Consider the following 52,857-nt stretch of genomic DNA (forward strand, 5'->3'; position numbering starts at 1 on the left):
CCCCGGCTCCCATAAAAATAATCACGCTGTTATCGTGACTCTTCAAAGATGACATCTCTTCTTCCGTAATGATGTTCGATTCAGGTATTTTTGCCTGCAAATCCTCAATAGACAATTTCCCATGATTCTCACGTGCTGAACCGAAAATTTCACATAAATACGTTTTATCCGCCAGATTTAAGCTTTCGGCAAATTCCCCAAGAAAAGCCTGCGTTCTAGAAAAGGTATGCGGTTGAAAAACGGCCACAATTTCTTTTTCAGGATATTTCTGTCTTGCTGCATCAATGGTTGCTTTTATTTCTGTTGGATGGTGTGCATAATCATCAATTAAGATTTGAGACCCAGCTTTTTTTTCTGAAAACCGCCTTTTAACGCCTTCAAAATTCATTAATTGTTTACGAACAACCTCTGTGTCAATTCCTTCATAATGACACAGTGCGATTACCGCTAAAGAGTTTAAAATATTATGATCGCCATAGCTTCGAATAGCGAACGAGTCAAAAAATGTATTTCGAATAAACACATCAAACGTTGTTCCTTCTGTAGTCTTTACAACATTTCGTGCTTGAAAGTCATTTTCTTCCCCAAAACCATAAAACAAAACAGGAACCTTAGCCTGCATTTTTTGTAAATGCTCATCATCACCGCAGGCAATAATTCCCTTATTCACCTGCAGAGCCATCTCCTGGAAAGCAGCGCATACATCATCAATATTCGCAAAATAGTCAGGGTGGTCAAAATCGATATTCGTCATTATAGCGTAATCAGGAAAATAGGATAAAAAGTGTCTGCGATATTCACAGGCCTCAAACACGAAATACTCCGAATCCTCTTCCCCTTTACCTGTACCATCGCCGATTAAATAGGAAGTCGGCTTCGCTCCGGAAATAACATGTGCCAGCAAACCGGTAGTAGATGTTTTACCGTGAGCTCCTGTAACAGCAATACTTGAGAACCGTTTCATAAAATCACCTAAAAAACGGTGATAACGTATAACAGGAAGACCGAGCCTCATCGCTTCTTGAATTTCTTCATGTGTGTCAGGAAATGCATTTCCGGCAACTATTGTCATTCCAGGCTGTATATTTTCTTTTTGAAAAGGAAGGATCTTTATTCCCGCTTGCTCAAGAGCAATTTGCGTAAAAAAACGTTTATCTACATCGGACCCTTGAACCTGAAAATTCATATCATGAAGAATTTGTGCAAGTGCACTCATTCCGGACCCCTTAATACCTACGAAATGGTAATTAGTCATATAAAGAACCTCCAACCATCGTCTAACTGTAAAAACAGTATATGATTATTTATTTATTTTTGCTCATTTTGCTTGATTATGAAGATATCTTTGTAAAACAGATACCTCTATACTTTGTCTAATCATATTCAAACATTATATCACCATTAACTTCTAAAGAAAACTTCATTCTTTTTTATACTTAAAAGTAAAAATGACCATATTGTCTATGAAAGAAGGAAAATAGCTGTTCAAGCATAAAATTCCCTCTTGAAATCTATTCATAGGCTTATAGGTTCTTGCTTGCCATCTGTAACGATTCTAATTCCGCATCTGTTATGAATACATCTCTTGGCTTGCTTCCACGTGACTCAGAAATATATCCATGCTGCTCCATCATATCAATTAATCTCGCCGCTCGATTATAGCCTATTTTGAATCTTCTTTGCAGCATAGACGAGGAGGCTCCGCCGTTTTCAATTACAAACTCACATGCCTCATAAAAGAGTTCATCTTCTGCTTCGTTGATTTCAGCCTTCTTCAATAATTCATCTTGCTCAAATAAATAGTCTGGTTCTCCCTGCGCTCTAGCATGTGCAACAACATCGTCAATTTCTTCGTCAGAAACAAACGTTCCCTGCAGGCGTATCGGCTTTGATGAGCCATTTTCTAAGAACAGCATATCTCCTCTTCCTAGAAGTTTCTCTGCACCACTAATGTCGATGATAGTCCTTGAATCCACTTGTGACGATACAGAGAAAGCAATTCTTGTTGGGATGTTTGCCTTAATTAATCCTGTAATAACATCTACAGACGGTCTTTGTGTGGCAATGATTAGATGAATTCCACATGCTCTTGCTTTTTGAGCGATTCTACAAATAGCTTCCTCTACATCTGCAGGAGACATCATCATTAAATCGGCTAATTCATCAATAATAATAACGATGTATGGTAATTTATCAGAGTATTGCTTATGCTTGACGGCCAATTCGTTAAAGCGTCCGATATCTCTAACACCTGTATGGGCAAATAATTCATAGCGTCTTTCCATTTCATCGACTGCCCACTTTAATGCAGCTGTTGCAGCCTTAACATCTGTAATAACAGGACTGACTAGATGTGGAATATGATTGTACGGTGCCAATTCGACCATTTTCGGATCTATTAATAATAGCTTTAAATCCTCTGGTTTCGCTTTATAAAGGAAGCTTACAAGAATGGTATTGATACAAACACTTTTCCCTGATCCTGTTGCACCAGCAATCAGACCATGAGGCATTTTTCTTAAATCGGACACGACTGGTTTTCCGGAAATATCCAATCCTAGCGCTGCCGCAAGTGGTGATTCTTGCCGAATAAATTCCGGATTGCTAACAATTTCACTTAAATAAACCGGTCTGCTTTTGATATTTGGAACTTCGATGCCGATTGTATGTTTACCTGGAATCGGGGCTTCTATACGAATATCCCTAGCGGCAAGACTAAGTTTAATATCATCCGATAAATTCGTAATCTTATTTACTTTCACACCCGGTTCAGGCTGGACTTCAAACCGTGTTACAGAAGGACCCTGTGTGACATTCACAACAGCAGCACCAACATTAAAATTCTTTAAGGTTGTATTTAAAAGTTCTTTTTGCTCATCAATCCATTGGTTATTTTCCTCAACAATGATAGGCGGTGTTAAGAGGTCAATGGATGGAAAAGAGAAATTATCCTCTTGCACAGTTTCTTCCGTTTCCTGTTCATTGTCCTCATGGATTTGTATAGCTTGAACAGTTTCTTCCACTGCTGCAGTTACTGGTTCTTCTGGTTCATCAGCATTTGCAATAATTTGAAAGGATTGATCTGCTATAACGACCGTGTTTTCCGTAACCGTATCCGTATGCCCCTGGGCATCAGTTTTCTTAGCCTGACCAGTCATCTCAGTCAAATCCTTTGTTTCCTCTACATGTTTCGGCAAGTCTCTATCAATTTTATTAATTGAGTTATTCAGCTCTCTTTCCATCATCCTTAGCTTATCTTGATTAAGCATAATGACATTGAAAGGAATTGCCGAACGAACCGGCTCCTCCGCCTGAACATCAACCATTTCATCTGGATCAGTTCGCATCTCGTTCTCTTCCTCAACTATTTCTTCATTTAAGATTTGATTCAAAAGTGTAAGTTCTTCTTCAATAATAGATTCTTCTTCAAGGGCAGGTACTTCCTCAACGGCTGATGGTGGTGCAGTTTCAACAGCTGCGGCTATTTCTGCTTCGAAAGCATCAGACTCCTCGAGGATCGATACAGGGTCATTCTCCGACACACTTTCAAAAATAGTTTCCATTTCAATCAGAGAGCTTGTAGTATTTTCTTGCACGGTTTCAAGAACTCCCTGCTTGCCAAAGTCTTTTTGTTCATTAGTAACTGACTTACTTTCTAGCCGTTCACTGTTTTCTTCCACCATTGTTACCTTTTGGGAAGCTTCTATTTCCAGAACCTCTTGTTCTATAATTGGTTCAACTGGTCTTTCTGCATTTCGCTCCACAGAATCGACAATTGGAGGAGCTATCTCCTTGTTATTTAGTTGTACCTTTGACAAGCTTAAGTCCAGTGGATTAAACCTCTTCTCCCCTGGTTTCATGATCACAGGTGCACCACCCCATGTCTGTGAGTAACGATGGTACAGCTCTCTATTAATCGGATCCTTTTTCTCAGCGACTTCTATTACAACCTCATTATGTAGTGAACCTTTTCTTATTTCCGGCCGCTCCTTATAGCCAAAGATGGGAGAAGGTATATCTGTTGGTTTAAAAGGTCTTGAGTTTCTATTTTCTTGTTCAGGTATGCTGTTTCTATTCTCACGTATAACAGAAGGACTGTGCCGTCTTGTCCTTTCATGGGCCCTGTCATGTGTTCTTTCTTGGGTCCTGTCATGTGTTCTTTCTTGGGTCCTGTCATGTATTCTTTCTTGGGTTCTGTCATGTATTCTTTCTTGGGTCCTGTCATGTATTCTTTCTTGGGTCCTGTCATGTGTTCTTTCTTGGGCTCTCTCAAAGGTGCGCTCTTTGGGACGTTCATGACTGATATCCTGTACCTTTTTCAAAACAGGACGATCCGGCCTATTTCTTACTTGCTTATCATCGTCCGGTACTAATGGAAAACGAAATGCTCCCTTTGGATATTGGTACACAATTTTTGCGTCTACTTCTTTCCCTATCTCTCGATTTTGCTTCTGTTCATGAGATATTTTGGTACTGCCGCGGATATGTCCATTGTCTTCATCTATAGGTTCAATGTCATCTTTAAATAGGCGTAATAATTTTTTCATCCAATTCAAACGTAATCACTCTTTCTTATTCTCTCAGTCTACCATTCTTATTTTATCAGTAATTCTTAAAAATACGAGATAAAATAATAGAATGATGCTATGGTCAGACGAAATGGAAATTTATGAAAAGAAAAGCCTTTTTTCTGTCGAAGCTTGTAAATCCTATTATACATGACAAAAAAAAGAACCTTAATGGTCCTTTTCATTCATTTCTGTCTATTTGTTTCGTTTTACCCAGAATAAAAATAGGTTCCAGTTCACCTTCCTCATAAATAAACGATAAAGCGGTTATTGGAACTCTTCCAGCTGCGAAAAAGCTCATAGTCATCTGGGCAAGGATATCATAGCCTGTATCGTTTTCGATATCCGCAATAATTAACACATCTTGATGCGGCACCGCTACAGCCATTGTTCCTTTTATTTTCTTTTGCATTTCCTTTAAAAAGGAATCATTTAATATCCTGCTGGCATCATAACCATCGTTTTTATTTAAAAAGTAAAAGGTATTTCCTGCTACAATATCGGTTTTCATTTCAGTAGATAGTGAACGAACATTAAATAAGGCCATTTCCTTAATACGTTTTTCATCCCATTGCTCCTTTTCAAGAAGAGCTTGATCAATCAGCCTATACGTATTTCCCAGGTCAAGCGCGTAATAAATTCTAGTCTCTGCTGTATGGTCGTCATAAATAAATTGCTGTCCCTCATTTGTCTCCAATGGAAAAGAAGTGGACCGGATGACAGGAAAGATGTTTTTTTCTTTCCCTGAAATCGCTGCATCTGACTCCAGAGCCTGCAGTCCTTCTTCTACATAATAAATGATTTCATCAATTGCCTTATCCTTTTGTTCCTGCCATTTTGCTATGACACCTGGCAAAGAAATCGTAATCCCTTTCCCAGTCTCTTTATGTTCAATACGTAATTGATCATTTTTACGATCATAATCAAACTTTCGCTCCGGATGTGCAAGCCGTTTTTGCAGCTCATTTTTCATTTTGATACTATCCATTTTCATTATACAAGCTCCTTATAAAGACATTCTTTATTATTCTACATGATAAAACCCCTCATCTCAAAGATAAGGGGATTCATATAGAAAAATACGTTGCACTAGTTTATTTAAGATTTTCAATAAACCGTTCAATTTCTTCCTGTGTTTTTTGATCTTTGCTGACAAATCGGCCTAGTTCGCGGCCGCCCTCATAGGCAATAAAGCTTGGAATGCCAAAGACATCCTGTTCAATACATAAATCAATAAATTGATCACGGTCCACATGAATAAATGTATATTCACTATATTTTGCCTCTACATCAGGCATAAACGGTTCAATAAAGCGACAATCCTTACACCAGTCTGCTGAAAAGACAAAGATGTGTTTTCCGGTATTACGTAATTCTGTATATTGTTCAACTGATTCTAGATTTTTCAATGTAATTTCCTCCATTTTTTATAATTATTACTGCTGTTACACTGTTGTTGATTTCCGTTCCAGGCACTTCGCTTTCCGCGGGCGACCGCAGGAGTCTTCGTGCCTTCCACTGCAATCAAGCTGGTTTCAAAATTAATTTTGGAATTTAACACAGCAAAAGGATCAATATCTGTATCCTACACTTTTTGATGATAACAAACCCTAAAAGCACTGACCATCAAAAAGCTTGTTATCCATTTTGCAGGATGGTGTTTAAGGTAGTCCGATTAGATGCCTTAACTAATCTTGTCACTAATTCTTTTGCGGCCGCATAATCATCAATATGGATGATGCTTGCCGGTGTATGAATGTAGCGCGAACAAATTCCAATCACAGCACTTGGTACTCCTTCGTTTGCAACATGAACCCGGCCGGCATCTGTACCGCCTTGAGAAATAAAGTATTGATACGGAATCTTATGTGATTCAGCCGTATCAAGTACAAATTCCCTCATCCCTCTGTGTGTGACCATGGTCCGATCTAGAATTCGAAGTAAGGCTCCTTTCCCGAGATGGCCAAATTCATCCTTTTTACCCGACATATCATTTGCCGGACTAGCATCTAGTGCGTAAAACAGATCAGGCTTAATCATATTTGCGGCTGTCTGAGCTCCTCGGAGCCCCACTTCCTCCTGAACGGTTGCACCTGAATACAAGACATTCGGCAGCGTTTCATTCTGCAGTTCCTCGAGAAGCTCAATGGCTAAACCGCAGCCATATCGGTTATCCCAAGCTTTAGCCATGATTTTTTTATTATTTGCCATTGGTGTAAATGGACAGACAGGGACAATTTGCTGCCCTGGCTTAATCCCAATCCTAATAGCATCCTCTTTATCATCTGCACCGATATCAATCAACATATTTGAAATTTCCATTGGCTTTTTCCGCTGCTCATCGCTAAGAAGATGTGGTGGAATAGAACCAATAACACCAGGAACCGGACCATCCTTTGTGATGACTTGGACCGCAGTAGCCAGCATCACCTGGTTCCACCAGCCACCGATTGTTTGAAAGCGAATCATACCACTATCCGTTATCGAGGTGACCATGAAACCCACTTCGTCCATATGACCTGCAACCATAACGGTCGGACCGTTTTCATCCCCTCTTTTGACGCCGAAGACACTCCCCAGCTTATCCTGAACAATCTCGTCAGTATACTTACTTAATTGTTCCCGCATGAAGCTCCGAACAGCATGTTCATTTCCGGCTATACCTGGCAGCTCTGTTAGGGTCTTAAACAACTGTAAAGTTTTTTCCATCATTTCAGGTCACACTCCTCTTTTTTTAACTATCCTGTTATGTATATATCCATGTTTATCATTTTACCTAAATTTTTATTACAGTACCATTTTCACGATATAGCATTCCCTATCCTATGTTCAACTATTTTTCACTGCCTTGGACTAATTGCTTGAAAACAGTTATCTATTATTCGTATTTTTGATAAGATAAGTAACAGAGTCATGTATTCATTAATTTTAAGGAGGTTCTTTCGTGAATTGGAAAACCTTTCTCACCGGTTTAGGATCCGGTGTCGCAGTCGGCATTGTTCTAAGTAAAACAATAGATAAAAATAGTACAATTTCAGCTGAAAAAGCATTAGCGAATGCAAAAAGTGCTTTCAAAAAGCACGGTCCGATTTCAGGTTCATGGATTCAAATGGAAAAACAGCCTTATTCGAAATCGCTCTTGGATTATGAAGTCTATATCGGCGGGATTTCAAGGGTCGTCGATGGGCAAACGGAGCAATATGAATTTATTGTTGATACAGCAACTGGAGCAATTATTGATGCCTATCCACTAAGCTAAAAAATCCCCTTACAGGGGATTTTTTATGCTGCAGTGTATTTCCATTATCGTTCTCTACGAATAGACTCCGTAAGATTTCCATCCTTATCCCATTTAACAGCTCGATAATACGTATCATGATAAAACGTAAACCAGGCATTGCAATTAAGTCCATATTGCGTCCATTTCTGTTTGGCTGCAATTGAATTCATCGGATAATCATCATATGCCATCACCCACAAAACATTTTGATGTGCATGTGTCGGCATAATATCTGCCATGTGTATGACTGTATCCTTTTCGTCCTCCAAAACGATGATTGAATGGCCGTCACTATGCCCGCCGGTATGAATAAGCTTAAGGATCCCCATTGACCATTCTTTTTCAAACACTTCAACCTTTCCGGCAACGGCTTCCCAGTTCTCTTTCCAATATGTACTTTTTGAGCGGATATTGGGCTGCCTCATTTCATCCCATTCAGTTCGATTGACAATGATTTTTGCATTTGGAAAAACAGGAACGTATTCACTGCCGTCTGTTTTGGTTAAACCACAGGCATGATCAAAATGCAAATGAGTCATCAGTACATAGTCAATATCCAGCAGTGTTAAACCCAGCTTTTCTAATGATTCTTCAAGCTTTGATTCCTCTTCCGCACCAAAATTCCGTCTTTGTTTTTCAGATAATTTCCCTTTCCCTATTCCCGAGTCTATTAAAAAATTAGTTCCATTCATTTGAATCAGAATAGGGTCTGTTCGCAGCTCAATTTGATTTTTCTCGTTACAAGGATATTTCTTTATCCATAGAGGTTTCGGAACTACACCAAACATAGCTCCTCCATCCAGGTTATTGACCCCGCCATTTAACCATGTCAGCTTGCAATTAGTTAACTGTAGCGTTTCCATCATTGGCCCTCCCTTACATGACGTTTTTTTTTGATTCTCGAGTCTAAAATAATTGTTTACGCAAAAAATATATTATATAATTCTGAAATTTTCAAATCTAATAGCTCGAGTTAGTACCTTTTTTACTAAAATATAAAAAAAGGCTGAACATTATCAGCCTTTTTTTTGAAATTGTACCTCACTGCGATAAATCCGATTGCCTCTCTCCGAAAACTTTTCTTCGTACTCCGTCATAATATTTCCTTCGAAAAGGCTGTTATGCAAATCAAGGCTGACAAATTTCAGCAGCATACCGTATTCAGAAAAACTCATAAGAGAATATTCAAACAATCCTTGATTATCTGTTTTAAAATGGATTTCTCCTTGTTCTGGGAGAATTTCCTCGTAAATCTTTAAAAAGGTTTTATACGTCAAACGACGCTTCGCATGACGAGTTTTAGGCCAAGGGTCTGAAAAATTCAAATAGACTCTGGAGACTTCCCCCTTTTCAAAGTATTGCGGCAAATCCACAGCATTGGCATTCAGGAGCTTTACATTTGGTACCTCCGCTTCAATTAATCGGTCCAGCGCAGATACAATGACACTTTCCTGCAGTTCAATCCCCAAGTAATTAACAGAGGGGTTAGCCTTTGCCATTTCTGTAATAAAACGACCTTTACCAGTGCCAATTTCAATATGAAGCGGTTGATTCTTCTCGTATACTGTACTCCACTTTCCTTTTAATCCTTCTGGATCAGATACTACATATTGCGGGTACTGCTCAATTTTTTCTTTTGCCCAAGGTTTATGTCTTAAACGCATGGTGACCTCCCTAAATATAATTTTCGAACATTTTTACTTGTTAGCATACATCCTCAACCCAAAATAATTCCATCGAATACGAATAAATTAAAAAAGAACTCACAAAATAAATTGTGAATTCTCCTTTACATTTTTACGTAGGAGACTGACAGAAAGGATGTATTAGCATGCCACTTCAATATCAGGATCAAGTAAATTTACTAAAGGATATTTTATCTAACCATCAGACAGATTGCTGCGGGTCTGTCTCTGAATGTGAACAATTAGAACGCTTAATAAAATCATTAATGGTTAATTCCAATATCGATCAAAGCGACAAACAGGTTCTCAGTCAAATTTATGATTACAGTCAAAGCGGAATCAATGCATCAAATCTAGATGCTCATATTGAATCACATCAGCAGCAGTTATCGCAATGGGTTGACAATATGGACCAGCTATCATAATGACAGGTATTGATACAGCCTGTCTAGCTCTTTATTCATTTCGGCAAGACGTGCCTTATCTTTATGCCATTGAATAGAAGCAAGAGTCTGAGCCATAACATACCATTTCATACGTAGCAGTAAATGATCATCTAATGCTATACCATAGAGATTCAGCCATGCCTCCCATTCATTTCTCGGTATATACCAATAAAGCAATGTACCGATATCAATGGCAGGATCTGCTACAACAGCCCCGTCCCAATCAATTAAATACAGCTGGTTGTTTTCATCAAGCAGCCAGTTGTTATGATTCACATCACAATGACACACCACTTTATTTTCATAATGAATCCCATTCATATGACTCTCAAGGAATTTGAGTGACGCTTTTACAGAATCAAGTTGGCGAATCTCATTATCCAAATCCTGTTTAATTGCTTGCAAAATCTTTACAGGCTGCATAGGAGTTTTCCCAAGACGCTTTAACATACTTAGCAGCGGCTTTGACTTATGGATTTTCCGTAGGAGCTTCGCGACGTTTTCTTGGTTCATTTCTGAAGGCTGCAGTTCCCGTCCATTTAACCATTGCTGCGCAGTAAAAACATCGCCGGTTTCCAATCTTTTGGTCCATACAAGCTTAGGAACAATGCCTTCTGCTGATAGGCTGGCCAAAAATGGAGAAGTATTTCGTTTTAGAAAATATTGATTTTCTTCGTGTTGTGCATAAAAGGCTTCCCCGGTTGCTCCGCCTGCGGGAACGATCTCCCAATCATGTCCAAAAAAGTGTTCCAATGCTGTTCACCTGCAATTTCTAATAACTGCCTAAAAAGCTTTAAGCGCCTGCTTTCCCCTTTAAAGAGAGATTAGACGCCAAGCTTATGCGATATCTAAGTTTTATATGTAAAAAAGACAGCTATTGAGCGATAATATTTTACAATAGCCATCTTTTAAATTTTATCCTCACATTCCTAAGCCGTCAAGACCATCCTTTGTTTTCGTTTGTCAAATTGAAATTTAGTCCTTAAATAATACATACGTACTAATCGGTTTTAATTCCAACTTTTCCTTCACATGATTTATTGGAATGATGCCGCTTTTCTCATCATCGGCCACTATACGCCAATCCCCATCTGGTAGAGTGATGACTTCAGCTGTCTTTGTTGGGTTGAGAAATACGGCGATAGACTGACATGGTCCATAACTGTCAACATCCTGCAAAATCCAGCCGATAAGCGGCTTCTTTAAAGATAAAAAACACATATGTTTTCGAATCAAGTCAGCAGCAGGCAAGCGAAAGGCACGGTGAGATAATCTGATTGCTATTATTCCTTTTATATAATCAACATGATGACAAAACTCGTCCTTACGATCCCAGTCAAGCTGATTAATCTCATCACTCGATTTATAGCTGTTTCCCTCTCCTTTTTTTGTACGAAAGAACTCCTGTCCACTATGGAGAAAGGGAATTCCCTGCGATAACAGCACCATAACTGTTGCAAGACGATGATACTTTTGGATATTTGATGGATCCTCATTTTGCAAGCAAACAGCCAGTTTATCCCATAATGTATGGTTATCATGTGATTCAACATAGTTCACACTTTGGTTCGGTTCAGAAAATAGCCCTTCATGATGATTCACCCCGATACTTCCTGCAAGTACCTGTAGTGCCATATCATAATAATGTTCATTTCCTAGTGCATAGCCTAAATCGTACGTGTTAAATGTGCTGCCTTTAATACAATCACGAAACCAATCATTAAATTGACCAATTCGCGGCAAACTGCTTTGATTATGGATATTCGCTTTTCGTTCGTTTGGAAGAGGTGTATTAAGATCCCAGCCTTCACCTATTAATAGTACTGATGGATCAATTAGATCAACCGCAGACCTGATTTCATTCATTGTATCCATATCTAGAATCCCCATTAAATCAAAGCGAAACCCGTCAACCTGATACTCTTTCAGCCAAAATAATACGGAATCGAGAATGAATTTCCTTACCATTTTCCGCTCTGAAGCAATATCATTCCCTACCCCTGTTCCATTTGAAGGCATTCCGTGTTCATCATGGCGAAAGTAATAACCTGGCACTACTTTTTCAAAGCTCGATGTTTCTCTTTCATACACATGGTTATATACAACATCTACTATTACACGGAGTCCATTTTGATGGATCGTCTCAATGAGTTGTTTTAGTTCATTTATTCTGCTGTATGGATCATGAGGATTTGTACTATAGCTGCCATCCGGAACATTGTAATGAAGAGGATTATAGCCCCAGTTGTACTCCACTTTCTTTCCGAGTTCATCCACTCCGGCAAAATCATGCAGCGGAAGAAGCTCAATGTGGGTGACCCCTAGCTCTTTTATATAGCTGAGACCTGTTGCAGTGCCATTTCTGGTTTTTGTGCCCATTTCTGCTGCACCTAAATAGGTTCCTTTTCGAGAAGCACCACTGTTCGGATGAATCGTTAAATCCCTTATATGGGTTTCATAAATCACACTGTCAACTGCATTTTCTAACGGGGACAGCTTCTTTTCCAAACGCTTTGTTTTATTTAAATCAATGATTACCCCTTCTTCTCCGTTCGCAGTGACTGCGACCGCATAGGGATCAACAGCTTCCTTCCATTGTAGATTTATACAAACTAAATACGTATAAAGGCTATGCTCCAAATCCCGATGAACTTCAACCTTCCAAACACCTTTTTCCTCTCTCGTTAAATCAATAATCTCCTGATTACATCTGTCAGAGGCAATTAATTTTAGCTTTACACCTGTTGCCGTTGGCGCCCAAAGCTTAAAGGTCGTGTGATTGGTTTGATAGGAGACACCCAATGGTCCGTCATAATAGAAAGCTTCATCGAAGGCACTTGTTCTCGTTACTGCTCCAACTTGCAAATCTGTTTTCCTTTGTAAATGATCCTTAACCCAATACTGACTACCAATAATCAATTCTTCCTGTGTATGGCAGATGTATTTTATAAATTCATTGAGGTTTATTTTTTCAACAATAGTAAGCGGAATTTCATCCCCATCACATTCCAATGTAAAGGTTCTCTCATCGTCGTGATGAAGAGCATGAGGGATTATGATTGTGATTATTTTCATTTCATCTAGATAGGCTTGATATTCCCGTTCAATGGCAATCATTTCTCTTCATTCCCTTCACTTCCTTTTATTTGAAAATCATGTAATTTAAGCGGCAAATTTAAAAGCTATTTTTCGTTTCCTTCATCTACTTCCCATTCCTGACGCCTGATGGAAGTCGTTTGGCAATAATCTAATAATGCTTTTGCGCCCTTTAATTGAGTTGATTTTAAAGGGGACCTAAGCCGCCTTAACGAGGTAAACCATTCTTCGTAGTTTCGTTTATCGATTAATGTCACATCATATGGTGGTAACGGGTAATCGATGAATCCATTTCTTGACAGAATCACTTTGTGAATGGGTAGCTCAATTTCGTATAACTGAAATAATTTTTTCACGATCTTTTCTGTTCGATTTGCTGAGAGTAGCGGATTAACAATTCTTTTCTCCTTATTCTTAGTTCTGACATCCCAGAACTTTTGATTGGAGCCAACAAATACGGATAAATCGTGATCCTCTAAAAACGTAATACACCAGACATCTGTCGGACTAATTAAGATCGATTCTACTTCAATCGAAGCCTTTTTTAACAAAAAAATCGGCCGATATAGGACAAGATACGTATCCGGAAATCGCTGCAGAAAATATCGTAAATGTTCATCAAAAAAGAATCTTTTATTCATTATCGACTTTTCTGTTAATGTCGAGGTTGCCCATTTCAATTGAAAATCAAAGAGCTGATTAAGAAATTGCAGCTTTAAATCATCAACCGTTTCTGCATAATGAACCATAGCTGTGAACTGATCAAATTCAGCAGGCTCCCCAGTTTGAAGCATACTTTCATCCGTTGACAATGTTTCCGAATCATTATTACGGGAAAACAGCGTTTTTATCTTGTTTAAAAGATGTGGCTTCACTTCTATTTTCGAATCATCCTTTTGGATTAGTACAGGAGCAGCTTCAGGATTCTCCCAATTGTACCGCAGCTTTTCCCATTGCTGCTTTTTTAACGTAACAAAGCGTGAGGGATAATGAAAAATATTCTGTTCATAACGTGATGCATAATCTTGTAATTTAATTAATTGACCCATTGTGTTCTTCCTCGTTTTCTTCTATAGTCTATTCAGAAATCAGTGAAAAGGTTGCAATGGGTTCATATTTTGGGATTTTTTCAAGGTTTGTTTTATAGAGAACCACTTTATTAGCTGTAAACGGAATCGGTTTCTTTTGAAATGGATTATATGTATCAAGCCATTTATGATCAAACTCAGTGCCAGTCCAATTTCTTGCTAATGTAATATGTGGTGCAAACGGTCGTGACTCCAATGTAAAGCTAGATTCTAAGCAAGCTTTAAAAACAAGTGATTGCAAATAGGTTAGCCTATCATCCTGATTAATTGATGCCCAAAATATTCGCGGTGACTTTCTACTTCCAAATACACCAAGACCCTGAATACGTAAAGGGAATTCCTTTTCTTTTTCAATTGCTTTACCTACTAACTCTATTGAACGGCGAAGCATTTGTTCTTCCGCAGAGCCTAGGAAAGCAAAGGTTATATGAAAATCTTCCAAATGAACCCATCGCTTAAAAGGAAAATATTTCCTTGCTTCTCCAAGCTGTTCATTCATTTCTTGTTTCACAGCTTGAGGAAATGCAAGAGCCCAAAAATAATGTGTCCCCATTCGTTCCAACCCCTCTTTAGCTTCTATGAATGTGTTATGGATAAAGTGATAAAGCTGATAGAAGCACCCGGCAAAATGACGGGTGCTTTCCTTTCTTCCTATCTAATAGAAGACAGTTACTTGGCTAGTTCATAAATCGCCTGCGCATAAATTGCAGCTGCTTTTAGTAAATCGTCAATGTACATGTACTCATCCTTTTGATGGGCAATATCCTCTCTGCCAGGGAAAAGGGGACCAAAGGCTACACCAGAGGTTAGTGAACGAGCATATGTCCCTCCTCCAATCGCCAATAGCTCTGCTTTCTCACCGGTTTGTTCTTCATATACTTTCTTTAAGACCTGAATTAATTCATGATTTTCATCCACATGATGCGGCTTTGAATCAGAAAGTTTCTCTATCTTAAAGCCCTTTTGTCCGCCAATTAGTTCCAAAAGCTCTTTTGTCTTCTCTATATCAGTTGTAACCGGATAGCGCAGGTTTAGTCCGAACCTTCCACCTTTTAAATGATTGAATGACATTTTTCCAACATTGATTGTAAGTTCTCCGGATATGTCATCACTATAGGAAACTCCTAATTGTTTCCCTCTTGAATCTCGAAATAAGTATCGGGAAGCAAATTCAAAGTATGGTGCTGACTGTTGATCAGGTTTGTTTTCATAGATGAATCTCGCTAAGAAAAGGCCTGCATTCTTCCCCTGATCAGGCTCCATTCCATGCGCTGAGACTCCTTCTAGCTCAAGAATCAAGCTGCCATTATCCACATAACAGTTTCCCTTTAATCCTTGTTTTTGTACATAATCCTTATATCTCTGAATGATATCCGTTTCTTCCTTGTGAACATGTACAACAGCTTTCGCAAAATCTGGAACCATATTATATCTTCTACCCGATTCAAAGCTGATGATTTCTAACTTCACATCAGGATTGGCAGCTTTTTCTTCGGACATTACTTGAACAAAATCAAAATCAAAAATGCCTTTTTCAGCAATAATAATTGGAAAATCAGCATCGGGTGCAAAACCGATTGTTGGCATTTCCTCGTGTTCAAAGTAATGTTCCACACATCTCCAATCACTTTCCTCGTCAGTTCCAATAATCATACGAACTCGTTTACTAAGTGGTAATTTTAATTCTTTAACTATCTTCATTGCATAATAGGCAGCTATCGTCGGACCTTTATCGTCAATCGCTCCTCTTGCGAAAATCTTTTCATCACGAATTTCTGCTTCGAATGGATCACTTGACCACCCATCACCTTCTGGAACAACATCCACATGACACAGAATCCCTAGACTTTCTTCACCCTGTCCAAATTCTATATATCCTGCTAAATTCCCAACGTTTTTTGCATTAAATCCATCTTTCTCACCCATTTCGAGCATAAACAGCAAAGCTTCTTTAACGCCGCTTCCAAGCGGGGCATCCTTTGTTGCATTGTCCTCATCCAATACACTTTTTATACGCAGTAAAGATTGCGTGTCTTGGATCAGCTCATCCCTTCTCTTTACTACTTCATCAGACCAATTTATATGTACCATTTGAAACCTCCGTTACAAAGAGCAGTGTGCCGCTTTATATTATTTACCCTTATTAAATCATATCATAATCTTTATTGATAAAAAGTGTACATTCTATTTTGCTTTTTCTCTTAAATCATTACCAAACCATCATCGATTATGCAAAAAACACTCAACATTGTTGGAAATTCTTTAATATTATTAGAATATTCTGCATAGTGTAGTTTTAAGTATTCATATTATCCTACTTTTTATTTTGGAAATAATACGAAATGAAGTTAATCTTTTGTAAAATCAGTCCTACATAGTGGAAATCTTATGATAATATGGATATTATATAGGTAGAGGTAGTTCAACAAAGTACTTACTATATGTTGTGTAAAGGGGTTGTCTGGGGAAAAGAAGCGAATATTCTCGGGAGATTTCGATCTTCACTAAAGTGTTGGATGCTGGAATTTGTCATAGGTTTGAAATTAGGATAGGGAGTGGTTTATTGAAACCTTCAACTAACCGGATGTTAAACCGTATCAAATCCGTTTATATGTTTATTAGCAATCGAGGAACTGTAACAACTCAAGAACTTGTAGATGAGTTTGGAATCACTCCTCGGACGATACAAAGAGACTTAAATGTCTTAGCGTACAACGATTTAGTCAGAAGCCCAAGTCGAGGAAAATGGACGACAACAAAAAAGAAAGTTAAATTGACTTCGTAAAAACGAAAGCGAGTAAGCCGTCTTCAGTATGAAGATGGCTTATTTAGTATTCACTTCCATTAAGGCTGTCATTTCTTCATCTGTCAGTTCCCGATATTCTCCCAGTTCAAGACTTTCATCCAATTGTAAAGGTCCCATCGAAATTCTTTGCAGGTATACAACCTTTTTTCCAACTGCTTCAAACATCCGTTTAACCTGATGAAATTTCCCTTCTGTAATGGTTAACTCGATATCTGAATGAATTCCTGATTTAATTATTTTCAGCTGACCTGGCTTTGTTACATATCCATCATCTAACGTCACACCCTCAAGAAAGGCCTGAACATCAGCATTTGTAACCTCTCGATCAATCACTGCAAAATACGTTTTCGGCACATGCTTTTTCGGTGATAAGAGCTGATGCGCAAGCTGACCATCATTTGTTAAGAGCAGCAAGCCTTCTGTATCCTTATCAAGCCTGCCAACTGGAAATGGCGAATATACAGCATCCTCCATCTCAAGTAAATCAATAACCGTTTTTTCATAGTGGTCCTCTGTTGCAGAAATGACTCCTTGCGGCTTATTCATCATTAAATAAATATATTCCTTATATTCGATCACCTCACCATGTAACGTTACGATATCTACTTTAGGGTCAACCTGTTCTTTTCCATTCTTTACAGGCATTTCATTTACCTTCACAACTCCACTCTTAAGCAGGTCCTTTACTTCTTTCCGACTTCCATAGCCTAAATTCGCTAACATTTTATCTATCCGCACAAAATCACTCCTTCTCTTCCATTATAGGCTATTATCCATTTCCAATTCAGAAAAAAATCATAGTATGTAATCGTGTAACTTAACTATGAGGCGAACACACAAGATACAATTTTTAGTCTCATATAAAAAAATAAAGTGAGGAGATGTCAAATGATGATGGATTATCGTCAATATGAACACTTTTACCCAATGGTGGATTATCGCCAAACTCAACAAGGTCAATTTTTCCCAGGTGGTGGCTTTGGTAACTTAAACCAACGTCTAACTCGATTGGAGCGCCAAATTGAAAGATTGGACCGTCAAGTAGACCAGATTGACCGCCGTCTTGATCGCGTCGAAAGAAGACTTGGACTTCGTCAAGAAGATCAACAATATTACTAAAAATAACAACAAGGGTCTCCAGTTTGGAGACCCTTTTCCTATCCTTTAAGATGTAACTTTTGCATGACTCGGTCTACTTTATCACCAAACAGCCGATTCACCAATCTAGATTTGATGCCAAGGATTCCATAAATACCTACACCAATAGCAGCACAGCCTATAATAATGATGAGTGACTGCCAGACAGACTCTGGGGATAAGAAACGAGTAAGCAGCATATAGGTCCCTCCTGCCCCAGCAAACATTAAAGCAGAAAAGATTATAATCAAAAGAATCCTGCGTAAAACCAATTTAAAGGAATAACGGGTATATATTTTTATTACTATTAGATTAATAATAATGGCGGCTCCATATCCAAGTGCAGTTGCGAGGATCGCACCTTCTGTTTCCATTAATTTGATTAACGGAATATTTAACGTTAGTTTTATTAGCAATCCAACTAAGAGACTTAATATCGTAAACCGCTGCTCATCAATCCCCTGCATAATCGCCGCAGTCACAGAGTATAAGGCAAACAAAATAGCGACAGGTGAATACGCACGCAATACCTCAGTGCCCGCTAAGTCATGACCATAAAATGCCGTATAGATAGGCTCTGCCAGTAATGACATTCCGATAACAGCAGGTAGTGTGAGAAACAATAGAACCTGGAACGTCTGATTCAGTTGACGAGTTAATCCATTGCTATCATTTGCCATATAGGTCTGAGTAATATTAGGAACCAGCGTTAGTGAAAAGGCTGTTGCTAATGAAACAGGGATAATAACCAGCTTATGTGAATAAAAATTCAAGGCACTAAAGGCAAAATCCGATTGCTTGGCCAAGCCGATTTCAACCATGGCCTTATTGAACGTAATTTGGTCAATAAATTGAAACAGTGGATTCGCAATACCGACAAACACAAAGGGTGCCGCATATAGAATAATTTCTTTGTACATATCTTTTAACGAAATCTCAATCGTTCCCTTATCATGCAGCAGTAATTCATCAAGGTACGGCTTACGTTTATACCAGTACCAGAAAAGCACAAGTAAGGAACCGATTGCCCCGATAAACGCTGCAAAGGTAGCTACACTGACAGCAGTAGCTATTTTCCCGTTCATAACAGATAAAACAATATAAGCACCTGCTAATAGAAAAACGATGCGGACAATTTGCTCTACTACCTGTGATACAGCTGACGGCCCCATGGATTGGTGTCCTTGGAAAAAGCCTCGAATTAAACTCATAAACGGGACAACGATAAGAGCGAAGCTGACAGCACGAATGACGGTTATGACATCTTCTACCTTTGTCACTTGGTCATCGTCCTGAATGACCATCTCTCCCAATGCAGGAGCAGAAAAGTATAGTATTAAAAACGAGAAAAATCCAGTTAACAGCATAACAATTAGCCCTGATTTAAAAAGCCTTCTCCCAACCGCATATTCCTCAAGTGCATTATATTTTGATATAAACTTTGATATGGCCAGCGGAATGCCTGCCGTTGCAATACTTATAAATATAGTATAAGGTACATACGAATATTGATAGAGCGTTGTACCCTCTTTTCCAACAATAGCATCAAAGGGAATCACATAAAATAAACCTAGCACTTTAGAAATAATAGTTCCGAGTGTTAATATAAACGTTCCTCTTAAAAGCTTAGATGACATTCATTCCTTCTCCTTATCAACGTAGGAATTTGTAAATATAACTGTTATGATAAAAGCCAGACAATATGTAATTTTAAACCTTATTTTTGCTGTATGCATAAGTAAATTTGACTATTATAGTACAAATTCACTTGAAAACACACTAGTTGTAGTTTACTCTTCTTTCATAAAGAATTCTAGTACTTAATAGAAAGGGTTATTATATGTATGATGTAATTGTAATCGGAGGAGGTCCTGCCGGATTAATGGCTGCCATCGCTGCTGGAGAATCGGGCTCAAAGGTGCTGCTCCTTGATAAAGGAAACAAGCTTGGGCGAAAGCTGGCTATTTCAGGGGGCGGCCGCTGTAATGTAACGAACAGACTTCCTACTGACGAATTGATTAAGCACATCCCTGGAAATGGACGATTTTTACATAGTGCTTTATCAATCTTTAATAATGAAGATATTATTCTATTTTTTAAGAAATTAGGGATTGAATTAAAGGAAGAAGACCACGGTCGAATGTTCCCTATTAGTAATAAGGCCCAATCCGTAGTGGATGCTTTACTGCGAAAATTATCAGACCTTCGTGTTGAGATAAAAACGAATTGTCCTGTAGAAACGGTACAGTATGATGAAGACAGAGTGAGTGCCGTTTTATTAAAAAATGGCGAACGCCTTCAAACACATGCGGTTGTCATTGCTGTTGGAGGCAAATCTGTTCCTCACACAGGATCAACCGGGGATGGCTATGCATGGGCTGAAAAAGCCGGACATACGATTACAGAGCTTTTTCCTACTGAGGTACCCGTGACTTCAAATGAACCCTTTATAAAAGAAAAAACATTACAAGGATTGTCACTAAGAGATGTTGCCTTAAGTGTTTTGAATAAAAAGGGTAAACCTGTTATTACACATAAGATGGATATGATCTTTACCCATTTTGGCATCAGCGGTCCTGCCGTTCTTCGCTGCAGTCAGTTTATTGTGAAAGAGTTGAAAAAGTCAGATGACAAAAAGGTGACTGTTAATCTGGACGTCTTTCCGGATAAAAAGGAAGAAGGTTTCTACCAGGAGCTTTCGCAGCTGGTAAAAGCTGAGCCAAAAAAGAACATCAAAAATGTCTTGAAAAATATACTTCCGGAACGTTATTTACTTTTTCTGCTTGACCACAGTCAAATCGACCCAATGGCACAGGCTGCCACTCTTTCAAATGAAAAACTTCGAAGCTTCGTTGAAGGCTGTAAAAGATTTCGCTTTACTGTAAACGGGACGCTTTCTCTTGAAAAAGCATTCATAACCGGCGGGGGTGTATCTACGAAGGAAATTGAGCCGAAAACAATGGCTTCAAAAAAAATGCAGGGCTTGTATTTTTGCGGGGAAATTCTTGATATTCATGGCTATACGGGCGGTTTTAATATCACAGCTGCTTTTGTAACCGGACGTCTAGCAGGGCTAAACGCTGCTCTATATAGTAATTAAATTTATAAACAATCGAGCCTGCTTTGTCAGGCTCGATAAATGATCATGGCTGAAAAGCAATAAATTTGTTCCTCATCCTCCTCATCAGGCATTGCTGCAATATTATATTTAATATCCACAAGTTTCCGTTCATCCAAATCCTTTAAAAAATGATTCATCTCTGATTCTAGATTTTTCTCGTATTCCTCATCAAATAATTTAACCTGTATCAATTTTCTCCCTCACTTTCCTTTTATTTTTTATTACTTATTTTTTCCTCTTTTACATTTTTTAATCTTCCTATTATTCAAATTATTGTTGTTTTATGTAGAACATCTCCAACTAATTTACTAAATATTCAGGTAATTCAATTAATTAAATAGACTAATCGTGGGATATCTTGTACAATGTTTTCAGAATATTAGATGTATTTTAGTTGTTATTCACGTATGACCAAGAAGACATCAGTACAAAGTCCAAACCATTTTACAAGGGGGAGAAGTATGAGAAAAAGAAAGTTAAACGCTCTTTTCATGTCACTTATGCTTTCAGCTGGAGTTTTGGCAGCTTGCTCTGGAAATGATGAGCAAACGTCTGGTACTGAATCAAATGGCAGCGGTGAAAGCATTAAAATCGGCGCCAACCTGGAACTATCGGGTAATGTAGCTTCATATGGTCAAGGAATTGCCGAAGGTCTCGACCTTGCAATCGAAGAAATTAATAAAGAAGGGATCGACGGAAAGAAAATTGAGCTTGTAAAAGCCGATAACAAATCCGAGGCCGCTGAAGCAACAAGCGGTGCCCTCAAGCTGATTAACCAGGATAAGGTATCAGCCATTGTTGGTTCGGCAACCAGTACCAACACCCTTGCGCAGGTACAAATTGCACAGGACAATCAGGTTCCCATTATCACACCATCAGGAACAAACCCTGATATTACATTTAAAGATAATAAACTGAACGATTTCATTTTCAGAACATGCTTCATTGACCCTTTCCAAGGTAAGGTCGCTGCTAATTTTGCTGTTGATGAATTGGGCATCAAAAATGCAGCCATCCTTATTGACAGCTCCAGCGACTATGCTAAAGGCCTTGCCAATGCTTTTAAAGAGGCCTTTGAAGAGAGCGGTGGTAAAGTAATTGCAGAAGAAGCTTATGTGGCAAAGGACACAGACTTCCGTGCTACATTAACAAGATTAAAATCAAAAAATCCTGAGTTTGTCTATGTTCCTGGGTACTATGAAGAAGTCGGTTTAATTTTAAAACAAGCGAAAGAATTAGGCTTGGAAGCACCTTTTATGGGCGGTGATGGCTGGGATTCACCAACACTTGTCGAAATTGCCGGTGCTGATGCTTTAACTAATGTATATTTTACAAATCACTATTCATCAGGTGATTCAGAAGAAAAAGTCCAAAACTTTGTTAAGTCCTTCGAAGCTAAATATAAAGAAACACCAGATGCCTTTAACGCACTTGGCTATGATACTGGATATTTACTTGCCGATGCAATCAAACGTGCCGGCAGTTCTGATCCGGTAAAGATTAAACAAGCACTGGAAGAAACAAAGGATTTATTACTTGTTACCGGTAATTTTGCTTTTGACAAACAGCATAATCCGGTAAAACCATTGACAATTCTCACTTTTGAAAATGGGAAGCAGGTATTTGAAACAAAGATCAATCCTTAAGCTCCACTGTAATCACCGTTCTTCAACTCAATCACTTAAAGAAATAGGGGGCTATGCCCCCTATTTCTGAATCCAAAATTATTTTTCAAGGAGTGTGAGCTTCAATGGAACTCATCCAGCAATTAGTCAACGGTATATCGCTTGGCAGTATCTACGCACTGATTGCACTTGGTTATACGATGGTCTATGGAATTGTGAAATTAATTAACTTTGCCCATGGTGATGTATTTATGATTGGGTCATTTATTGGCTTCTATTCCATCACCGTCCTTGGCCTCGGTTTTTTCCCTGCTTTATTGCTCTCAATGGTTGTCTGTGCAGTATTTGGCGTCTTGATTGAAAGAATTGCCTATAAACCCCTTCGAAACGCGACAAGAATTGCTGCATTGATTACAGCTATCGGTGTATCTCTTTTAATTGAATACGGCTTCATATATTTTCGAGGGGCACAGCCGGAAGCCTATCCCGGAAATGTCCTTCCATCCAAAAATATCGACCTCTTCGGTATTACCATCAGCGGTCAATCGTTATTTATTCTTAGCATTTCAGTCGCCCTTATGATTATTCTACAATTTATCGTACATAGGACAAAAATCGGCAAGGCGATGCGTGCTGTCTCCTATGATGCGGATGCCGCAAAACTGATGGGGATTAATGTGAACAATACCATCTCCGCTACCTTTGCCATCGGGTCTGCACTTGCTGGTGCTGCCGGCGTTATTTTTGGAACCTATTATATAAAAATCGAGCCCCTAATGGGTATTATTCCCGGCTTAAAGGCATTTATTGCCGCTGTATTAGGCGGTATCGGAATTATTCCAGGTGCAATGGTCGGCGGACTACTTTTAGGAGTTATCGAAGCATTCGTCAGTGCTAGCGGATTCTCACTATGGCGTGATGGTGTCGCATTTATCGTGTTAATCCTTATTTTAATTTTCCGTCCATCTGGTTTATTCGGCAAGAATATCAAAGAAAAAGTATAAAGGGGGGCGGATTATCATGTCTAAATATAGACGATTAAAAGGATTCTGGCTTTCAATTACACTGGCTTTCATCATATTTTTTGTCATCCAATTCCTGATAACCAGCGGACAGTTGAATCCCTTTTATGTCAATATGATTCTACTAATCTCAATCAATATCATCCTTGCTGTCAGCCTGCATCTTATTATTGGAATCACAGGACAATTCTCAATTGGGCACGCCGGTTTTCTTGCCGTTGGTGCCTATGCTTCTGCCATTATCACCATGAAATTAGGACTGCCTTTCTGGCTCGCGATTGTTACAGGAGGCATTGCCGCGGCACTTTCCGGACTCATTATCGGTATTCCGACATTAAGGCTCCGAGGAGACTATCTGGCAATTGCTACGCTGGGCTTTGGAGAAATTGTCCGCATTATCCTGTTAAATGTCGACTATGTCGGCGGGGCAAGCGGAATGCAGGTCTCACATATGGCTACCTGGCCATGGGTATTTTTTTCCATGCTCTTGACGATTTTAGCCATTCGAAATTTTACGCTTTCCAGACATGGCCGTGCTTGTTTATCTGTCAGAGAAGATGAGATTGCTGCTGATGCCATGGGGATTAACACAACCTATTATAAGGTCGCTGCCTTTATTATTGGTGCTTTTTTTGCAGGCGTTGCCGGCTCTTTATATGCTCATAATTTTTATATTATCCAGCCATCAAACTTTGGTTTCTTAAAATCTATCGATATTTTAATCTATGTTGTGCTTGGCGGTCTTGGTAGTTTATCGGGATCTATCATTGCCGCTTTATTACTTACAATCGTCTCCACGTTTCTTCAGGATTATCCGGAAACAAGGATGATTATTTATAGTCTTGTTTTAATTATTATGATGATTTACCGTCCGCAAGGCTTAATGGGAACAAAGGAACTGACAGCATTATTTAAAAAGAATGCACCTATAAAGGAGGATGCACAGGATGGAAACAAACATACCATTGCTTAAGGTCGACCATGCCAGCATTCAGTTTGGCGGCTTAAAGGCCGTTTCCGACATTCAAATGGAGATTCAAAAAGGAGAGCTAGTCGGATTAATTGGACCAAACGGGGCTGGAAAGACAACCTTGTTCAACCTCCTTACTGGTGTATATACGCCGACGGAAGGCAGCATTCTTTTGAACGGAAAAAGACTTAACGGGCTTGCTCCATACAAAATTACACAGAAGGGAATCAGTCGAACCTTTCAAAACATCCGCTTATTTAATGATTTATCCGTCCTTGATAATGTAAAGATTGCTTATCACACCCTGGCCAAGCATTCCATGCTAACATCTATATTCCGCCTTCCCTTTCACTTTTCTGGAGAGAAAGAAATGGAGGAAAAAGCCATTGAATTTTTAAAGATTTTCCATTTAGATGTTTACAAGGATGAGAAGGCAAGGAATCTTCCTTACGGCCAGCAGCGCCGGCTGGAAATAGCCCGTGCCCTTGCTGCGTCCCCACAACTGCTGCTGCTTGATGAGCCTGCTGCCGGGATGAATCCACAGGAAACAAAGGATCTCATGAAATTAATTCGCTTCATTCGTGAGCAGTTTGATTTAACGGTCATTCTGATTGAGCATGATATGCAGCTGGTCATGGGTGTCTGTGAACGTATCTTTGTACTTGATCACGGCCAATTAATTGCACAGGGAATCCCTGAGGAAATAAGGAATAATCCAAAGGTAATTGAAGCATATCTGGGCGAGGAGGTGTCATAATGCTAAAGATTGAAGGAATTAATGTCTATTACGGGCATATCCATGCACTAAAGGATGCATCTGTTGACGTGAATCAAGGAGAAATTGTCACCTTAATCGGTGCAAACGGTGCTGGAAAAAGCACACTGCTCAAAACCATTTCCGGTTTATTGAAACCGAAACAGGGCAATATTTTATTCGAAGGGGAAAGCATCACGGGTAGGCAGGCGCAGCTCATTGTTAAAAAGGGCATATCCCATGTTCCGGAAGGCCGCCGGGTGTTTGCCAATATGAGTGTCGAAGAAAATCTAGAAATGGGCGCTTTTCTTCGACATGATAAAAAAGGAATTAGAGAGGATTTTCAAAAGGTGTATGATTTATTTCCTCGACTTTATGAAAGAAGGAAGCAGCAATCAGGCACCCTGTCCGGCGGTGAACAGCAGATGCTTGCCATGGGGAGGGCACTAATGGCTCGTCCGAGGCTGCTTTTATTGGATGAACCGTCAATGGGGCTTGCCCCATTATTGGTGAAGACTATTTTTCGAATCATCGCAGAAATTAATGCTGCCGGTACAACCGTCATGCTCGTTGAGCAAAATGCAAATATGGCACTATCAATTGCCAATCGGGCCTATGTGATCGAAACCGGCAGGGTCGTACTACAGGGATCTGCTGACGAACTCCGGGCAAGCGACCAGATAAAAATGGCCTATCTTGGGGGACATTAATAAAAAAAAGCATGGAGCCCCATGCTTTTTTTTATTATTCCGTTTTTCCTCTCCACTCCAGCATTCCGCCAGTCATATTGCGCACTTTATAGCCTTGAGCTTGTAAGAATTCGCAAACATATGCACTTCTTGAGCCAGAACGGCAAATCATAATGTATTCTTTATCCTTGTCAAAATAATCTAAGCTTGCCGGGATTTCACCCATTGGAATATGCTTGGCACCTGGAATGATGCCCATTGCCACTTCTTCATGTTCTCTTACATCTACAAGCTCCGGCTTCTCCCCCGCCTCGAGCTTCTCATTTAATTCATATGTCGTAATGACAGCCATTTGACTCATGTATTACACCCCTATTGTTCGTTTAGGGTGTCAGGCACCACATATGGACAAATTAATGAATCTGTCTTTTTGTGGTGCCTGACACCGGTTATTAATTTGCTACAATGTTAACGAGTTTGCCAGGTACGGCGATTACTTTTCGAACGGTTTTGCCGTCGATTTGTGCTTTTACCTTGTCATCATCCATTGCAATTTGTTCAAGTGCATCTTTGTTTGTATTTGCTGGTACAACTAATTTGGCTTTCACTTTCCCGTTAATTTGAATGACTATCTCAATTTCGTCATCCTTTAACTTTGCTTCATCATAAGCAGGCCATGCCTCATAAGAAATGCTGGAATTAGTATTTCCAAGCTTTTCCCATAGCTCTTCAGAAATATGCGGTGCGATTGGAGACAATAATTTTACAAAGCCCTCCATATAATGAATTGGCAATACCTCTGCCTTGTAAGCTTCATTTATGAATACCATTAGCTGTGAAATAGCCGTATTGAAACGTAAGCCCTCATAATCTTCCGTTACCTTTTTAACTGTTTGGTGGTAGATTTTTTCAAGATTGCTTTCAGTTTCATTATCTTTAATCTTAGGATTTAAACTGCCGTTATCTTCAATGAATAAACGCCAAATTCTGTCTAAGAAGCGTCGTGAACCGTCCACACCGTTTGCAGACCAAGCGATTGATCCGTCAAGAGGCCCCATGAACATTTCATATAAACGCAGTGTATCAGCACCATGGCTTTCAACAATCTCGTCAGGATTCACTACATTTCCTTTTGATTTACTCATTTTCTCATTATTTTCACCAAGAATCATCCCTTGGTTAAACAGCTTTTGGAACGGTTCCTTTGTTGGAACAACGCCAATATCATATAAAAACTTATGCCAGAAACGAGCGTACAATAAGTGTAAAACTGCATGCTCCGCTCCACCGATATAAATGTCAACAGGAAGCCATTCCTTAAGCTTTTCAGGATCTGCTAACACTTCATCATTATGCGGATCAATGAAGCGTAGGAAATACCAGCAGCTTCCGCCCCATTGCGGCATGGTATTCGTTTCGCGGCGTCCCTTTTTACCTGTTACAGGATCGACTACATTCACCCAATCCTCAATATTAGCTAATGGAGATTCGCCTGTACCGGATGGTTTGATTTCAGTTGTTACCGGCAGAATAAGCGGAAGCTCCTCTTCCGGTACAGCTGTCATTGTACCGTCTTCCCAATGGATGACCGGAATTGGTTCTCCCCAATAACGCTGACGGCTGAACAGCCAATCGCGCAAGCGGTATGTTACTTTTTTCGTCCCAATTTCCTTTTCTTCAAGCCAAGCAATCATTTTACTAATGGCTTCTTCTTTATTTAATCCATTTAGAAAATCAGAGTTCACATGATGTCCATCACCTGTATAGGCTTCTTTTTCAATGTCTCCGCCTGCCACAACCTCTTTGATTTCCAAATTAAATTTCCTTGCAAACTCATAATCGCGTTCATCATGACCAGGAACAGCCATAATCGCACCAGTTCCATAGCTCGCCAATACATAATCCGCAATCCAAATCGGAATTCGCACATCATTTACTGGATTAATCGCATATGCCCCAGTAAAGACACCTGTTTTATCCTTCGCGAGATCTGTTCGTTCTAAATCACTTTTACTCTTAATTTGTTCTAAATAATCTTCAACTGCCTGACGCTGCTCCTCAGTTGTAATGTTTTTCACTAAATCATGCTCAGGCGCAAGCACCGCATAGGTTGCTCCAAAAAGTGTATCAGGACGCGTAGTGAAAACAGTAAAGGTATCATCATATCCATCAATTTGGAAGTTTACCTCTGCACCCTCTGAACGCCCGATCCAGTTTCTCTGCATATCCTTGATGCTTTCCGGCCAATCTAATTCTTCAAGATCCTCGAGTAAACGGTCAGCATATGCTGTAATGCGTAAATTCCACTGCTTCATTGGACGGCGTTCTACCGGATGTCCACCACGTTCACTCTTTCCATCAATCACTTCTTCGTTCGCAAGCACTGTCCCTAATGCAGGACACCAGTTAACAGGTGCTTCGCTGATATAGGCAAGATCCTTTTCATAAAGCTTTAAAAAGATCCATTGTGTCCATTTATAATAGTTTGGATCCGTTGTATTAATTTCACGATCCCAATCATATGAAAAACCTAATGATTTGATTTGACGACGGAAATTATTAATATTTTGCTCCGTAAATTCTGCAGGGTCATTTCCTGTATCCAAAGCGTATTGCTCTGCAGGAAGACCAAAAGCATCCCAGCCCATTGGATGTAGGACATTGTAGCCCTGCATTCTTTTCATTCTGGAAAGAATATCTGTGGCTGTATAGCCTTCCGGGTGTCCGACATGGAGACCGGCACCAGATGGATAAGGAAACATATCAAGGGCATAGAACTTACGCTTTCCCTTATCTTCACTTGTTTTAAAAGTTTTATTTTCCTCCCAATGCTTTTGCCACTTTTTTTCAATTTCATGATGATTGAAGCTCATCTTGTTTTCCTCCTACATTTACTAAATAGCTAGATTCCAGCCTTTATCTTGAAGCATTTTCTCTATCACTTAGAAAAGAATATAAAAAACCCCTCATCCCATTATTGGGACGAGAGGATTATGTATAAAAACTCCCGCGGTACCACCCACATTAGTGAAAAAGTCACTCGCTTCATTTTGTCCTTAACGCGGAAAACGGCAGAAATTACTTAAGTTCACTTCTGCAACTCCAAGGCGAGTTCATGATGGTCCCGGCTGACTTTCACCAACCGTCAGCTCTCTATATCGGGTTTTGCATCATTACTACTCCTTGTCAATGTTGTTTCAATTATAGAAAAATATATAGTGATATTGTATATAATTTTGCCCCAAGATGCAAGTCAGCAAAAAGGTACTAATTAATATATTACAAGATATAAACAATTGTTAACATTCCTACTAAAAAATATACATCCTTATCCCCCAAAAATATCATAAGAACGAAGCAAGCCACCACTTAAAAACGTGATGGCTCCAGAACATTTTTATTTTACTCCAGTATTAGCTCTAACCATAACCTCTGCATATTTCTTCTCATCACGTTTATTCGCAACAACTGTGCCGATATATGCACCGATGAAACCAGCAGGTATAGAGACAATGGCCGGATTTGTTAATGGGAAAATAGGATCCCCTACAAGGATAGCCGCACCTGCAACTGGGTTTAATACATTGGGACTGATTGCAACCAATACAAGTGCTGTAACTAATCCTGTTATCATTCCTGTAACGGCGCCAGCAGTGTTAAACTTTTTCCAGTAGATCGTATAAAGGATCACCGGTAGGTTGGCACTTGCTGCAACACAGAATGCAAGTGATACAAGGAAAGCAACATTCATTTTTTGCGCAAAAAGTGCAAGAATAATAGAAAGAACTGAAACGCTGATTGAAGCATATCGAGCCGAAAGCATCTGCTGTTTTTCAGTAATTTGACCTTTTTTAATAATCTGTCCGTAAATATCATGCGCGAATGCAGATGCGCCAGATAATACCAGCCCGGCAACCACAGCCAGGATTGTTGCGAACGCAACGGCTGATACAAAGGACATGAGAAAATCTCCGCCAAGTGCTTTTGCTAAAAGCGGTGCAGCCATATTTCCGGCAGCATTCGCAGCAACTATATCTTCAGAACCTACAAACGCAGCTGCTCCAAAGCCAAGGAAAATCGTTAGGATATAGAAGATACCAACAACCCATGTCGCAGTAACAACTGAACTACGTGCTGTTTTCGCATCTTTAACAGTAAAGAAACGCATTAAAATATGCGGCAGACCAGCTGTACCAAGAACAAGAGCTGCCATCATGGAAATCGTATCAAGCGGAACTTTATACTTCACACCTGGGTTTAAATAATTTTCCCCATGTGGAGTTAGCGTTTTCATTTCACTGAACATTGTAAAAATGTTGAAATTAAATTTCGCTAACACTAAGAATGAAATGACGACTGTTCCAATCATTAATAATACTGCCTTTGTAATTTGAACCCAGCTTGTTGCCGTCATCCCGCCAAATAGTACATATGTGGTCATCATAACACCAACAATAAGTACTGCCACCCAATAATCAATACCTAATAAGAGCTGAATAAGAGCGCCTGCACCAACTAATTGGGCAATCATATAAAAAATAACAATGGTAATCGTACTTAACGCTGCAACAGCTCGTACTTTCTTTTGGTCAAAACGTGCAGTAATCATATCTGCAATTGTGTATTTACCAAGATTTCTTAGTGGCTCAGCAACAATGTATAAAACAACAAGATAAGCAACCAAGTAACCGATTGAATAGAAAAATCCATCAAAGCCATTAAGGGCAATCGCACCTGCAATTCCTAAGAAGGATGCTGCGGATAAATAATCCCCCGCGATAGCCAGTCCATTTTGCCAGCCTGTCAAACCGCCGCCTGCAGTGTAAAATTCACTTGCTGTTTTCGTGCGTTTGGCAGCCCAATAAGTGATGACGAGCGTCAATCCAACAATTAAGACAAATAATACTAATCCAACTCCACTCATAGGCTTTTGTCTCCTTGATTATATTTTTCAATGAGAGCTTCGGCCATTTTATCATAGCGTGCTGCCCTTTTTACATAAGTCATGCATAGAACCCATGTCATGATAAATAAGCTTAATGAATATACCCATGTCCATGAAATCGGTCCAATTGCTGGGCTGTTTAAGATCGTTGAATACGAAGTAAGAATGGGCAATAAAAAGTACAGGGTCAAAAAGACAGCAGAGACAGGAACAAGGAACCTTTTCTTGGCTTTCATTAACTGTTTAAACTCTGGGCTGTTTGCAATTTTTTCAAAATCATACTTATTTTGCTGTGATACGCCTTCTTTTGCCAAATTATCCATTTTTATTCCTCCTTTTTTAAAAATATTCTGAAATATAAGTATATTCTAAAAACTTCCAATTGAAATTACAATCTTTTTTTGTAAAAATAGGTAAAAATTACTAATAAAAAGGTTCGACAAAAAGAGCTGATTTCTGCAAATCAGCTCTTTTATGACATTCTATACTATTCAGGATGGAATTTAGACTTTACTGGCTGGCTGCCAGTTTGTTCATATTTCTTTTTCGATTGCTTGACAAGATCATAGTCTTGACCAAGCTCTAGATCATTACTGTTTGCTCCATTGCGTGTTTTCTGTTCTGGATTTTGGCTTTTTGAACGTTTTTTCACGATTGCTCCTCCTAATGATCATGTAACATCATTTGATTTTGTGCCTGCTGCAGCTGTAACCGCATGCGGTGAAGCTGATCACGTTGCTGCCCATTTGCACTTTGAGCCATTTTTGCAAGCTCATTATAGGCACCCTCTAATTGCTGTAATGCCTGCGTATAATTTTCACCATTATAATGTTCCTGGAGGCTGCTTTCTTGATATTGATCTGTGGCAAACCTCAGTGCGTCTTCACATTTTGCTATCAGTGTTTCAATCGATGCTCGTGTCGCCATAAAACCCCTCCTTGCAAAATCATTCCAAGCAAAGCTCGATTTCATTATACGAAACCGTGAATTACGAGAGCTTTACGTACTTATCTTGCGCAAATCTCTTGTTTCTACACACAAGGATACTGCCATTTCTAGACAGAGGTGGACAACTCATTGGAAAGGTGATTACTTCATGGTAAAATAATTAAATGTGAGTTTTTAAGGAGGTATCCCGCTATGAATCCAAAAAATCCTTTTCCATATGCAAGCGATCATAAACGGTATCATACATGGAATTACCATTTACGACATATATTCGGTCATAAAGTTTTTAAAGTGGCATTGGATGGCGGCTTTGACTGCCCAAATCGCGATGGCACAGTTGCACATGGCGGCTGTACTTTTTGTAGTGCATCAGGTTCAGGCGATTATGCCGGCAACCGCAGTGATGATCTCATCAAACAATTTAATGATATTAAAGAAAAAATGCATACAAAATGGAAAGACGGCAAATACATGGCCTATTTTCAGGCATTTACCAATACACATGCACCACTGCCTGTGTTAAAGGAAAAATATGAAACCGTCTTAAATTTAGATGGCGTTGTCGGGCTCTCTATTGCAACAAGACCTGATTGCCTTCCAGATGATGTTGTTGACTATTTGGCAGAGCTGAATGAACGAACCTACTTATGGGTGGAGCTTGGACTGCAGACGGTTCATGAACAAACGGCTAACCTTATTAATAGGGCGCATGATTTCGCAGCCTATGTTGAAGGTGTCGAAAAACTACGCAAGCATGGCATTCGTGTTTGTTCCCATATTATTAACGGTCTGCCAATGGAAACAACAGACATGATGATGGAAACAGCACGTGAAGTGGCAAAGCTTGATGTTCAAGGCATTAAAATTCATCTTCTTCATTTATTGAAGGGTACCCCGATGGTCAAGCAATATGAAAAAGGAATGCTTGAATTTTTATCATTCGATGACTATGTAAAGTTAGTATGTGATCAATTAGAAATCTTACCACCAGAAATGATTGTTCACCGTATTACGGGCGATGGACCGATCGATTTAATGATTGGGCCTATGTGGAGTGTCAATAAGTGGGAAGTTCTTAACAGCATTGATGAAGAGCTCGTTCGTCGAAATAGCTGGCAGGGAAAGAATTGGAGCGTAGTGAACCAATGAAGCTAAAGCAGATTTTACCCTTTGCAAGATCCTTACTTGAATCAGCAGTTACATCGGGAGATATTGCTGTCGATGCAACACTCGGAAACGGTCATGACACTCTTTTTCTAGCCAAGCTGGTTGGTGAAAACGGTCATGTTTACGGCTTTGATATTCAAGAAGAAGCTATTCGAAACAGCAGTGAGCGTTTAAAGGAATCTGACTTTCTAAGCAGAGCAACGCTATTAAATAAAGGTCACGAGCATATCAGCCAATGTATACCCATTCAGCATCATGGGAAGGTAGCTGCAGCCATCTTTAATCTTGGTTATCTGCCAGGAGGAGATAAAGCAATCGTTACAAAACCAAACACAACGATTTCAGCTATTGAACAGCTGCTTAGCATTTTGAAGCCTGAAGGCATGATCGTACTGGTCATTTATCATGGCCATCCAGAGGGAGCTGTCGAACGTGACAAGCTAATTGAATTTGTAAGCTCAATTGACCAAAAGGAAGCCCATGTATTGCAATATGGTTACATTAACCAAGCAAACAACCCACCGTTTATTATTGCAATCGAAAAACGGTAAAATATGGTGTCAGGCACCACAAAAAGACAAAATGTATACATTTGTCTTTTTGTGGTGCCTGACACTTTTATGCTATACGTAGCGTTCTAATCTACGTTTATCATGTTTTATTCCTCTGCTGATCTTTTGCAGTGTTCGATAAATCATGGCATTGATAAAAAAGAAAAAGCTTACAGAACCTCCTGCCTTCAGGATTCCTTTTGCAAGCTTACGGACATCCCGCTGCTTCCTAACCTTTTCATCAGATAAGTAAAGTCCTAACAGACCCCGATTAATTAACCGATGAAAACGTCTGTGTGGTAGGCTGTTTGTATGGCGGTCCGCTTCCCTAATAAAATGTTTTAACCGAGTAAAAAGCTGTTCCTCATTTTCATAATAAAAACAAAAGTTCAAATCCCCTTCAAGTTTATCCTCTTCCTGATCAATTAAATAATCCAACAGAATATGCAGCCCTTGAATATAAGGAAAATAGCCCTTGCGAATATCAAGCGCATAACGATCCTGAAAATCATTACTAAAAGCATAGGCCACCAGACAAAAAACTCCTAAAGTAGACCCTGAGCAGGCAGAAAACTCATACCATTCCATTTTAGGCATATCCTCTTTATTTTCATGAAACCACCTTTTTAAACGAGGAACCCGTTCATCCGGAATGACATGCTTATGTACTTGTAAATCACAATAATATCCGCACAGTTCAAGTAGATAGTCTTTTATTTTTTCATAATGAACACATTCTGACAGCACTTGCCTGCAGGTTGCAACGAGGTCATAAAGGTAGTTTCCATCATCCTGTTCAGGACGATAACGATAATAGCTGCCTTGTGACTTTTCTAATGAGAGAGCATCTCCCATTGCTTCATGCAGAGCTCTAAAATCAGCAGGATCCAATGATGTGCTTCGATCACAAAGATTATCCAAGTAATCGCTTATGGTTTGATAAGCAACAATAAAACGAATGACTTCAGCATATTGCTCATTAGCCATAAGTGCCATAATCGCACCACCCTCACAATGAAACGTTTTATGATTAATACTTGCTAATGCTTGTTTTCGAAGTTCGGGGTCTGGAATGTTGTGCGCCCGCTCTTTCCAATAAGAAAGCTCCTGATTCACACAAGGGAAAACCTTCCGATAGGATTGGGACATTAGACTTAACGGCATACTTGGAACTGACATCATTTATACCCCTCGCTTATACAATATATCCGATTGATTTAAGCTGACTGTTGAAGAAATCCTTTGCATATTCGAAAACTTCCTCTCGTTCCGGTTCATTAAAAATTTCATGATAACAGCCTGCCCATTCCTTATATCTTTTCTCCGATAATGGCACCATGTTAAACCAGCTTCTTACTGTATTTTTATTTACAATCTTATCATCGCCGCCCTGCATAAGAAAAAGGGGAACATCCTGGATTTGATTAATCTTATCAAAGGCCTCCTTAATTCCATCAATTAATTCGCGATACCATCTGATAGATACCTTCGTAATATAGAGTGTATCATTCATATCCGCTTCCCTAACATCATCGTTTCGAGTGGCCATATCAATGGTCAAGCCTGTATTTAGCCTTAATTGTGGTGCAATAATGTTTAAAATGTATGATAGTAAATTTAATAATTTTGATGGCGGTTTGACTAATCCTAAGCATGGAGATGATAAAACAACACCTGCCAAATTCAACCGTTCCTCCTGCAGTAACCGTACGGATATTAGTCCGCCTAAACTATGTCCAATGAGAAAAACGGGCAAATTAAATTGGTAGGCTGCCTGTATCCAATCCTTCACTTCATAAAGATAGTCATCAAAGGAATCAATATGTCCCCTTCCAGTTCTTGTTGTCATTCCTTGCCCTGGGAGATCCCCCATAACCACATGAAATCCCGATAATCGCCACATTTCAATTAACCAGCCATAACGGCGATGATGCTCCATAGCCCCATGGACAATCACCACTACCGCTTTTGCTTCTCCTTCCGCTTCCCATTTCCACATTGTACCTTCCTCCTGAAAATCAACTAACTTATTTTATCTTTAGGCTTGTAAGAGAACGATGCTGGTAAACAAGCCTCTTTTTACTATTGATTACGCAAAATCCTTTATGTATCTGTTCCGCGAAATCCAAACGTTAATACTACTATTATGACCCAAATACAAATCCTTTGACAAATCTCTTCACTTATCAGATACAATTAGTAGAATAGATATGACTTGGTTAACTATTTTCAACATGATTTTCCATACCTAAATCAATAACAGGTATCGCCGAGTCAAATATAATATGGTATTAAAGGAGAGTAAAAGATGATCTATCCTTACAAGGGAAAAAGCCCCAAAATTTCTGAATCAGCTTTTATTGCAGATTACGTTACGATTACCGGTGATGTTGAAATTGGTGATGAATCAAACATCTGGTTTAACACTTCCATTCGCGGAGATGTGGCACCAACGATAATTGGAAAAAGAGTCAGCGTCCAGGATAACTCCGTTTTGCACCAAAGCCCTAATAACCCATTAATTATTGAAGATGGTGTGACAGTCGGACATCAAGTGATTTTGCACAGCTGTATCCTAAAGGAAAACGCGTTAATCGGGATGGGTTCAATCATTCTTGATCAAGCTGAAATTGGTGAAGGTGCCTTTATTGGTGCCGGCAGTCTCGTTCCACAAGGAAAGAAGATTCCGCCGAATACACTTGCTTTTGGCAGACCGGTAAAAGTTATTCGTGAATTAAATGATGAAGATAAAGCAGATATGGAACGAATCCGGAGAGAATATGTTGAAAAAGGCATCTATTATAAATCTTTGCAAAATAAAACAAATCAACAGTCATAGTATATTCTGTATTTCCAATATTAACCGCATTAATATTTGCCGAAATTAAACTATACTAGTATTATCAACCAAAAATACATCAGGTGGTACTCATGATACTATTATACTTTGTTATTGTCGTGTTATTTTTATTGCTCATTTCTCTCATTGCTAAATTAGTCAATCGCAAACGGTTGTTTACGTCCTTTATCATGCTCTTTGTGATTGTATTGGTCTTAGCAGCAGGATTTATCCTCGATTCAACCAAAACGAGAAATGTAGCAAATGCCGTCGAGCAGATTAAGTACTGGTTTCAATCTCCCATTGTCAAAACAAACACTTTTTTACAGGATAATTTTGATCTATCCATTATTAAAATAAAAGACAGTATACTTATCGATGCTCCCATCGTTAATCAGCTTCCTGAGCTTCCGCGCGGCTGTGAGGTTACAAGTCTTACGATGCTCCTACAGTTTGCAGGCGTCGAAGTAGATAAAATGACGCTTGCCGAAAAGATCATTAAGGAGCCTTCAACCTATCGTAAGGAAAATGATGTGATCTATTTCGGGCATCCTAATGACGGCTTTGTCGGGGATATGTATTCCTTTCATAACCCTGGTCTCGGAGTCTACCATAAACCAATTAAAGAGCTGGCAGACCAGTACTTACCGGGAAGAATGATCGATTTAACCGGTGGAGATTTTCAAGAATTGAAGATTCATCTATCCGATAACCGTCCAGTATGGGTCATAACGAATACAGCCTATAGCAGGCTTCCTGAAAGCAAGTTTCAAACATGGCAGACACCAAACGGACCTGTCAAGATTACCTATAAAGAGCATTCGGTTTTGTTAACCGGCTATGATTCGCAGTATATTTATTTCAATGATCCTTTGACAGGTGTAAAAAATAAAAAAGCACCCATAAAGGAATTCGAAGATTCCTGGGTGCAAATGGGCAGTCAAGCAATAACGTATCTAAACTAGCCTCTGACTGCTTGGCTTAATGGCTGTGAAGCCTCTTGATCGAATGAATATTTCTTCTCCACATAGATTTGATGCCAAACCATGAACATAAGTACAGTCCATATTTTACGGCTGTTGTCCGCTTTTCCTTGGCAATGATCCTCCAAGAGGTTCAATATATAAGTCTTATTGAGTAAATGATCCGTGTCACTTTCACGGATTATTTTTTTTGCCCAATCATTCATTTCATCCTTTAGCCAGTGACGAATTGGAACTGGGAAGCCTAACTTCTTACGATTCAAGACATGGTCCGGAACAATCCCTTCGGCTGCTTTACGAAGGACATATTTCGTCGTGCCGTCTGCGGTTTTTAAGCTTGTTGGGATTTGAGAAGCAACACGGAACACTTCTTTATCTAAAAATGGTACTCGAAGCTCTAATGAGTGCGCCATTGTTACACGATCAGCCTTTAGTAGAATGTCGCCACGCATCCACGTATGGATATCAATATACTGCATCTGATCTACTGGATCATAGCCATGGCTTTCCCTGTATAGTGGCTTCGTAATATCCGTATAATGCAGATTAGGATTAAAAACGTTCAACAGCTGTTGCTTTTCCGTTTCCGTGAACATTTTGGCATTCCCGATATAGCGTTCCTCCATTGGTGTCACACCGCGTTCAATAAAGCTTTTTCCCTTCATACCCTCAGGCATAAGTCTGGCAATCCATTTTAAAAACACCTTGCCGAATTGCGGCATTTTATTGAACATCTTTAATGATTCCGGTTCCCGATAAATATTGTAGCCGCCAAATAGTTCATCGGCACCCTCACCTGACAGTACTACCGTTACATGCTTACGTGCTTCACGCGCAACAAAGTAAAGTGGCACACAGGCAGGGTCTGCAAGGGGATCATCCATATGCCACATGATTTTTGGTACTTCATTCATATACTCTTCAGGAGAAATAATATAGCTGATATTTTCTACACCCAGCTTATCTGCTGTTTCTTTCGCTACATCAATTTCACTAAAGCCATTGTGGTCAAAACCGACTGAGAAGGTTTTAATCGCTGGATGAAACTCTTTCGCGATGGATGCAATAATGGAAGAATCAATGCCGCCAGATAAGAATGAGCCTACAGGCACATCACTTCTCATGTGCATTTTCACAGAATCAAATAATACATCTTTAATTTCTTTTATGAAATCACTTTCTGATTTTTGAACAGGATGGAAATTAGCCTTCCAATAGCGTTTAATCTCCATTGCTGAACCGATTTTCTTTGTAAAATAATGACCTGGTTCAAGTTTATGAATGCCTTCTGATAGCGTCTCAGGCTCTGGAACAAATTGATACGTTAAATAATGCTGCAATGATTCATAGTTTAGTACATCATTTTTCATGGCTAGCAAAATGCTCTTTTTCTCAGAGGCAAAAAATGTTCTTTCGGCATCTTCACGATAGAAGAATGGTTTAATGCCAAAAGGATCTCTACCGCCATAAAGAGTCTGTTCCTGTTTATCCCAAATGACAAAAGCAAACATGCCGCGTAAACGCTCAATGGCTTTTTCCTTTACATGACTGTATAGTGCAATGATAACCTCTGTGTCAGAGCTTGTTTCAAATGTAAGGCCTTCTTTGATAAGCTCTTCACGTAATTCAACATAGTTATAAACCTCACCATTAAAAATGATCCAATAGCGCTCATTTTCATATGTCAAGGGCTGGTGTCCACTCTCAATGTCAATGATACTTAAACGGCGAAAACCAAATTGAATATGGTTATCCATATAATATCCATCATCATCAGGTCCACGATGGGTAATAAGATTATTCATTTGTTTGAATAGTTGTTTTTCGGTGTCTTGAAAATTTTGTGCCTTTTCATGTACACAACCAATAAAGCCACACATTATGTACGTCACTCCATTCTTTATTTAAAAGCTCTGTTAAACACTTTTGTTGATTTCCGTTACAGGCACTTCGCGCACCTTAGGGCGACCGCAGGAGTCTTCGTGCCTTCCACTCCAATCAACAAAGCAAACGAAAGTCAACATTGTTCTTTAACTTAACCTATTTAAAGTACCTCAAAATAAGGTTCTGAAATTAGTCTAAAAAACATACTCTCTTATACTACCACTAATTTTTTTATAATGGCATGAAGTATTAAAAAAAACAATGGGAAAATCATGCTATTATAAGCAGTTTATACTTTTTCCATCTATTCTAAAACGTTGCGCAAATGAAAAAGCGGGAGCTGCACCATCGATGCAGTTCCCGCTTACTACCAGCTATTTTTTATAGTCGGCCTTCTAATGCCTGTTCCCTTAACAATTCTGCTTTATCTGTTCGTTCCCATGGAAGATCAACATCCACGCGGCCAAAGTGACCATATGCAGCCGTTTGTTTATAGATTGGACGGCGAAGATCAAGCATTTTAATTATGCCTGCTGGACGGAGATCAAAATTTTTATTGACAACGTCTACTAGGACATCCTCGTCCACTCTACCTGTACCAAAGGTATCAATTGAAATCGATACCGGACGTGCTACACCAATTGCATAGGCAAATTGAACCTCTACCTTTTCTGCCAACCCAGCAGCAACAATATTTTTTGCTACATAACGTGCTGCATAGGCAGCAGAGCGGTCAACTTTGGTAGGATCTTTACCAGAGAATGCACCACCGCCATGACGTGCATACCCGCCATATGTATCAACAATAATTTTACGTCCTGTTAAACCTGCATCACCTTGCGGCCCGCCAATCACAAAACGGCCTGTTGGGTTGATAAAGTATTTTGTCTGACTATCAATTAATTCATCTGGCACAACTGGAGAAATGACAAATTCCTTTATATCATGCTGAATCTGTTCAAGACCTATTTCAGGATCATGCTGAGTTGAAATAACAATCGTATCCACTCGAACAGGCTTATCATTTTCATCATATTCAATTGTTACCTGTGTTTTTCCATCTGGACGAAGATAAGCAAGAGTATTATCTTTACGTACCTCGGTTAACCTGCGGGAAAGCTTATGGGCTAATGAAATCGGTAATGGCATCAGCTCACTTGTTTCATTGCAAGCAAATCCGAACATGAGACCTTGGTCCCCTGCACCTATTGCCTCAATTTGTTCATCAGTCATGGTTCCTTCACGTGCTTCTAACGCTTGGTCAACACCCATTGCAATATCTGGAGACTGCTCATCAATTGACGTTAATACGGCACATGTTTCAGAGTCAAATCCATATTTGGCCCTTGTATAGCCAATTTCCTTTACGGTATTTCGTACAATTTTTGGAATATCTACATAAGTCGATGTAGTTATTTCACCTGAAACTAATACTAATCCGGTCGTAACTGATGTTTCAGCAGCCACACGTGCATTAGGATCCTGAGTAAGGATTTCATCTAAAATGGCGTCAGAAATTTGATCACAAATTTTATCTGGATGGCCTTCAGTAACTGACTCCGAAGTAAACAAGCGACGTTTTGACAATCTGATTTCCTCCTTATATATAATGAGATTGCTTAAAGCAGCGTTCGAGCAACCTCTCATGATACGGAACTCATTCCCTAGTAGTTTGGAAAAAACAAGGAGTATTTATCCTATCTATTTATGTTAATGACAGGGTAAATAATTCCTTCTATATCTGAAGACGCATAAAAAAAACCTTCTCAATATGTGAAAAGGTTGAAAGTAAAAGATTCGCGCCTTTCACTCTTATCGTTCAAGGATTAAGATCCTTGCCACAGTTAGCACCTTTGCTATCAAGTTTGCATACACATAAATCATTTCCACCTTTTTTATCTTAAAAATGTGAAAAGATGATCACAATTCCCTACAATAAAGCAGTAATGTACTTGTATACGTATCTTTCAATAGCAGGTTGCTGGGTTTCATAGGGTCTGTCCCTCCACCAGCTCGGGATAAGAGAGTATCCGTTCAAGTTTCCATCATATCGTACCAATAGAATAACTGTCAATAAATTATGAAAAATATTTTCCTATTAATATAGTTTCTTCCATTCTATTTATTATTCCAATCTATATATTTAATCATTCAAATTTTTAGGAAAAGACCAAAAACTTTCATAAATAGTATAGACTATTCGAATAATTGTGTTATACTAATCGTGAGATAAATCACTGTAAAAAGATATTAAATAAATTGATTAAAGGAAGGTATTCATCGGATGAATTTTGTAAGTTTGAAACAAGAAATAAACGAATTTCTTACTGGCACAAATATTCTTACTCAATTATCTGTTCCACAACTTGTAGAAAAAGTACTAACTCGAAAAGAAGGTCAATTAACTTCAACCGGTGCAGTAATAGCCACAACAGGAAAATACACAGGAAGATCACCAAAAGATAAATACATTGTTGAAGAGGATTCCGTAAAGAACAAAATTGATTGGGGTCCTGTCAACCAGCCGATTTCTAAAGAAGTATTTTCAAAGCTTTATAATAAAGTGTTAGAATTTTTGAAGGAAAAAGACGAAGTATTTGTCTTTAAAGGCTTTGCCGGCGCTGATGACAAGCATAGACTTCCGATTCAGGTTATTAATGAATACGCATGGCATAACCTGTTTGCACATCAGTTGTTTATTCGTCCGACTGAGGAAGAATTAGCAGCACATGATGCGGGATTTACAGTAATTGCTGCACCTAATTTTAAAGCTGACCCAGCCATTGACGGCACTAAATCAGAAACATTCATTATCATTTCCTTCGAGCAACGGACCGTTCTAATCGGTGGAACAGAATATGCAGGAGAAATCAAAAAATCTGTCTTCTCGATCATGAATTATCTATTGCCTGAGAACGGTATCATGCCTATGCATTGTTCTTCTAACGTTGGCAATGAAGGTGACGTTGCCCTTTTCTTTGGTTTATCCGGTACAGGAAAAACAACTCTTTCTGCAGATCCAAATCGCCGTTTAATTGGTGATGATGAACACGGTTGGTCTGGAAATGGTGTTTTTAATATTGAAGGCGGCTGCTATGCAAAATGTATCAATTTAACAAGAGAAAAAGAACCACAAATCTTTGATGCTATCCGTTTTGGTTCTGTGTTAGAAAACGTTATCATTGATCAGGACTCACGCATTGCAGACTATGATGACGGTACGCTGACTGAAAATACACGTGCTGCCTACCCACTGCAGGCAATTGACAATATCGTAGACCCAAGCGTTGCCGGTCACCCAAATACGATTATCTTCTTAACTGCAGATGCATTTGGCGTATTGCCTCCAATTTCAAAGCTATCAAAAGAGCAGGCAATGTACCACTTCTTAAGCGGTTACACTTCCAAGCTTGCAGGAACTGAACGCGGTGTTACGTCACCTGAAGCAACCTTCTCTACATGCTTTGGTTCACCATTCCTTCCGCTTCCAGCAACACGCTATGCTGAAATGCTTGGAGAAAAAATCAGCCAGCACAATGCGAATGTATTCCTTGTAAATACTGGCTGGACTGGCGGCGAATACGGTGTCGGCTCCCGAATGAAGTTAAGCTATACCCGCTCAATGGTGCAAGCAGCACTTGAAGGTGAGCTTACAAATGTAGAAACAAAAAAGGACGATATTTTCGGTTTAGAAATTCCGTTACATGTACCAGGTGTTCCGGATGATGTTCTACAGCCTAATCGTACATGGTCCAATCAATCTGAATACGAAACAAAAGCGAAAGAACTAGCTGAAAAATTCCGTGAGAACTTTAAAAAGTTCCAAAACGTTTCTTCTGATATCATTGAAAAAGGCGGCCCAATCGCATAAAGATATAAAAACAGCAACCTAACAGTTGCTGTTTTTTGTTAGTTAGTCGTGTTAAGTGAAATGAGCTGATATGTAATGGTTGTTTGGTTATTTTCCCAAACCAGTCTCTTAATAACAGCATATGCACCTGGATCGCTATCCTTCGTTTTTCTGACCTCAAGTGGGATTTCAATTGGATACAGACGATAATCATCTTTAACTAATGTAAAATCATTCTCACCAATTCTCTCTTCCCTTCCTTTTGTCACAATCATCGTATTTAATTCTAACGGCATTCCCATCTATTCCCTCTCCTTAAAAAAGATTTGATTTCAGTGAATTTGTTCTTTCTACCTGCTATATTATCATTATTCGGCTTGTCTTTTCATCCACAAGGTTAAATCGGAAACAATTTGTCTATTTACAGCTGGCGGGAAATAGTGTGTATATTGTTCAAAATACCAGCTCTCTACTTTTTTATTAAGCGCCTTTAATCTGTCTTCAAGACGATAGGCATGTTCAACCGAAACATTTGTATCCTTGCGGCCATGAATAATTAAGACCGGCGGCTCCAACTGTTCAAGTTCATAGAGTGGTGTACGGAATTGATATTGCTCGGGAACCTTTGTCGGAGTCCCCCCAATCACCCGCTTCATCATTCGGCGTAAATCCTTTCTTTCCACATAGGTAAGTGACATATCGCTAACCCCTCCCCATGTGACTACTGAGGCAGCCTCTGGGAATCGAATTCCTGTTAAAAGCGCCATAACACCGCCGCGGGAAAAACCGAAAATATGCACCTTTTTTACTCTATTATGCGATGTCAGAAGGTTGAATGCTGCAAAAGCATCCTCTCTGTCTTCACCAGCGAAATCCTCATTTCCATCCCCGCCTTGATTGCCGCGGTAAAACGGAGCAAACACGATAAATCCCTCCGAGGCAAATTGTACAATTCTTGCAGGCCGCACCTTTCCTACATTTTTTATTCCTCCCCTTAAATAAAGAAATCCATCATACATTTGATCATCTTTCGGTTCAGCCAGCAGCCCCTTTACCTTTAAACCATCAACCAAATACGTAATGATCGACAATTCAATTTCTGGATGGGGAGAAGGAAATTTTTGTTTCTTAATTATTGTATTCTTCATCCTCGACTCCTTTAGCAGCAATTGTTCCTATCATTATTTTCATGTTAGATAAAAATTGTTATTCATTTTACAAGGTTTATCCCTAAAAAAATTCCTGACGGATACTCCATCAGGAATTGAATCGGCTTTGGCTTTTAGTTTGTAATAATAACCGGACCATCCTTTGTCACAATGACAGTATGTTCAATTTGAGCTACAAAACTTTTATCCTCTGTTACATATGTCCAGCCGTCATCTAATTGATATACTTCTTCTGCTCCTGTAGAGACAAACGGTTCAAACGCAATAACCATGCCGTCACGGAGAATTTCCTTGTCCCATGCGTCATAATAATTCAAAATATGGTCAGGAGCCTCGTGTAAGGATAAGCCTACCCCATGACCTGTCAGGTTTTTAATTACCGTAAAACCATTTTGTCTAGCCGTTTGATAGACCACTTTTCCAATGGCGTTTTTTCTAGCACCGACTTTAAATTTTGTTAATCCTGCTTCAAAGGTTTTTTTCGCCGTTTCACAAAGCTTTACTAACTCTGGTTTACCATCACCAACGACAAATGATAAACCGGTATCTGCATAATAACCATTTTTTGATCCAGATACATCAATATTTACCAAATCGCCATCTTGAATAACCCTGTTTCCTGGAATTCCATGGGCAACCTCTTCCTGTACACTAATACAGGTAAAGCCTGGGAAATCATATTCACCCTTTGGTGCAGAAAGTGCTCCATATTTTTCAAACAGCTCACCGGCAAAATCATCCAGTTCTTTTGTTGTAATACCCGGCTGTGTTTTTTTTATCATTTCATCACGTATGGTTCCTACGATTTTCCCAATCTCTTTCAAACCCTTTAAATCTTCATCTGACCTGATAATCACATTTATTCCTTCTTTCTACTTAAGCAAATACAATTTAGATTCAATTCTTCTGCATCATTCAATTTTACCATAGTAATTACGATATTCTCAAACGAGTTATTTTTGAGGACATCATGATTCATTTATTTATAAAAAATATTTTTTTGTCATATTTGTGAAAGTGGTTACAAAATAATCTAATCTTATTTACAATATAAAAGTAAAGAAATATTTTTTCATAAATTTTTATTATCGAAGAAATATTTTATAGACAAAAAGTAATTAATAGTAACAACTACTATAAACTTCAGGGAGAGCTGATATTGTGACTGAAAATCGATTATCTACTATTAAACCTTATACACGTGCTATTTTAAAATCACATTTATGTTCTTGTGGTGTTGATTATAACAAAATGGATCGTCCAGTTATCGCAATTGCTAATTCATGGAATGAAATCGTCCCAGGTCATGTACATTTACGTCAACTTGCAGATCGTGTAAAAAAAGGTGTGTTAGATGCAGGCGGACTTCCATTAGAATTTAATACGATTGCTGTTTGTGATGGGATAGCACAAGGTCATGATGGTATGAAATATTCACTTCCAAGCAGGGAAGTTGTTGCAGATAGCGTGGAAACAATGGTCAATGCCCATGGAATTTTCGATGGGATGGTCGTATTAAGCTCCTGTGATAAAATTGTCCCAGGAATGCTTATGGCAACAGCAAGATTAAATCTTCCAAGCCTTGTTGTTCTTGGCGGCGTTATGCCTAATCACATTAAACCAAAAGAATCAAAAGAAGCTCGGCAAAAATTCCTTGCGGGAGAACTAGATGAAAAAGGATTGGTTGATGTTACGAAAAAATATTACCCTAGTGCAGGTGCCTGTCCATTCCTTGGAACAGCCAATACTATGCAAGGTTTGTCCGAAGCGCTTGGTATGGCACTCCCTTATTCTTCATGGATGCAGGCACTATCGGAAGAACAGTTAGATTCTGCAGAGGCTGCGGGTCGTCAAGTTGTAGAACTAGTCAAAAACAATATTAAGCCAAGTGACATTTTACGAATAGAATCTTTTAGAAATGCCATTTCTGTTCTTCTTGCAATGGGAGGCTCACTTAATGCCTGTTTACATCTTCCTGCCATTGCTCATGAAGCTGGTGTGGATTTACCGCTAGATTTATTCGATGAAATCAGTCGCAGCGTTCCATTTATTGCTGGTGTTACACCAAATAATAATGAATATACAACTAATGACCTGCAACGAGCTGGTGGAATGCCTGCTTTAATGAAAGAATTATCACATCATCTGAATCTCGATATTTTAACAGTAACCGGAAAAACGATCCGTGAAAATATTGCCGATGCAGAGGTTCTTGATCGTGAAATTATACATCCATTGGAAACACCAATTGATTTCGAAGGTGGAATTGCCGTTTTAAAAGGAAACTTAGCTAATCAGGGTGCATTAATTAAGCAATCTGCTATACCAGAAGAATTGAAAACCTTCTCCGGCCCTGCTATTGTATTCAATTCAGAGGATGAATTTTTAAACGCATTCGAAGAAGATAAAATCAAAGAAGGTCATGCTGTTGTAATTCGTTATGAAGGACCTAAAGGGGGTCCAGGAATGAAAGAATTGCATCGATGTACTGAAGTATTAGCTAAATTTAAGAAAATAGCTCTTATTACAGATGGAAGATTTTCAGGTGCTTCAGCAGGAGTTTCTATCGGATATGTTAGTCCAGAAGCTGCAGAAGCAGGAAATATCGCACTTGTAGAAGATGGTGACACAATCGAAGTAGATGTAACCAAACGTACTCTATCCTTCCATGTAAGTGAGGAGGAAATATCTTTACGTAGAGAAAAGCTTGAATTGATAAAACGTGAGGCTAGTAAGTTTTTACGACTTTATTCTTCTAGTTCATCATCCGCTTCGAGTGGAGCAATTCGCGTAATTTAAATTATTATTTAATAAATACCAAGTATCGGCAAAAAAATAAGCTTATACTTGGTATTTTTTTGTTGAATATTTTTTTATATATATTTTATTAAGGAAAAATTATTTTTGACAATTGTTGTGTTATAATATTATTACATTTTGTAAACGGATTCAGAGAGGAAAATAAAAAATGTCACAAAATTGCATAGCTAAGATACGCTCAAATTACGCAAGACTCAGCGAAAAAGAGAAAAAAATAGCTGACTATATTTTGAATGACCCAGAAAAAATTATTCATGGTACAATCAATGAGGTCGCAGAGGAATTAAATGTTGCAGATGCAACCGTGTTTCGTTTTTGTAAGCGAATTGGCTTTAAAGGGTACCAAGCCATGAAAATTGCACTTGCTTCTGAATTTATCAATTCAACTCAACAATTGGATGTAGATATGGAAATTACAGACGAAGACGACGAAAAGACAATTGCAGAAAAAGTCTTTAAATCAAATATTATAACTTTGGAGAACACATCACAAATATTAGATATGTCTTCCATCCAAAAAGCAGTGAATATAATCCTTCATGCAAATAGAGTTGAATTTTACGGAACTGGCGGTTCTGCCGTTATAGCTATGGATGCATATCATAAATTTATCCGAACCGGAATAAAAGTGTTTGCTTTTATCGATTCCCATTTTCAATTAATGTCAGCCTCGCAATTAACTGATAAAGATGTAGCAGTTGTGATATCACACTCCGGAACAAATAAGGATACCTTAAATATTTTAAAAACAGCAAAACAAAATGGGGCCAAAACAATAGCCATTACCGGTTATCCTAAATCTCCTATTTCTCAACATGCAGATGTTTCACTTTATACGAGCTCAGCTGAAACCCAATTCCGTTCAGAAGCATTATCCTCAAGGATAGCCCAACTAAGCCTTATTGATGCAATATATGTTAATTTAAGGGTATTAAATAAAGAAGCTGCCCAGCAGTCACTAAGAAAGATAAGAAATACGATTTCCGAAACCAGAATGTAATATATTTGACCTCGCTTAAGCTCCCTTAATGACACCCATTAAAGGGAGTTTTTTCATCGAGTTAAGTACTAAACCACAGATTATCCACCATGATAAAATCCCCTTCCCAAAATAGACGGTTATTCCCATCAATACTTTTTCATGAAAAAGAAAAGATAAAAGAGTAGTCCATCTATTCAAGGGAGGAAAACCAATTGAGAAAAAGAAAATTCAGTATCTTTGTAACCCCTATGCTAATTTTAGGCTTGGCTGCTTGTAATAATGACACAAATGATGCGATGGATACGCAAAATGGCAATCAAATCAACACAGCAAATAGAGGCGGTACAAATGTATCTCAGGTAAGCAACAAAAACCGCGAAATAGATGACCGTACAGCTTATGGATTTGACCACCGCGGACCGCTAACAGAAGATTACCTGGATAACGATAACAATGATAGGGCAGCAAACAATAATCGTCCTACCTACTGGACTGTTCGAAATAACAATGACAATAATAATCGTACTAACGGTCGTAATGCCACTACGGTAAACAACCGGAATAACAACAATAATAATGCAACAAATGTAAACTGGAGCAGAAATAACAATGCCAACTGGGGAACCGGAACAACAAATTGGTCAATGCGGAATGTAAATGATCGAAACAACGCTAATTGGACCGGGCAAACTAATGTGAACAATAATAACAATGCTACTAGCAATAAAACAGCACGAAATCAAAATTACAATAACACGAAAGATAACCCAAATCTTTCTAGTCTGAAAACGTCTCAATCAAGTAACCAATATCCACATACAAGAGCGGTATTAATGCAAGAGGCTAGATATCAATTTATACCTGTCAATCCAAATCTAGATAATCGATTGCAGGCATTGCTTCGACAAGGCAAAGAAATCGTTCAGGCACCGGAAGCACTAATTCAGCAGCAGCCAAATCAAGCTCCTACACAGCAGCAACAAGCACCTGCTCAACAGCAGCAGCAGGCTCCTGCTCAACAACAACAACAACAGGCTGCACCAGCCCCGGCAAATGTCAGCCAGGCTGTACAACAGGTTATTGATTTAACAAATGAACAGCGCAGGAAAAATGGACTTCCTGCTTTACAGGCAGATACCCAATTAAGCGGCGTAGCACAGAAGAAATCCGTTGACATGCAGCAAAAGGGATATTTTTCACATACAAGTCCAACCTATGGCTCTCCATTCGACATGATGAGAGACAATGGTGTTACCTATAAAACAGCTGGAGAAAACATTGCCCAGGGACAAAGAACACCGCAGGAGGTTGTTAATGCCTGGATGAACAGTGAAGGCCACCGAAAAAATATTCTAAGCCGAGACTTTACACATATTGGAGTGGGATACGAAGCAACCGGTCATCACTGGACGCAAATGTTTATTGGTAAATAATAAATAAGACCATACCTCTATCCGAAGGATCTTTCAGGCCTTTGGTTTAGAGGTATTTTTTTACGTTACAGCCTTCTATAGCAATTAGAGACAGCTGATATTTGTCTAGGCATTCACACATTTTTAAAGATTTCATACGATAATCTAGGCTTAACAATCCATATTTTTAATTAAGGGAGGTCCTCTATCATGAAAAAATGGTGGAAGGCTAGTTTTTTTCTTCTTGTTATGGCGGTTTTAATGACCAGTCTTGTTGCATGTAATACTGGAAAATCTGGTGATGCTACGAAGAAATTGGAAAAGGTTAAAATAGCTGAAGTAACCCGTTCCATTTTTTATGCCCCTCAATATGTTGCAATTGAAAAAGGATTTTTTAAGGAGGAGGGCCTTGATATTGAGTTAATGACCACGTTTGGCGGGGATAAAACGATGACGACTCTCGTATCAGGTGGTGCTGATATCGCACTTGTCGGCTCGGAGACTTCCATCTATGTAGCTGGGCAAGGATCAACAGACCCGGTCATTAACTTTGCACAACTGACTCAAACAGACGGAACCTTTCTCGTATCTCGCGAAAAAATTGAAAATTTCGATTGGAATTTATTAAATGGCAGTACCTTCCTTGGACAGCGTAAAGGGGGCATGCCGCAAATGGTTGGAGAATTTGTGTTGAAAAATCACGGGATTGATCCTCACAATGACTTGAACCTCATCCAGAACATTGATTTTGCCAATATTGCGAATGCCTTTATTTCCGGGACCGGTGATTATGTTCAATTGTTTGAACCGCAGGCAAGTATGTTTGAAAAAGAAGGCAGAGGCTATATTGTTGCTTCATTTGGAACAGAATCAGGGCATGTTCCCTATACTACCTTCATGACAAAGCAAAGTTATATCGAAGAGAATCAAGAAATTGTTGAGAAGTTCACTCGTGCGATTTATAAAGCCCAACAGTGGGTATATGAGAATAGCTCTGCAGAAACTGCCAAACTAATCCAAGCATACTTTGAGGATACGGACCTAGAAATTATTGAATCTTCCATTGAACGTTATAAAAACCAAACCTCCTTTGCGACGAATCCAATTCTTGATGAAGAGGAATGGAATAATTTACAAAACATCATGGACGAAGCGGGAGAACTGCCAAAACGAATTGACTATGAAACATTAGTTAATACGGATTTTGCTGAAAAAGTAATGAAATAATATCTTCCAGCCAAATCATTTTTGTAAGGTCTAACTCACGATCATTCGGCTCTCCGTGAGTTACCAACTCGAGAGACCCCCCTTCCCAGCATGAAAAGAGAATTTTTGTAAGGAGGGCAAATCATGAGCTTTTTAAAGGTCAAAAACATTAGTCATATCTATTTTTCTAAATCATCTACTACTACCGCCCTCTCTGACATTTCCCTTGATATCGCGGAAGGAGAATTCGTTTCCCTGCTTGGCCCAAGTGGATGTGGGAAGACCACTCTCCTTTCGATTATTGCAGGCCTCATAAGGCCGTCTGAAGGGTTAGTCACGTTAGAGGGAAAAAAGATTGGTAATAAATCCAATGATATTGGTTATATGCTTCAGCAGGATTACTTGTTTCCATGGAAAACGATAGAACAGAATATACAACTTGGTTTAAAACTAAACAACTTGCTTGATGAAGATAGAAAAAACTACACGCTTCAATTACTTGAGAAAATGGGCTTAAAAGGAGTAGAAAAACAGTACCCTAAAGAGCTTTCCGGAGGGATGAGACAACGGGCTGCGCTAGTTAGGACATTGGCGACAGAGCCTAAGGTGCTCATGCTCGATGAACCATTTTCAGCGCTTGATTTTCAGACAAAGCTTCATTTAGAGGACCATATCTTTGAAACACTGAAGTCGTTTAATAAAACAGCCATTCTTGTCACACATGATATTAGCGAAGCTATTGCCATGAGCGACCGGATTTTTCTATTATCCGCTAGGCCTGGCCAGCTCCATAAAACATTTATCGTTCCCGATGCGCTGAGGAAGCTCGTTCCCTTTCATGCAAGGAATCATGAGCTGTTTCAAGGCCTATTCCAAACCATTTGGAAGGAGTTGGAATCCCTTGAAGTCATCAGCTGAGATTCAACAACTTCACCGGAAATTTTTAGACTCTTTGAAAAGAGAAAAAAGATGGGTTCGTTTTTATCAGCTCATTATTTTTCTGGCCTTTTTCGGCTCCTGGGAGCTGGCCAGTCAGTTACGATGGATTGACCCGCTGATTTTCAGTTCTCCTTCAAAAGTAGGCCTGCTGCTGATTGAGAATGTCCAGGATGGTTCTTTATTCATGCATTTAAGTGTAACCCTCGGCGAAACCATCTTTGGTTTTCTGCTTGGAACCCTGCTTGGCACCCTGTTAGCTGCTTTATTATGGTGGTCACCTATCCTTTCAAAAATCCTTGATCCATACTTGGTTATATTAAACGCTATGCCCAAAATTGCTCTAGGACCCATTTTAATCGTTGCACTCGGCCCCAATTTCACATCCATCATGGCCATGGGTGCCTTGATTTCCGTTATTATTACAGCCATTGTCGTTTATACAGCATTTCGTGAGGTCGATCCGAACTATTTAAAGGTCTTATACACGTTTGGAGCAACAAGAGCACAATCGTTCAAGGAAGCGGTTCTTCCAGCCTCGTTCCCAACCATTATTTCTACCTTAAAGGTTAACGTAGGTCTTTCCTGGGTAGGCGTTATCGTTGGTGAGTTTTTAGTGTCCTCCAAAGGTCTTGGTTACATGATTATCTACGGCTTCCAGGTATTTAATTTTACCCTTGTCTTCCTCTCGCTCTTCATCATTGCCATATTTGCAACCATCATGTATCAGCTCGTAGAACTGCTGGAGAAAAAATTAATCAAAAACAACTAATGGTGTCAGCGTACTATGTCAAGTAAGATTTTTAGATTTTTGTGCATAGGTAACACAACTTACGTAGTTTTTTTACAAAAATTACCATAAGCAACTGACAGAAAAC

At 39.1% G+C, this 52,857-nt stretch carries 49 protein-coding genes, 1 riboswitch and 1 other annotated feature (1 of these 51 only partly in view); of the genes, 21 read left to right on the forward strand and 28 right to left on the reverse strand.

Features of this window, described 5'->3' with window-relative positions; genetic code table 11:
• The 5 genes from murC to ACHUFV_RS15320 form a co-directional block, all read right to left on the reverse strand.
• A protein-coding gene (murC, locus tag ACHUFV_RS15300; RefSeq protein ID WP_394235594.1) for a UDP-N-acetylmuramate--L-alanine ligase crosses the window boundary here: on the reverse strand, positions 1-1,255 show its 5' portion. It extends 41 nt beyond the left edge of the window; the window shows 1,255 of its 1,296 coding nt (coding positions 1-1,255); its start codon is at positions 1,253-1,255; its stop codon lies off the left edge, out of view.
• A gap of 268 nt (positions 1,256-1,523) precedes the next feature.
• Positions 1,524-4,547 (reverse strand): DNA translocase FtsK, encoded by a 3,024-nt coding sequence (locus ACHUFV_RS15305; protein WP_394235595.1) that lies wholly within the window; start codon positions 4,545-4,547, stop codon positions 1,524-1,526.
• 202 nt (positions 4,548-4,749) lie between these two features.
• Positions 4,750-5,556 (reverse strand): DUF1444 domain-containing protein, encoded by an 807-nt coding sequence (locus ACHUFV_RS15310; RefSeq protein WP_394235686.1) that lies wholly within the window; start codon positions 5,554-5,556, stop codon positions 4,750-4,752.
• Positions 5,557-5,662: 106 nt separating this feature from the next.
• Complete coding sequence (locus ACHUFV_RS15315) at positions 5,663-5,977, reverse strand: thioredoxin family protein (RefSeq protein WP_394235596.1); 315 nt, start codon at positions 5,975-5,977, stop codon at positions 5,663-5,665.
• Positions 5,978-6,206: 229 nt separating this feature from the next.
• Complete coding sequence (locus ACHUFV_RS15320; RefSeq protein WP_394235597.1) at positions 6,207-7,280, reverse strand: M42 family metallopeptidase; 1,074 nt, start codon at positions 7,278-7,280, stop codon at positions 6,207-6,209.
• Between the two features lie 232 nt (positions 7,281-7,512).
• Here ACHUFV_RS15320 and ACHUFV_RS15325 point away from each other — a divergent pair, with 232 nt between their 5' ends.
• Positions 7,513-7,827, forward strand: a complete 315-nt coding sequence (locus ACHUFV_RS15325) for a PepSY domain-containing protein (RefSeq protein ID WP_394235598.1) — start codon at positions 7,513-7,515, stop codon at positions 7,825-7,827.
• 44 nt (positions 7,828-7,871) lie between these two features.
• On the opposite strand, the gene ACHUFV_RS15330 is transcribed toward ACHUFV_RS15325, so the two are convergent.
• Complete coding sequence (locus ACHUFV_RS15330) at positions 7,872-8,711, reverse strand: YtnP family quorum-quenching lactonase (protein ID WP_394235600.1); 840 nt, start codon at positions 8,709-8,711, stop codon at positions 7,872-7,874.
• A gap of 153 nt (positions 8,712-8,864) precedes the next feature.
• The gene (trmB, locus tag ACHUFV_RS15335) at positions 8,865-9,512 is read right to left on the reverse strand and encodes a tRNA (guanosine(46)-N7)-methyltransferase TrmB (protein ID WP_394235601.1); all 648 of its coding nucleotides are present in this window, start codon (positions 9,510-9,512) and stop codon (positions 8,865-8,867) included.
• A 167-nt stretch (positions 9,513-9,679) separates the two neighbouring features.
• On the opposite strand from trmB, the gene ACHUFV_RS15340 reads away from it, so the two are divergent.
• Positions 9,680-9,958, forward strand: a complete 279-nt coding sequence (locus ACHUFV_RS15340; protein ID WP_394235602.1) for a YtzH-like family protein — start codon at positions 9,680-9,682, stop codon at positions 9,956-9,958.
• Here the strand turns inward: ACHUFV_RS15340 and ACHUFV_RS15345 are convergent.
• The 5 genes from ACHUFV_RS15345 to pepV form a co-directional block, all read right to left on the reverse strand.
• Positions 9,953-10,732 carry a phosphotransferase gene (locus ACHUFV_RS15345; RefSeq protein WP_394235604.1) on the reverse strand — a complete coding sequence of 260 codons (780 nt, stop codon included), beginning with the start codon at positions 10,730-10,732 and terminating at the stop codon, positions 9,953-9,955. The two genes, ACHUFV_RS15340 and ACHUFV_RS15345, sit on opposite strands and share 6 nt — an antisense overlap.
• A gap of 222 nt (positions 10,733-10,954) precedes the next feature.
• On the reverse strand, positions 10,955-13,096 hold the full coding sequence (gene pulA, locus ACHUFV_RS15350; protein ID WP_394235605.1) for a type I pullulanase: 2,142 nt from the start codon (positions 13,094-13,096) through the stop codon (positions 10,955-10,957).
• A 65-nt stretch (positions 13,097-13,161) separates the two neighbouring features.
• Complete coding sequence (locus ACHUFV_RS15355) at positions 13,162-14,124, reverse strand: nuclease-related domain-containing protein (RefSeq protein ID WP_394235607.1); 963 nt, start codon at positions 14,122-14,124, stop codon at positions 13,162-13,164.
• Positions 14,125-14,152: 28 nt separating this feature from the next.
• Complete coding sequence (gene thpR / locus ACHUFV_RS15360) at positions 14,153-14,716, reverse strand: RNA 2',3'-cyclic phosphodiesterase (RefSeq protein ID WP_394235609.1); 564 nt, start codon at positions 14,714-14,716, stop codon at positions 14,153-14,155.
• Between the two features lie 116 nt (positions 14,717-14,832).
• Complete coding sequence (pepV, locus tag ACHUFV_RS15365) at positions 14,833-16,254, reverse strand: dipeptidase PepV (RefSeq protein ID WP_394235611.1); 1,422 nt, start codon at positions 16,252-16,254, stop codon at positions 14,833-14,835.
• Between the two features lie 472 nt (positions 16,255-16,726).
• On the opposite strand from pepV, the gene ACHUFV_RS15370 reads away from it, so the two are divergent.
• Positions 16,727-16,948 carry a DeoR family transcriptional regulator gene (locus tag ACHUFV_RS15370; RefSeq protein WP_394235613.1) on the forward strand — a complete coding sequence of 74 codons (222 nt, stop codon included), beginning with the start codon at positions 16,727-16,729 and terminating at the stop codon, positions 16,946-16,948.
• A gap of 39 nt (positions 16,949-16,987) precedes the next feature.
• Here ACHUFV_RS15370 and ACHUFV_RS15375 read toward each other — a convergent pair whose 3' ends face one another.
• Positions 16,988-17,707: a pseudouridine synthase gene (locus ACHUFV_RS15375; protein WP_394235615.1), complete on the reverse strand. Its 720-nt coding sequence runs from the start codon at positions 17,705-17,707 to the stop codon at positions 16,988-16,990.
• Positions 17,708-17,842: 135 nt separating this feature from the next.
• On the opposite strand from ACHUFV_RS15375, the gene ACHUFV_RS15380 reads away from it, so the two are divergent.
• Positions 17,843-18,088 carry a hypothetical protein gene (locus ACHUFV_RS15380; protein ID WP_394235617.1) on the forward strand — a complete coding sequence of 82 codons (246 nt, stop codon included), beginning with the start codon at positions 17,843-17,845 and terminating at the stop codon, positions 18,086-18,088.
• A 38-nt stretch (positions 18,089-18,126) separates the two neighbouring features.
• Here ACHUFV_RS15380 and ACHUFV_RS15385 read toward each other — a convergent pair whose 3' ends face one another.
• Entirely contained in the window at positions 18,127-19,743 is a 1,617-nt protein-coding gene (locus ACHUFV_RS15385) for a putative polysaccharide biosynthesis protein (RefSeq protein ID WP_394235618.1), read from the reverse strand.
• Positions 19,744-19,946: 203 nt separating this feature from the next.
• On the opposite strand from ACHUFV_RS15385, the gene ACHUFV_RS15390 reads away from it, so the two are divergent.
• Positions 19,947-21,206 carry a BaiN/RdsA family NAD(P)/FAD-dependent oxidoreductase gene (locus ACHUFV_RS15390; protein WP_394235620.1) on the forward strand — a complete coding sequence of 420 codons (1,260 nt, stop codon included), beginning with the start codon at positions 19,947-19,949 and terminating at the stop codon, positions 21,204-21,206.
• A 26-nt stretch (positions 21,207-21,232) separates the two neighbouring features.
• Here ACHUFV_RS15390 and ACHUFV_RS15395 read toward each other — a convergent pair whose 3' ends face one another.
• Positions 21,233-21,418 (reverse strand): sporulation protein Cse60, encoded by a 186-nt coding sequence (locus tag ACHUFV_RS15395; protein WP_394235622.1) that lies wholly within the window; start codon positions 21,416-21,418, stop codon positions 21,233-21,235.
• A gap of 270 nt (positions 21,419-21,688) precedes the next feature.
• On the opposite strand from ACHUFV_RS15395, the gene ACHUFV_RS15400 reads away from it, so the two are divergent.
• The 5 genes from ACHUFV_RS15400 (at position 21,689) to ACHUFV_RS15420 (ending at position 26,308) form a co-directional block, all read left to right on the forward strand.
• Entirely contained in the window at positions 21,689-22,873 is a 1,185-nt protein-coding gene (locus ACHUFV_RS15400) for an ABC transporter substrate-binding protein (protein WP_394235623.1), read from the forward strand.
• Positions 22,874-22,977: 104 nt separating this feature from the next.
• Positions 22,978-23,856 (forward strand): branched-chain amino acid ABC transporter permease, encoded by an 879-nt coding sequence (locus ACHUFV_RS15405; RefSeq protein WP_394235625.1) that lies wholly within the window; start codon positions 22,978-22,980, stop codon positions 23,854-23,856.
• Positions 23,857-23,872: 16 nt separating this feature from the next.
• Positions 23,873-24,847, forward strand: a complete 975-nt coding sequence (locus tag ACHUFV_RS15410; RefSeq protein WP_394235626.1) for a branched-chain amino acid ABC transporter permease — start codon at positions 23,873-23,875, stop codon at positions 24,845-24,847.
• Positions 24,822-25,601, forward strand: a complete 780-nt coding sequence (locus ACHUFV_RS15415; RefSeq protein ID WP_394235628.1) for an ABC transporter ATP-binding protein — start codon at positions 24,822-24,824, stop codon at positions 25,599-25,601. Before ACHUFV_RS15410 ends, ACHUFV_RS15415 begins: the two co-directional genes overlap by 26 nt.
• Complete coding sequence (locus ACHUFV_RS15420) at positions 25,601-26,308, forward strand: ABC transporter ATP-binding protein (protein WP_394235629.1); 708 nt, start codon at positions 25,601-25,603, stop codon at positions 26,306-26,308. Before ACHUFV_RS15415 ends, ACHUFV_RS15420 begins: the two co-directional genes overlap by 1 nt.
• A gap of 34 nt (positions 26,309-26,342) precedes the next feature.
• Here ACHUFV_RS15420 and ACHUFV_RS15425 read toward each other — a convergent pair whose 3' ends face one another.
• The 6 genes from ACHUFV_RS15425 to ACHUFV_RS15450 form a co-directional block, all read right to left on the reverse strand.
• Positions 26,343-26,648, reverse strand: a complete 306-nt coding sequence (locus tag ACHUFV_RS15425) for a rhodanese-like domain-containing protein (RefSeq protein WP_394235631.1) — start codon at positions 26,646-26,648, stop codon at positions 26,343-26,345.
• Positions 26,649-26,739: 91 nt separating this feature from the next.
• The gene (gene leuS / locus ACHUFV_RS15430) at positions 26,740-29,160 is read right to left on the reverse strand and encodes a leucine--tRNA ligase (protein WP_394235633.1); all 2,421 of its coding nucleotides are present in this window, start codon (positions 29,158-29,160) and stop codon (positions 26,740-26,742) included.
• Positions 29,161-29,262: 102 nt separating this feature from the next.
• Positions 29,263-29,486 (reverse strand) — a binding site (T-box leader).
• A 198-nt stretch (positions 29,487-29,684) separates the two neighbouring features.
• Positions 29,685-31,211: a solute symporter family protein gene (locus tag ACHUFV_RS15435; protein WP_394235635.1), complete on the reverse strand. Its 1,527-nt coding sequence runs from the start codon at positions 31,209-31,211 to the stop codon at positions 29,685-29,687.
• Positions 31,208-31,555, reverse strand: a complete 348-nt coding sequence (locus ACHUFV_RS15440; protein ID WP_394235637.1) for a DUF485 domain-containing protein — start codon at positions 31,553-31,555, stop codon at positions 31,208-31,210. Before ACHUFV_RS15440 ends, ACHUFV_RS15435 begins: the two co-directional genes overlap by 4 nt.
• Before the next feature lie 164 nt (positions 31,556-31,719).
• Complete coding sequence (locus ACHUFV_RS15445; protein WP_394235639.1) at positions 31,720-31,884, reverse strand: glycogen biosynthesis protein GlgD; 165 nt, start codon at positions 31,882-31,884, stop codon at positions 31,720-31,722.
• A gap of 11 nt (positions 31,885-31,895) precedes the next feature.
• Positions 31,896-32,159, reverse strand: coding sequence for a YtzC family protein (locus tag ACHUFV_RS15450; RefSeq protein WP_394235641.1), 264 nt, complete (start codon positions 32,157-32,159; stop codon positions 31,896-31,898).
• 213 nt (positions 32,160-32,372) lie between these two features.
• On the opposite strand from ACHUFV_RS15450, the gene mnmL reads away from it, so the two are divergent.
• Positions 32,373-33,329: a tRNA modification radical SAM protein MnmL/YtqA gene (mnmL, locus tag ACHUFV_RS15455; protein ID WP_394235643.1), complete on the forward strand. Its 957-nt coding sequence runs from the start codon at positions 32,373-32,375 to the stop codon at positions 33,327-33,329.
• On the forward strand, positions 33,326-33,898 hold the full coding sequence (gene mnmM / locus ACHUFV_RS15460; RefSeq protein ID WP_394235645.1) for a tRNA 5-(aminomethyl)-2-thiouridylate-methyltransferase MnmM: 573 nt from the start codon (positions 33,326-33,328) through the stop codon (positions 33,896-33,898). The genes mnmL and mnmM overlap by 4 nt, the downstream gene beginning before the upstream one ends.
• A 72-nt stretch (positions 33,899-33,970) precedes the next feature.
• Here mnmM and ACHUFV_RS15465 read toward each other — a convergent pair whose 3' ends face one another.
• Both ACHUFV_RS15465 and ACHUFV_RS15470 read right to left on the reverse strand, forming a co-directional pair.
• Positions 33,971-35,077 (reverse strand): tetraprenyl-beta-curcumene synthase family protein, encoded by a 1,107-nt coding sequence (locus ACHUFV_RS15465; protein WP_394235647.1) that lies wholly within the window; start codon positions 35,075-35,077, stop codon positions 33,971-33,973.
• Between the two features lie 16 nt (positions 35,078-35,093).
• The gene (locus ACHUFV_RS15470) at positions 35,094-35,897 is read right to left on the reverse strand and encodes an alpha/beta hydrolase (protein ID WP_394235648.1); all 804 of its coding nucleotides are present in this window, start codon (positions 35,895-35,897) and stop codon (positions 35,094-35,096) included.
• Positions 35,898-36,206: 309 nt separating this feature from the next.
• Between ACHUFV_RS15470 and ACHUFV_RS15475 the strand changes: the two genes are divergently transcribed.
• Both ACHUFV_RS15475 and ACHUFV_RS15480 read left to right on the forward strand, forming a co-directional pair.
• Positions 36,207-36,737, forward strand: coding sequence for a gamma carbonic anhydrase (locus tag ACHUFV_RS15475; RefSeq protein ID WP_394235650.1), 531 nt, complete (start codon positions 36,207-36,209; stop codon positions 36,735-36,737).
• Between the two features lie 92 nt (positions 36,738-36,829).
• Positions 36,830-37,702 (forward strand): C39 family peptidase, encoded by an 873-nt coding sequence (locus ACHUFV_RS15480; protein ID WP_394235651.1) that lies wholly within the window; start codon positions 36,830-36,832, stop codon positions 37,700-37,702.
• On the opposite strand, the gene asnB is transcribed toward ACHUFV_RS15480, so the two are convergent.
• The gene (asnB, locus tag ACHUFV_RS15485) at positions 37,699-39,600 is read right to left on the reverse strand and encodes an asparagine synthase (glutamine-hydrolyzing) (protein WP_394235653.1); all 1,902 of its coding nucleotides are present in this window, start codon (positions 39,598-39,600) and stop codon (positions 37,699-37,701) included. The two genes, ACHUFV_RS15480 and asnB, sit on opposite strands and share 4 nt — an antisense overlap.
• Before the next feature lie 385 nt (positions 39,601-39,985).
• A complete protein-coding gene (gene metK, locus ACHUFV_RS15490; RefSeq protein WP_394235655.1) occupies positions 39,986-41,251 on the reverse strand; it encodes a methionine adenosyltransferase in 1,266 nt (421 codons plus the stop codon).
• A gap of 162 nt (positions 41,252-41,413) precedes the next feature.
• Positions 41,414-41,629, reverse strand: a riboswitch (SAM riboswitch).
• A 259-nt stretch (positions 41,630-41,888) separates the two neighbouring features.
• Between metK and pckA the strand changes: the two genes are divergently transcribed.
• A complete protein-coding gene (gene pckA / locus ACHUFV_RS15495) occupies positions 41,889-43,475 on the forward strand; it encodes a phosphoenolpyruvate carboxykinase (ATP) (protein WP_394235657.1) in 1,587 nt (528 codons plus the stop codon).
• A 38-nt stretch (positions 43,476-43,513) separates the two neighbouring features.
• Here pckA and ACHUFV_RS15500 read toward each other — a convergent pair whose 3' ends face one another.
• From ACHUFV_RS15500 to map, 3 genes are all read right to left on the reverse strand, one after another.
• Positions 43,514-43,756, reverse strand: a complete 243-nt coding sequence (locus ACHUFV_RS15500; protein ID WP_394235659.1) for a DUF2584 domain-containing protein — start codon at positions 43,754-43,756, stop codon at positions 43,514-43,516.
• A gap of 66 nt (positions 43,757-43,822) precedes the next feature.
• On the reverse strand, positions 43,823-44,602 hold the full coding sequence (locus ACHUFV_RS15505; RefSeq protein ID WP_394235661.1) for an alpha/beta hydrolase family protein: 780 nt from the start codon (positions 44,600-44,602) through the stop codon (positions 43,823-43,825).
• A gap of 134 nt (positions 44,603-44,736) precedes the next feature.
• On the reverse strand, positions 44,737-45,480 hold the full coding sequence (map, locus tag ACHUFV_RS15510) for a type I methionyl aminopeptidase (protein ID WP_394235663.1): 744 nt from the start codon (positions 45,478-45,480) through the stop codon (positions 44,737-44,739).
• 304 nt (positions 45,481-45,784) lie between these two features.
• Here map and ilvD point away from each other — a divergent pair, with 304 nt between their 5' ends.
• From ilvD to ACHUFV_RS15540, 6 genes are all read left to right on the forward strand, one after another.
• Positions 45,785-47,422, forward strand: a complete 1,638-nt coding sequence (gene ilvD, locus ACHUFV_RS15515) for a dihydroxy-acid dehydratase (RefSeq protein WP_394235665.1) — start codon at positions 45,785-45,787, stop codon at positions 47,420-47,422.
• A gap of 169 nt (positions 47,423-47,591) precedes the next feature.
• Positions 47,592-48,443 (forward strand): MurR/RpiR family transcriptional regulator, encoded by an 852-nt coding sequence (locus tag ACHUFV_RS15520; RefSeq protein WP_394235667.1) that lies wholly within the window; start codon positions 47,592-47,594, stop codon positions 48,441-48,443.
• 194 nt (positions 48,444-48,637) lie between these two features.
• On the forward strand, positions 48,638-49,858 hold the full coding sequence (locus tag ACHUFV_RS15525) for a CAP domain-containing protein (protein ID WP_394235669.1): 1,221 nt from the start codon (positions 48,638-48,640) through the stop codon (positions 49,856-49,858).
• A gap of 189 nt (positions 49,859-50,047) precedes the next feature.
• Complete coding sequence (locus ACHUFV_RS15530) at positions 50,048-51,064, forward strand: ABC transporter substrate-binding protein (RefSeq protein WP_394235671.1); 1,017 nt, start codon at positions 50,048-50,050, stop codon at positions 51,062-51,064.
• Between the two features lie 123 nt (positions 51,065-51,187).
• Positions 51,188-51,961 (forward strand): ABC transporter ATP-binding protein, encoded by a 774-nt coding sequence (locus tag ACHUFV_RS15535; protein ID WP_394235673.1) that lies wholly within the window; start codon positions 51,188-51,190, stop codon positions 51,959-51,961.
• Positions 51,945-52,751, forward strand: a complete 807-nt coding sequence (locus ACHUFV_RS15540) for an ABC transporter permease (RefSeq protein WP_394235674.1) — start codon at positions 51,945-51,947, stop codon at positions 52,749-52,751. Before ACHUFV_RS15535 ends, ACHUFV_RS15540 begins: the two co-directional genes overlap by 17 nt.
• The last annotated feature ends 106 nt before the right edge of the window (positions 52,752-52,857 follow it).

Source organism: Niallia oryzisoli (genome assembly GCF_043641075.1).
Taxonomy (GTDB): domain Bacteria; phylum Bacillota; class Bacilli; order Bacillales; family Cytobacillaceae; genus Bacillus_BD; species Bacillus_BD oryzisoli_A.

What these genes read in the sequence shown, in the direction of transcription:
- pckA (WP_394235657.1), top strand. Translation starts at nt 41,889, where the DNA reads ATGAATTTTGTAAGTTTGAAACAAGAAATAAACGAATTTCTTACTGGC.
- ACHUFV_RS15535 (WP_394235673.1), top strand. Translation starts at nt 51,188, where the DNA reads ATGAGCTTTTTAAAGGTCAAAAACATTAGTCATATCTATTTTTCTAAA.
- ACHUFV_RS15465 (WP_394235647.1), bottom strand. Translation starts at nt 35,077, where the DNA reads ATGTCAGTTCCAAGTATGCCGTTAAGTCTAATGTCCCAATCCTATCGG.
- ACHUFV_RS15425 (WP_394235631.1), bottom strand. Translation starts at nt 26,648, where the DNA reads ATGAGTCAAATGGCTGTCATTACGACATATGAATTAAATGAGAAGCTC.
- ACHUFV_RS15340 (WP_394235602.1), top strand. Translation starts at nt 9,680, where the DNA reads ATGCCACTTCAATATCAGGATCAAGTAAATTTACTAAAGGATATTTTA.
- leuS (WP_394235633.1), bottom strand. Translation starts at nt 29,160, where the DNA reads ATGAGCTTCAATCATCATGAAATTGAAAAAAAGTGGCAAAAGCATTGG.
- ACHUFV_RS15400 (WP_394235623.1), top strand. Translation starts at nt 21,689, where the DNA reads ATGAGAAAAAGAAAGTTAAACGCTCTTTTCATGTCACTTATGCTTTCA.
- ACHUFV_RS15330 (WP_394235600.1), bottom strand. Translation starts at nt 8,711, where the DNA reads ATGGAAACGCTACAGTTAACTAATTGCAAGCTGACATGGTTAAATGGC.
- trmB (WP_394235601.1), bottom strand. Translation starts at nt 9,512, where the DNA reads ATGCGTTTAAGACATAAACCTTGGGCAAAAGAAAAAATTGAGCAGTAC.
- asnB (WP_394235653.1), bottom strand. Translation starts at nt 39,600, where the DNA reads ATGTGTGGCTTTATTGGTTGTGTACATGAAAAGGCACAAAATTTTCAA.
- ACHUFV_RS15385 (WP_394235618.1), bottom strand. Translation starts at nt 19,743, where the DNA reads ATGTCATCTAAGCTTTTAAGAGGAACGTTTATATTAACACTCGGAACT.
- ACHUFV_RS15305 (WP_394235595.1), bottom strand. Translation starts at nt 4,547, where the DNA reads ATGAAAAAATTATTACGCCTATTTAAAGATGACATTGAACCTATAGAT.
- thpR (WP_394235609.1), bottom strand. Translation starts at nt 14,716, where the DNA reads ATGGGGACACATTATTTTTGGGCTCTTGCATTTCCTCAAGCTGTGAAA.
- ACHUFV_RS15470 (WP_394235648.1), bottom strand. Translation starts at nt 35,897, where the DNA reads ATGTGGAAATGGGAAGCGGAAGGAGAAGCAAAAGCGGTAGTGGTGATT.
- ACHUFV_RS15405 (WP_394235625.1), top strand. Translation starts at nt 22,978, where the DNA reads ATGGAACTCATCCAGCAATTAGTCAACGGTATATCGCTTGGCAGTATC.
- ACHUFV_RS15355 (WP_394235607.1), bottom strand. Translation starts at nt 14,124, where the DNA reads ATGGGTCAATTAATTAAATTACAAGATTATGCATCACGTTATGAACAG.
- ACHUFV_RS15500 (WP_394235659.1), bottom strand. Translation starts at nt 43,756, where the DNA reads ATGGGAATGCCGTTAGAATTAAATACGATGATTGTGACAAAAGGAAGG.
- ACHUFV_RS15505 (WP_394235661.1), bottom strand. Translation starts at nt 44,602, where the DNA reads ATGAAGAATACAATAATTAAGAAACAAAAATTTCCTTCTCCCCATCCA.
- ACHUFV_RS15450 (WP_394235641.1), bottom strand. Translation starts at nt 32,159, where the DNA reads ATGGCGACACGAGCATCGATTGAAACACTGATAGCAAAATGTGAAGAC.
- ACHUFV_RS15530 (WP_394235671.1), top strand. Translation starts at nt 50,048, where the DNA reads ATGAAAAAATGGTGGAAGGCTAGTTTTTTTCTTCTTGTTATGGCGGTT.
- ACHUFV_RS15475 (WP_394235650.1), top strand. Translation starts at nt 36,207, where the DNA reads ATGATCTATCCTTACAAGGGAAAAAGCCCCAAAATTTCTGAATCAGCT.
- ACHUFV_RS15410 (WP_394235626.1), top strand. Translation starts at nt 23,873, where the DNA reads ATGTCTAAATATAGACGATTAAAAGGATTCTGGCTTTCAATTACACTG.
- ACHUFV_RS15320 (WP_394235597.1), bottom strand. Translation starts at nt 7,280, where the DNA reads ATGATGGAAAAAACTTTACAGTTGTTTAAGACCCTAACAGAGCTGCCA.
- ACHUFV_RS15520 (WP_394235667.1), top strand. Translation starts at nt 47,592, where the DNA reads ATGTCACAAAATTGCATAGCTAAGATACGCTCAAATTACGCAAGACTC.
- mnmL (WP_394235643.1), top strand. Translation starts at nt 32,373, where the DNA reads ATGAATCCAAAAAATCCTTTTCCATATGCAAGCGATCATAAACGGTAT.
- metK (WP_394235655.1), bottom strand. Translation starts at nt 41,251, where the DNA reads ATGAGAGGTTGCTCGAACGCTGCTTTAAGCAATCTCATTATATATAAG.
- mnmM (WP_394235645.1), top strand. Translation starts at nt 33,326, where the DNA reads ATGAAGCTAAAGCAGATTTTACCCTTTGCAAGATCCTTACTTGAATCA.
- pepV (WP_394235611.1), bottom strand. Translation starts at nt 16,254, where the DNA reads ATGGTACATATAAATTGGTCTGATGAAGTAGTAAAGAGAAGGGATGAG.
- ACHUFV_RS15480 (WP_394235651.1), top strand. Translation starts at nt 36,830, where the DNA reads ATGATACTATTATACTTTGTTATTGTCGTGTTATTTTTATTGCTCATT.
- ACHUFV_RS15415 (WP_394235628.1), top strand. Translation starts at nt 24,822, where the DNA reads ATGGAAACAAACATACCATTGCTTAAGGTCGACCATGCCAGCATTCAG.
- ACHUFV_RS15420 (WP_394235629.1), top strand. Translation starts at nt 25,601, where the DNA reads ATGCTAAAGATTGAAGGAATTAATGTCTATTACGGGCATATCCATGCA.
- ACHUFV_RS15390 (WP_394235620.1), top strand. Translation starts at nt 19,947, where the DNA reads ATGTATGATGTAATTGTAATCGGAGGAGGTCCTGCCGGATTAATGGCT.
- ACHUFV_RS15435 (WP_394235635.1), bottom strand. Translation starts at nt 31,211, where the DNA reads ATGAGTGGAGTTGGATTAGTATTATTTGTCTTAATTGTTGGATTGACG.
- ACHUFV_RS15440 (WP_394235637.1), bottom strand. Translation starts at nt 31,555, where the DNA reads ATGGATAATTTGGCAAAAGAAGGCGTATCACAGCAAAATAAGTATGAT.
- pulA (WP_394235605.1), bottom strand. Translation starts at nt 13,096, where the DNA reads ATGATTGCCATTGAACGGGAATATCAAGCCTATCTAGATGAAATGAAA.
- ACHUFV_RS15310 (WP_394235686.1), bottom strand. Translation starts at nt 5,556, where the DNA reads ATGGATAGTATCAAAATGAAAAATGAGCTGCAAAAACGGCTTGCACAT.